The sequence below is a fragment of the Candidatus Poriferisodalis sp. genome, assembly GCF_965215815.1.
Taxonomy (GTDB): Bacteria; Actinomycetota; Acidimicrobiia; order Acidimicrobiales; family Poriferisodalaceae; genus Poriferisodalis.
This window is the reverse complement of record NZ_CBDCEO010000012.1, coordinates 1377384-1435054: the sequence shown is the minus strand read 5'-3', so window position 1 is coordinate 1435054 and position 57671 is coordinate 1377384. Positions and strand designations below refer to the sequence as shown.

At 66.4% G+C, this 57671-nt stretch carries 54 protein-coding genes and 1 riboswitch (2 of these 55 cut by a window edge); of the genes, 40 read left to right on the top strand and 14 right to left on the bottom strand.

The genetic code is table 11. The features are described 5' to 3' along the window. On the bottom strand, positions 1-2589 hold the 5' portion of the coding sequence (locus tag ACOOHB_RS08360) for a hypothetical protein (RefSeq protein ID WP_420444327.1). Its footprint begins 993 nt before the window's first position; 2589 of the gene's 3582 nt are visible here — the first part of the coding sequence; its start codon is at positions 2587-2589; its stop codon lies beyond the left edge, outside the window. Between the two features lie 387 nt (positions 2590-2976). On the opposite strand from ACOOHB_RS08360, the gene ACOOHB_RS08355 reads away from it, so the two are divergent. The 4 genes from ACOOHB_RS08355 to ACOOHB_RS08340 all read left to right on the top strand — a co-directional run bounded on the left by ACOOHB_RS08355 (position 2977) and on the right by ACOOHB_RS08340 (position 8301). After that, positions 2977-4179 carry a CaiB/BaiF CoA transferase family protein gene (locus ACOOHB_RS08355; RefSeq protein ID WP_420444326.1) on the top strand — a complete coding sequence of 401 codons (1203 nt, stop codon included), beginning with the start codon at positions 2977-2979 and terminating at the stop codon, positions 4177-4179. Between the two features lie 66 nt (positions 4180-4245). Next, the gene (locus ACOOHB_RS08350) at positions 4246-5313 is read left to right on the top strand and encodes a 6-phosphofructokinase (RefSeq protein WP_420444325.1); all 1068 of its coding nucleotides are present in this window, start codon (positions 4246-4248) and stop codon (positions 5311-5313) included. Between the two features lie 82 nt (positions 5314-5395). Continuing rightward, a riboswitch (TPP riboswitch) is annotated at positions 5396-5504 on the top strand. Further along, positions 5492-6628 (top strand): thiamine ABC transporter substrate-binding protein, encoded by a 1137-nt coding sequence (locus ACOOHB_RS08345; protein ID WP_420444324.1) that lies wholly within the window; start codon positions 5492-5494, stop codon positions 6626-6628. It overlaps the preceding riboswitch by 13 nt. 38 nt (positions 6629-6666) lie before the next feature. Beyond that, positions 6667-8301, top strand: coding sequence for an ABC transporter permease (locus ACOOHB_RS08340; RefSeq protein ID WP_420444323.1), 1635 nt, complete (start codon positions 6667-6669; stop codon positions 8299-8301). A gap of 92 nt (positions 8302-8393) precedes the next feature. On the opposite strand, the gene ACOOHB_RS08335 is transcribed toward ACOOHB_RS08340, so the two are convergent. Beyond that, a complete protein-coding gene (locus tag ACOOHB_RS08335) occupies positions 8394-10469 on the bottom strand; it encodes an acetoacetate--CoA ligase (RefSeq protein WP_420444322.1) in 2076 nt (691 codons plus the stop codon). 96 nt (positions 10470-10565) lie between these two features. On the opposite strand from ACOOHB_RS08335, the gene ACOOHB_RS08330 reads away from it, so the two are divergent. From ACOOHB_RS08330 to ACOOHB_RS08280, 11 genes are all read left to right on the top strand, one after another. Then, a complete protein-coding gene (locus tag ACOOHB_RS08330) occupies positions 10566-11345 on the top strand; it encodes a TIGR03084 family metal-binding protein (RefSeq protein WP_420444321.1) in 780 nt (259 codons plus the stop codon). Between the two features lie 189 nt (positions 11346-11534). Next, the gene (gene coaE, locus ACOOHB_RS08325) at positions 11535-12161 is read left to right on the top strand and encodes a dephospho-CoA kinase (protein ID WP_420444320.1); all 627 of its coding nucleotides are present in this window, start codon (positions 11535-11537) and stop codon (positions 12159-12161) included. Continuing rightward, positions 12158-13114 carry a hotdog fold thioesterase gene (locus ACOOHB_RS08320; protein WP_420444319.1) on the top strand — a complete coding sequence of 319 codons (957 nt, stop codon included), beginning with the start codon at positions 12158-12160 and terminating at the stop codon, positions 13112-13114. Before coaE ends, ACOOHB_RS08320 begins: the two co-directional genes overlap by 4 nt. A gap of 92 nt (positions 13115-13206) precedes the next feature. Beyond that, entirely contained in the window at positions 13207-14556 is a 1350-nt protein-coding gene (locus tag ACOOHB_RS08315) for an HNH endonuclease signature motif containing protein (protein ID WP_420444318.1), read from the top strand. A 140-nt stretch (positions 14557-14696) separates the two neighbouring features. Then, positions 14697-14987, top strand: a complete 291-nt coding sequence (locus tag ACOOHB_RS08310) for a nucleotidyltransferase family protein (RefSeq protein WP_420444317.1) — start codon at positions 14697-14699, stop codon at positions 14985-14987. After that, complete coding sequence (locus ACOOHB_RS08305) at positions 14984-15331, top strand: DUF86 domain-containing protein (protein WP_420444316.1); 348 nt, start codon at positions 14984-14986, stop codon at positions 15329-15331. The genes ACOOHB_RS08310 and ACOOHB_RS08305 overlap by 4 nt, the downstream gene beginning before the upstream one ends. A gap of 105 nt (positions 15332-15436) precedes the next feature. Further along, positions 15437-16366 (top strand): HAD family hydrolase, encoded by a 930-nt coding sequence (locus tag ACOOHB_RS08300; protein ID WP_420444315.1) that lies wholly within the window; start codon positions 15437-15439, stop codon positions 16364-16366. Next, complete coding sequence (locus tag ACOOHB_RS08295; RefSeq protein ID WP_420444314.1) at positions 16359-16880, top strand: hypothetical protein; 522 nt, start codon at positions 16359-16361, stop codon at positions 16878-16880. The genes ACOOHB_RS08300 and ACOOHB_RS08295 overlap by 8 nt, the downstream gene beginning before the upstream one ends. 206 nt (positions 16881-17086) lie before the next feature. Continuing rightward, on the top strand, positions 17087-18286 hold the full coding sequence (locus ACOOHB_RS08290; RefSeq protein ID WP_420444313.1) for an ATP-binding protein: 1200 nt from the start codon (positions 17087-17089) through the stop codon (positions 18284-18286). A 68-nt stretch (positions 18287-18354) separates the two neighbouring features. After that, a complete protein-coding gene (locus ACOOHB_RS08285; RefSeq protein WP_420444312.1) occupies positions 18355-19632 on the top strand; it encodes an acyl-CoA dehydrogenase family protein in 1278 nt (425 codons plus the stop codon). Between the two features lie 66 nt (positions 19633-19698). After that, a complete protein-coding gene (locus ACOOHB_RS08280; RefSeq protein ID WP_420444311.1) occupies positions 19699-21090 on the top strand; it encodes a hypothetical protein in 1392 nt (463 codons plus the stop codon). Here the strand turns inward: ACOOHB_RS08280 and ACOOHB_RS08275 are convergent. From ACOOHB_RS08275 to ACOOHB_RS08255, 5 genes are all read right to left on the bottom strand, one after another. Next, positions 21075-21767 carry a PaaI family thioesterase gene (locus ACOOHB_RS08275; protein ID WP_420444310.1) on the bottom strand — a complete coding sequence of 231 codons (693 nt, stop codon included), beginning with the start codon at positions 21765-21767 and terminating at the stop codon, positions 21075-21077. The genes ACOOHB_RS08280 and ACOOHB_RS08275 overlap by 16 nt on opposite strands. 19 nt (positions 21768-21786) lie before the next feature. Beyond that, complete coding sequence (locus ACOOHB_RS08270) at positions 21787-22287, bottom strand: nuclear transport factor 2 family protein (protein WP_420444309.1); 501 nt, start codon at positions 22285-22287, stop codon at positions 21787-21789. A gap of 72 nt (positions 22288-22359) precedes the next feature. Further along, entirely contained in the window at positions 22360-23187 is an 828-nt protein-coding gene (locus tag ACOOHB_RS08265; RefSeq protein ID WP_420444308.1) for an ABC transporter ATP-binding protein, read from the bottom strand. Further along, complete coding sequence (locus ACOOHB_RS08260; protein WP_420444307.1) at positions 23184-25304, bottom strand: ABC transporter ATP-binding protein; 2121 nt, start codon at positions 25302-25304, stop codon at positions 23184-23186. The genes ACOOHB_RS08265 and ACOOHB_RS08260 overlap by 4 nt, the downstream gene beginning before the upstream one ends. Then, the gene (locus tag ACOOHB_RS08255) at positions 25298-27271 is read right to left on the bottom strand and encodes an ABC transporter ATP-binding protein (RefSeq protein ID WP_420444306.1); all 1974 of its coding nucleotides are present in this window, start codon (positions 27269-27271) and stop codon (positions 25298-25300) included. The genes ACOOHB_RS08260 and ACOOHB_RS08255 overlap by 7 nt, the downstream gene beginning before the upstream one ends. 182 nt (positions 27272-27453) lie before the next feature. Between ACOOHB_RS08255 and ACOOHB_RS08250 the strand changes: the two genes are divergently transcribed. Genes ACOOHB_RS08250 through lysS form a run of 3 tightly spaced genes read left to right on the top strand, consistent with a single transcriptional unit; the run spans position 27454 to position 31518 of the window. Then, complete coding sequence (locus ACOOHB_RS08250) at positions 27454-28788, top strand: hemolysin family protein (RefSeq protein WP_420444305.1); 1335 nt, start codon at positions 27454-27456, stop codon at positions 28786-28788. Next, positions 28785-29894, top strand: coding sequence for a hemolysin family protein (locus ACOOHB_RS08245; RefSeq protein WP_420444304.1), 1110 nt, complete (start codon positions 28785-28787; stop codon positions 29892-29894). The genes ACOOHB_RS08250 and ACOOHB_RS08245 overlap by 4 nt, the downstream gene beginning before the upstream one ends. Positions 29895-29952: 58 nt before the next feature. Beyond that, complete coding sequence (gene lysS, locus ACOOHB_RS08240) at positions 29953-31518, top strand: lysine--tRNA ligase (RefSeq protein WP_420444303.1); 1566 nt, start codon at positions 29953-29955, stop codon at positions 31516-31518. 41 nt (positions 31519-31559) lie between these two features. Here the strand turns inward: lysS and fabI are convergent, their stop codons facing one another. Next, entirely contained in the window at positions 31560-32339 is a 780-nt protein-coding gene (gene fabI, locus ACOOHB_RS08235; RefSeq protein WP_420444689.1) for an enoyl-ACP reductase FabI, read from the bottom strand. Positions 32340-32487: 148 nt separating this feature from the next. Here fabI and npdG point away from each other — a divergent pair, with 148 nt between their 5' ends. The 7 genes from npdG to ACOOHB_RS08200 all read left to right on the top strand — a co-directional run bounded on the left by npdG (position 32488) and on the right by ACOOHB_RS08200 (position 38893). Next, positions 32488-33294: an NADPH-dependent F420 reductase gene (gene npdG / locus ACOOHB_RS08230; RefSeq protein ID WP_420444302.1), complete on the top strand. Its 807-nt coding sequence runs from the start codon at positions 32488-32490 to the stop codon at positions 33292-33294. 30 nt (positions 33295-33324) lie between these two features. After that, a complete protein-coding gene (locus tag ACOOHB_RS08225) occupies positions 33325-34443 on the top strand; it encodes a cysteine--tRNA ligase (protein WP_420444301.1) in 1119 nt (372 codons plus the stop codon). A gap of 60 nt (positions 34444-34503) precedes the next feature. Beyond that, positions 34504-35079, top strand: coding sequence for a hypothetical protein (locus tag ACOOHB_RS08220; protein ID WP_420444300.1), 576 nt, complete (start codon positions 34504-34506; stop codon positions 35077-35079). Between the two features lie 2 nt (positions 35080-35081). Further along, positions 35082-35675, top strand: coding sequence for a CDP-alcohol phosphatidyltransferase family protein (locus ACOOHB_RS08215; RefSeq protein WP_420444299.1), 594 nt, complete (start codon positions 35082-35084; stop codon positions 35673-35675). Next, complete coding sequence (locus ACOOHB_RS08210) at positions 35672-36775, top strand: phosphatidylinositol mannoside acyltransferase (RefSeq protein ID WP_420444298.1); 1104 nt, start codon at positions 35672-35674, stop codon at positions 36773-36775. Before ACOOHB_RS08215 ends, ACOOHB_RS08210 begins: the two co-directional genes overlap by 4 nt. 122 nt (positions 36776-36897) lie before the next feature. Next, positions 36898-37977: a glycosyltransferase family 4 protein gene (locus ACOOHB_RS08205; protein ID WP_420444297.1), complete on the top strand. Its 1080-nt coding sequence runs from the start codon at positions 36898-36900 to the stop codon at positions 37975-37977. Between the two features lie 100 nt (positions 37978-38077). Continuing rightward, complete coding sequence (locus ACOOHB_RS08200; RefSeq protein WP_420444296.1) at positions 38078-38893, top strand: M48 family metalloprotease; 816 nt, start codon at positions 38078-38080, stop codon at positions 38891-38893. A 138-nt stretch (positions 38894-39031) separates the two neighbouring features. Here the strand turns inward: ACOOHB_RS08200 and ACOOHB_RS08195 are convergent, their stop codons facing one another. After that, positions 39032-39622 (bottom strand): SbcC/MukB-like Walker B domain-containing protein, encoded by a 591-nt coding sequence (locus ACOOHB_RS08195; RefSeq protein ID WP_420444295.1) that lies wholly within the window; start codon positions 39620-39622, stop codon positions 39032-39034. 162 nt (positions 39623-39784) lie between these two features. Next, a complete protein-coding gene (locus ACOOHB_RS08190; RefSeq protein ID WP_420444294.1) occupies positions 39785-40099 on the bottom strand; it encodes a hypothetical protein in 315 nt (104 codons plus the stop codon). Positions 40100-40258: 159 nt separating this feature from the next. On the opposite strand from ACOOHB_RS08190, the gene pdxS reads away from it, so the two are divergent. The 11 genes from pdxS to secF all read left to right on the top strand — a co-directional run bounded on the left by pdxS (position 40259) and on the right by secF (position 50845). After that, positions 40259-41206, top strand: coding sequence for a pyridoxal 5'-phosphate synthase lyase subunit PdxS (pdxS, locus tag ACOOHB_RS08185; protein ID WP_420444293.1), 948 nt, complete (start codon positions 40259-40261; stop codon positions 41204-41206). 21 nt (positions 41207-41227) lie between these two features. After that, complete coding sequence (gene pdxT, locus ACOOHB_RS08180; protein WP_420444688.1) at positions 41228-41869, top strand: pyridoxal 5'-phosphate synthase glutaminase subunit PdxT; 642 nt, start codon at positions 41228-41230, stop codon at positions 41867-41869. Positions 41870-41951: 82 nt separating this feature from the next. After that, on the top strand, positions 41952-42725 hold the full coding sequence (locus ACOOHB_RS08175) for a YebC/PmpR family DNA-binding transcriptional regulator (RefSeq protein WP_420444292.1): 774 nt from the start codon (positions 41952-41954) through the stop codon (positions 42723-42725). Between the two features lie 94 nt (positions 42726-42819). Next, positions 42820-43386 (top strand): crossover junction endodeoxyribonuclease RuvC, encoded by a 567-nt coding sequence (gene ruvC, locus ACOOHB_RS08170; protein WP_420444291.1) that lies wholly within the window; start codon positions 42820-42822, stop codon positions 43384-43386. Between the two features lie 50 nt (positions 43387-43436). Then, entirely contained in the window at positions 43437-44051 is a 615-nt protein-coding gene (gene ruvA / locus ACOOHB_RS08165; protein WP_420444290.1) for a Holliday junction branch migration protein RuvA, read from the top strand. Then, positions 44048-45232: a Holliday junction branch migration DNA helicase RuvB gene (gene ruvB, locus ACOOHB_RS08160; RefSeq protein WP_420444289.1), complete on the top strand. Its 1185-nt coding sequence runs from the start codon at positions 44048-44050 to the stop codon at positions 45230-45232. Before ruvA ends, ruvB begins: the two co-directional genes overlap by 4 nt. After that, the gene (gene queA, locus ACOOHB_RS08155; protein ID WP_420444288.1) at positions 45232-46401 is read left to right on the top strand and encodes a tRNA preQ1(34) S-adenosylmethionine ribosyltransferase-isomerase QueA; all 1170 of its coding nucleotides are present in this window, start codon (positions 45232-45234) and stop codon (positions 46399-46401) included. The genes ruvB and queA overlap by 1 nt, the downstream gene beginning before the upstream one ends. Beyond that, entirely contained in the window at positions 46398-47663 is a 1266-nt protein-coding gene (gene tgt, locus ACOOHB_RS08150; RefSeq protein ID WP_420444287.1) for a tRNA guanosine(34) transglycosylase Tgt, read from the top strand. Before queA ends, tgt begins: the two co-directional genes overlap by 4 nt. Positions 47664-47829: 166 nt before the next feature. After that, positions 47830-48144 carry a preprotein translocase subunit YajC gene (gene yajC / locus ACOOHB_RS08145; RefSeq protein WP_420444286.1) on the top strand — a complete coding sequence of 105 codons (315 nt, stop codon included), beginning with the start codon at positions 47830-47832 and terminating at the stop codon, positions 48142-48144. Positions 48145-48263: 119 nt separating this feature from the next. Beyond that, a complete protein-coding gene (gene secD, locus ACOOHB_RS08140; protein ID WP_420444285.1) occupies positions 48264-49727 on the top strand; it encodes a protein translocase subunit SecD in 1464 nt (487 codons plus the stop codon). After that, the gene (secF, locus tag ACOOHB_RS08135; protein WP_420444284.1) at positions 49724-50845 is read left to right on the top strand and encodes a protein translocase subunit SecF; all 1122 of its coding nucleotides are present in this window, start codon (positions 49724-49726) and stop codon (positions 50843-50845) included. Before secD ends, secF begins: the two co-directional genes overlap by 4 nt. Here secF and ACOOHB_RS08130 read toward each other — a convergent pair. From ACOOHB_RS08130 to ACOOHB_RS08115, 4 genes are all read right to left on the bottom strand, one after another. Beyond that, positions 50842-51258 (bottom strand): type II toxin-antitoxin system HicB family antitoxin, encoded by a 417-nt coding sequence (locus tag ACOOHB_RS08130; RefSeq protein WP_419552438.1) that lies wholly within the window; start codon positions 51256-51258, stop codon positions 50842-50844. The two genes, secF and ACOOHB_RS08130, sit on opposite strands and share 4 nt — an antisense overlap. Beyond that, positions 51258-51446, bottom strand: a complete 189-nt coding sequence (locus ACOOHB_RS08125) for a type II toxin-antitoxin system HicA family toxin (RefSeq protein ID WP_420444283.1) — start codon at positions 51444-51446, stop codon at positions 51258-51260. Before ACOOHB_RS08125 ends, ACOOHB_RS08130 begins: the two co-directional genes overlap by 1 nt. Positions 51447-51790: 344 nt before the next feature. Further along, positions 51791-52132 (bottom strand): DUF86 domain-containing protein, encoded by a 342-nt coding sequence (locus ACOOHB_RS08120; protein ID WP_420444282.1) that lies wholly within the window; start codon positions 52130-52132, stop codon positions 51791-51793. After that, a complete protein-coding gene (locus tag ACOOHB_RS08115; protein WP_420444281.1) occupies positions 52129-52419 on the bottom strand; it encodes a nucleotidyltransferase family protein in 291 nt (96 codons plus the stop codon). The genes ACOOHB_RS08120 and ACOOHB_RS08115 overlap by 4 nt, the downstream gene beginning before the upstream one ends. 153 nt (positions 52420-52572) lie before the next feature. Here ACOOHB_RS08115 and ACOOHB_RS08110 point away from each other — a divergent pair, with 153 nt between their 5' ends. The 4 genes from ACOOHB_RS08110 to ACOOHB_RS08095 all read left to right on the top strand — a co-directional run. Further along, positions 52573-52890, top strand: a complete 318-nt coding sequence (locus ACOOHB_RS08110; RefSeq protein WP_420444280.1) for a type II toxin-antitoxin system VapC family toxin — start codon at positions 52573-52575, stop codon at positions 52888-52890. A gap of 147 nt (positions 52891-53037) precedes the next feature. Further along, the gene (locus ACOOHB_RS08105; RefSeq protein WP_420444279.1) at positions 53038-53472 is read left to right on the top strand and encodes a hypothetical protein; all 435 of its coding nucleotides are present in this window, start codon (positions 53038-53040) and stop codon (positions 53470-53472) included. Further along, entirely contained in the window at positions 53409-56474 is a 3066-nt protein-coding gene (locus ACOOHB_RS08100; RefSeq protein ID WP_420444278.1) for a vWA domain-containing protein, read from the top strand. The genes ACOOHB_RS08105 and ACOOHB_RS08100 overlap by 64 nt, the downstream gene beginning before the upstream one ends. 120 nt (positions 56475-56594) lie before the next feature. Further along, on the top strand, positions 56595-57671 hold the beginning of the coding sequence (locus ACOOHB_RS08095) for a tubulin-like doman-containing protein (protein WP_420444277.1). The gene runs 2394 nt beyond the window's last position; the window shows 1077 of its 3471 coding nt (coding positions 1-1077); the start codon lies at positions 56595-56597; its stop codon lies beyond the right edge, outside the window.

Below are 57671 nucleotides of genomic sequence, written 5' to 3'. Positions count from 1 at the left end.
CCAGCCCGCGGCGCTGCCGGAGGACTCGGTGGCGGCGGCGGTGCTGACCAAGGTCACCAGGTTCGCGGCGCCTGGCACCTGCTCGTACTCGCGTTCCAGCACGACGAAATAGGCGGTGTTCGGGCTGAGCTGGCACCCGCTCGCCGGCGCCGTGTAGGTGTTCAAGCTGAAGGCCGCATAGCTCGGCGGACCGATCAGCGTGCACAGCGCATCGCCGGGGCTGGACTCGTCGGTCTCGTCGGGTTCGTTGATGGTCGCGGACAACTCGGTCGTCAGATCTGTATCAGCGCCGATGATGCCGAAGCGGACCGCAACCGATGTCAGGGCGTACCCGTTGGCCCACGCGCCGGTCGTGAAACCCTGCCCGATCTTGGGATTGGACGAATGGATTCCCACCTCGGGGCCGCGCGGCTGGTCGGTGTTGGCCACCAGCCTCGACGGTGTGCGCAACGCCGCCGACACGCTGGCGGGCATGTCGTAGGCGTACAGCTTGTCGCTGGACGCGTCGGCCACCCACATGGTGGTCCCGTCGGACCAGATGCCCTGTGGGGCGGTGTTGGCGGCGTCGAGCGTGTCGAAGTCCTTGGCGGTGTCCCTCGCCTTGGAAGCCATGCTGTAGGCGTACAGCTTGTCGCTGGACGCGTCGGCCACCCACATGGTGGTCCCGTCGGACCAGATGCCCTGTGGGGAGGTGTTGGCGGCGTCGAGCGTGTCGAAGTCCTTGGCGGTGTCCCTCGCCTTGGAAGCCACGTTGTAGGCGTATGCCTTGTCGTCGGACGTGTCTGCGACCCACATGGTGGTCCCGTCGGACCAGATGCCCCGCGGAGCGGCATTGCCCGCAGCCCTGAGCGTGTCGAAGTCCTTGGCGGCGTCGCGCCCGCCGTCCGACATCCTGTACGCGTACAGCTTGGCGAGACTGCGCTCCGCCACCCACATGGTGGCCCCGTCGGACCAGATGCCGGCGGCAAGGACGTTTCCGGCGTCGAGCGCGTCGAAGTCCTTGGCGGTGTCCCTCGCCTTGGTCGACATGTTGTAGGCGTACAGCTTCCTGTCAGCGTCGTCGGTCACCCACATGGTGTTCCCGTCCGACCAGATGCCGGCAGGGTTCCCGTTGTCGGCGGCCAACTCAAAGTGCGTGACGCGAGCGTCGTCGTCGCCAACCGAAACTTCCACGCCCGCCGGGCTGCTGAGGGCGGCATATTCTGAGGCGCTTCCGTTGCCGATGCTGTGGCTGACGGTCTGGTTGTCGTGGGTTTCGTCGTCGTCGTGGGCCGCGCTCACCGTCACGATTTGCGCCGTGCTCCAGTTCGACGAGCTGAACCTCACGCTGGTTGGGCTGACGCTCACGTCGCCGCCCGCGGTGATGTCGACGGTCACATCCGCCGTGGGCGCTGCGTCGAGCACCATCGTGTAGGTGCCCGAACCGCCCTCAGCGACCATCAGCGTGGGCACCGAGACGGTCACTCCCGCGCTCTCGTCGTCGGCCACGGTGACCGCCACGCTGGCGACGCTGACGCCCGAGTAGTCGCTGTCGGTGGTGCGTGTGCTGTGCTGCAGGGTGGCTGTGTCGTTCGCTGCGTCGTCGTCGTGGGCCGCGCTCACCGTCACGGTCTGCGCCGTGCTCCAATTGGAGGAACTGAACGTCACGCTGGTTGGGCTGACGCTCACGTCGCCGCCCGCAGTGATGTCGACGGTCACGTCCGCCGTGGGTGCCGCGTTGAGCGCCATCGTGTAGGTGCCCGAACCGCCCTCGGCCATCGTGAGCGATGTCGGATAGACAGTCACGCCGGGTGGCATGGTGTAGGCGTACAGCTTGTCACCCTCGGGCTTGTCATCCTCACGGTCCGCCACCCACATGGTGATCCCGTCCGACCAGATGCCCTCGGAATGGCTGTTGTCGGTGTCCAGCGTGAAATCCTTGCTGGCGTCCCTGGCCTTGGTCGACATGCTGTAGGCGAACACCTTGGCGTCACGCCAGTCCGACACCCACATGGTGACCCCGTCCGACCAGATGCCGACGGGTTGGTTGTTGCCGGCGGCCTTGAGCGTGTCGAAGTCCTTGTCGGGGTCGCGGGTCTTGTCCGACAGGTTGTAGGCGTACAGCTTGTCGTCAATGGTGTCGCCCACCCACATGGTGACCCCGTCAGACCAGAGGTCCTCGGGATGGTTGTTGCCGGCGGCCTTGAGCGTGTCGAAGTCCCTGTCGGAGTCCCAGGCTTTGGTCGACAGGTTGTAGGCGAATGCCTTGGCCTCATGCCAGTCCGACACCCACATGGTGACCCCGTCCGACCAGATGCCGATCGGAAGGTCGTTCTCGGCGGCGAGCCTGAAGTCCTTGCCGGGGTCGCGGCTCTGGTCCGACACGCTGTAGGCGTACAGCCTGCTGTCATCAAAGTCCGCTACCCACATGGTGGTCCCGTCCGACCAGAGGCCGGTGGGGTAGTTATTCTCGGGGGCGAGCGCGAAGTCCTCGCCTGCGTCCCGGGATTGCGCCGAGACCGGACTGACAGGCAGGTAGAACGGCAAGCCCGCCAGGACCATGAGCAGGACCAGCGCTGCTCGCCTCAATGCTCGCGACTCGGACCGCACCTCGGCGAACCGAATGGGAAAGCGAAGTATTGCGCTTGCCCGACGCGACCCAAGCCGAACGGTGCCAGCCCGATTCCTGCGACCAAGAGGTATCACGACCTCTTCCCTTGAGCGTTCTCTTACATGCCAAACAACATTAAGGCTTCGCACCTTAAGGGCAAAAACTATGCGTCAGTTGCACACTATGGGGCAGGTCTTTAGAACTCTGTACTTGTGACATGCCGGATATGTCGTTGAATTGAATGCTCCGAAATCATCCGATTCGACGTCGTCAGCAGCACCAGGCGCTCATTCGCAAGCAAGCGACGCTGAGGGCGCCGAATACTGCCCTAGGTCTGGATCGGGATCTGAAACGCAACGGCCTGCCGTGCCAGACTTCGCTGCGCAATGGCGGAATCGGGTGCGAACGGCAGTGATCAGCGGCCCTTGGAGGGCATCCGGGTGCTGGACTTCACTCGCGTGGTGGCCGGGCCGCTCGCCACGCGGATGATGGCCGATCTCGGAGCCGAGGTCATCAAGATCGAGCCGGTCGACGGCGATCTGTGCCGGACCTTCCCGCCGTATGTCCCGGGCGGCGTCAATCCTTACTTTTGCCAGCAGAACGCCGGAAAGCGGTTTTGCTCAGTTGACCTGCGCGCACCGGGCGCCAGTGATCTCGTGCGGGAGCTGGTGAGCCATTGCGACGCGGTCGTGGAGAACTACCGGCCGGGTGTGATGGCCAAGTTCGGCCTCGGTCCCGACGAGCTGTGCGAGGCGCACCCGGCGCTCGTCTACTGCTCGGTGACCGGGTTCGGCCAGACCGGTCCGTGGGCTCATCGGCGTGCCTACGCGCCCGTCGGTCACATCGAGTCGGGCTTCATCGAGTACAGCATGCGCAAGACAGCCGCCGCGGCTGAGAACCCGGCGCTGGTGGTGGGCGACATCGTGACCGCGTTGACCGCCGCGGCCACCATCAACGCGATGCTGCTCAAAGCAGCTCGGACCGGCCGCGGCGGGCACATCGACGTGTGCATGGTCGAGGCGATGGTGTACATCCAGGAATGGTCCGCCCTTGAGCTGGCAGGTGGCTGGCACGGTCCCAATGCCGGCCTCGCTCACGAGTGCCCGATCCTGGTGCTGCCCGATGGTCGGGTATGGGCCATCGCCGGCAACCCAGCGGCGTGGTTCGACGACACGATGGCCGCCATGGGCAGGCCCGATCTGGCCGATGACCCCCGCTTCGCGACGCCGGAAGCTCGCATGGAGAATCGGTATGAGCTCTACGCGGAAATGACCCAATGGGCCGCGGGCTTCGCTGACTTGGACGAATTCCGGCGCGTGCTCGAGGCCGGCACAGCGTTCAGCGTGGCCGAGATGCGTTCGATCACCGAGCTGGCGGCAACGGACTGGGCCGCCGATCGAGGACTGCTGGCACAGACCAGTGCCGGCTACTCCGTGCCGGCTCGGCCGGCATTGGGCCACGGGATCGGCACCAATGGACACGTCGCGAGGCGCGGTGCCGACAACCGCGAGGCAATCGGCGGGTTGCTCGGGCTGGACGACACCCGGCTCGACGAGCTCGAAGGCGCCGGAGTGCTGGTTACGGACTGAGCCGTCCCATCGAGTGTCAAGCCGGTGAGGATCGAGTCCCCGTGCCGTGGGGCGTAGCTTGAGCCCGTGCGAATCGGAGTGCTCACCGGCGGCGGCGACTGCGCTGGGTTGAACGCGGCCATCCGGGCAGTCGTGCGCATGGCCGGCCACGAGCTGGACCGCAACGTCGTCGGATACAAGCGAGGCTGGAACGGAGTGCTCGACGGCGACAGCATCACGCTCGATACCGAGGCGATGCGGGGCACGCTGCCGCGGGGCGGCACGATGCTCGGGACGTCCCGCAGCAGCCGACGCCTGCAATCGGTGGGCACAGCGCCGCTGATCGCACAGCTCGAGCGTGACGACGTCGAGGCACTGGTGACGATTGGCGGGGACGGCACGCTGATCACCGCAGGTCGATTGTCCGAGGCGGGCTTTCCCGTGGTCGCCGTGCCCAAGACGATTGACAACGACGTGTCCGGCACCGACATCTGCATCGGGTTCGACACGGCGCTGGGCGTTGCTACCGAGGCGGTTGACCGGCTGCACACCACGGCCGAGTCTCACAACCGGATCATGGTGCTCGAGGTGATGGGACGGGAAGCCGGGCACATTGCGGCCGGGGCCGGCATCGCCGGGGGCGCTGCCGCGATCCTGGTTCCCGAGGCGCCGTTCAGCCTCGACGAGATCGCCGAGCGCCTCGAAGCGCGACACCATCGAAGCCGCAATGCATCCATCGTGGTGGTCGCTGAGGGCGCCATTCCCGACGGCAGTGTCGAGATCCCCGATACGGGCACCGACGAGTGGGGCAATCGCATCCTCGACGGCATGGGCCAGTTCGTCGGCGAGCAGCTGGCCGAACGCACGGGCTTCGACACTCGCACGACCGTGCTGGGCTACATCCAGCGAGGCGGACCTCCCTCACCGGCGGATCGGCTTCTTGGCAGCCGGCTCGGGGCTCGGGCGGTGGAAGTCCTCATGGAAGGACAGTCGGGCGCCATGGTGGGCGTGCACTCGGTCGGGATCGCGCTGAAACCGCTCGCCGAGGTGGCGGGTCGCACTCGATACCTCAGCCAAGATCAGCTCGAGATGCTGGATCTCATTTCGACCGCACCGGTGCTGACCTCGCACAGCAAGTCGCGCCGCTGGTTCTGAGCGCTTCAGATCGAGCGTTGTGGCGCCGGATTGCATTCGGCGACGACGAAGCAAATGGCACCGCACGATAGGGTGACCCCAACAACACAAACCGGGGAGCCCGTGGGGCTGAGAGGGCGACGTCTGTGCCGTCGCCGACCCGAGAACCTGATCTGGGTAATGCCAGCGGAGGAAGCACATGACCAACCACCTACTTCGTAGGCCGTACCGTCTCGCTGCCGTCGTCGCAGCCGCGATGCTGCTCGTCGCAGCGTGCGGCGACGGCGAAATCCCTGAGACCAACACCCCCGTTCCGCCTCAGACCGACGAGCCGTCGGCTGCGGGGGCACCCGCCATCGAGGAGCCGGCCGCCAACGAGCCGTCGATCGCTGGAACGACGGTCACCCTGATCAGCCACGATTCGTTCACCCTGTCCGAGGGAACCCTGGAGGAATTCACCGCACAGACCGGTGTGAACGTCGAGTTGCTTGAGGTCGGTGACGCCGGCACGCTCGTGGCCGAAGCGATCCTCACAAAGGGCACCCCGTTGGGCGACGTTCTCTTCGGGATCGACAACACCTTCCTGCAGCGGGGCCTCGACGCGGGCATCTTCGACCGCTACGAGTCCCCGGCACTCGCTGGAGTGTCCCCCGAATTCCAGCTGGATCCGCGTCACCGCGTCACTCCCGTGGACTACGGCGACGTGTGCGTCAACTACTGGATCGACGCTGTGCCGCGAGTTCCTGAGACTCTCGATGACCTGACATTTCCGGAATTCGCCGACCAGTTCGTCGTACAGCACCCCGAGACGTCTTCGCCCGGCTTGGCGTTCTTGCTCGCCACCATTGCGGCATTCGGCGACGGCTGGGAGCTCTACTGGGAGGATCTGCGTGCGAACGGCGTGACGGTGACGGCGGGCTGGGAGGATGCCTACTACGGCGAGTTCACCGCGGGTGGCGGTGACCGGTCGGTGGTCGTGTCGTATGCGTCGAGCCCTCCGGCCGAGGTGATCTACGCCGACCCACCGACAGACGTGGCACCTACTGGAGTCATCACCGAGTCGTGTTATCGCCAGATCGAGTTCGCCGGGATCCTCACCGGGACCGACAACGAGGCTGGAGCACGTGCGCTGATCGACTTCATGCTGAGCGAGACCTGGCAGAACGATGTGCCGCTCAACATGTTCGTGTACCCGGTCATCGAGAGCGCGACACTCCCGCCCGAATTTGTCGAGCACACGGCGGTGCCCGACGATCCGCTCATGCTCGACCCGGCTGACATCGAAGCCAACCGTGACGCGTGGACAGAGCGCTGGGTGGAGATCGTCTTGCGCTGATCGCGCCGCCCTCTCAGAGAGATGTGACAGTGGCCCGGATGCTGAGGCGGCGATCCGCAGCACCGGCTCTCGGTTGGACAATCGCCGCTGCCGCGCCCCTCGCGTTCGTGGGGGTGTTCTTCGCCTACCCGGTCCTCACCGTTGTCGCGGACGGACTCAGCGGCCTCGGAGATCTGCTGGGGCGCTCGGCGATTCGCGGAGTGCTGTGGTTCACGGTGTGGCAGGCCGTTGCCTCGACTGCGCTCACCCTGGCGGTCGGGATTCCTGCAGCGGCAGCGCTGGCGCGCCTGCGGCCGAGGACTCGACGTTTTGTCCGAGCCGTCATCACCGTGCCGTTCGTGCTGCCGACGGTGGTCGTGGCCGGTGCCTTCGAGGCAACCTTCGACCGCTTCGGCCTCGACAAAGGAACACTGTCGCTGCACCACACCGTGTGGGCGATTCTCGCGGCACACGTCTTCTTCAACTACGCCGTGGTGGTGCGGACCGTGGGCTCGTGGTGGGCCGGCCTTGACGGTCGCAGCACTGACGCGGCGGCTGTGCTTGGCGCTACGCCGGTGCGCACCTTCCGGCACGTCACCTGGCCGCTGCTGCGGCCCGCAGTAGCGGCATCGGCGGCTGTCACGTTCTTGTTCTCATTCACCTCGTTCGGGGTGATCCTGATCCTCGGCGGCCCAGCACGCGCCACGGTCGAAACCGAGATCTACCGGTATGCGATCACACGGCTTGACTTCGCTACGGCGTCGTCGTTGGCGCTGTGCCAGCTCGTCGCTGTGGCGGCGCTGGTCACGCTGGCGGGCGTAGCCGAACGACGCCGAACGGTGGCTCGCCGGGCTCCCGGCCGAACGTCACCGCAGCGCCGCCGGGGCGTGATTGCCGTGAATGCCGCGGTAGCGCTGGTCCTGCTGGGCGTGCCGATCGCCACGCTTGTGGAGCGGGCATTCGTGACCGGCGACGGTTACGGCTTGGCCAACTTTGTCGCGCTCGGCGATCGCGTGCCGATGCTGCCAGCCACCGCGCTCGCGGCGTTGCGTCACTCGCTGGGATTCGCAGCGCTGGCGACCGTGATCGCCACCGTCATCGGCGCATTGGCCTCAATTGTCGTGGTGGGGGGCCGCGTTCGCGCCGCTGCTGGGCGAAGCGCGACGTGGCTGCGGCGCCTCTTCGACGTCGGGTTGACGTTGCCGCTCGGGGTGTCGGCGGTCACGGTGGGACTCGGCATGCTGCTGGCGCTGGACACGCCGCCGTTGGAGTTCCGTACAGCGTGGTGGATCATTCCTGTCGCGCACGCCCTGGTGGGGATGCCGTTCGTCGTTCGGACGTTGGTGCCGACGCTGCGATCAATCGACAATCGGCTGCGGGAGGCGGCTGCAGTGCTGGGAGCCTCTCCTGCGCGTACGCGCCGTGAGGTCGACGTGCCGATCGCCTCCCGGGCGGTTGCGGTGGGGGCGGCGTTTGCATTCGCCGTGTCACTCGGCGAGTTCGGCGCGACGGCATTCTTGCCGCGGCGACCCGACACATTGACCGCGCCACTGGCCTTATTCCGTTTGCTCGGCACACCAGGGGAGAGCCTGCGCGGTCAGGCGATGGCGCTCGCGGTGGTGCTGATGGCCGCAACGGCCGCTTCGGTGCTCGTCATCGAAGGACTGCGCCGCACCGACGAGTCGCTGTTCTAGCGACCTACGCGCCGCGGTGTTGTCGCGACCAATTCGGCACGGCGCCGACTTTCAAAGGAGTGTCCCGCGCTCCCCTGATCATGTCCTTGCCCCTACAGCTCGAGGGCGGGATGGCCGGCGAAGTGGGCAAGCGCATCAGGGTCGTCAATGGCCTCGACGTTGGTGATGGGTCGGCCTTCGGTGATGTCCCGAACGGCGAGTTCCACCAGCTTTCCCGACCGGGTGCGGGGAATCGCAGGCACCTGGGCGACCACAGCGGGCACGTGGCGGGGCGAGGCTCCGCGGCGAATCTGCGTGCGGATCTTGCCGGTGAGCTCGTCGTCGAGCGTCAGCCCTTCGCGCAGCTTCACGAACAGCACGACACGGGTGTCGGTGCTGGCCGTCGATCCTTCGGCGGCAGGCACCCGCTGACCGATGACCACGCTCTCGAGCACCTCGTCGATTCGGTCGACCTGACGGTAGATCTCCGCCGTGCCGATGCGTACACCGCCTGGATTGAGCGTGGCATCGGACCGCCCGCTGATGATCATCCCGCCGTTCGGCGTCCACTCGGCAAAGTCCCCGTGATGCCACACGCCCGCGAATCGCTCGAAGTACGCAGATCGGTAGCGCTTGTCGTCAGGATCGTCCCAGAAGCGCAGCGGCATGGACACGAACGCGTTGCGGCACACCAGCTCGCCCTGCGTGCTCGTTCCCAGCGAGGAACCGTCGGCGCCCGCCACGTCGACATCGAGGCCGAGCGCCGGCACTTGAATCTCGCCGCGGCGGACAGCGCTCGTCGGGTCACCGATCACGAATCCGCCGCAGATGTCGGTGCCTCCCGAGAATGAGGCCAGGTGAACGTCGGCCTTCACCTGCTCGTACACCCAGTCGAACCCCTCGGGCGCAAGCGGGGAGCCCGTTGATGCAATGGCGCGCACAGTCTCAAGCGCATGGGTCTGTGCCGGCCGCAGACCCGCTTTCATGGCTCCCTCGATGAACTTGGCGCTGACGCCGAACAACGTCACGCCCCAGTCGTCTGCCACATCGAAGAGCCGGGCCGGGCCCCGGTAGAACGGCGATCCGTCGTACAGCACGAGCGATGCCGTGCTGGCCAGTCCGGCTACGAGCCAGTTCCACATCATCCAGCCCGTGGTCGTGAAGTACAGCACCCGGTCCCCGGGGTGGACGTCGAAGTGCAGGCGCTGCTCGCTCCACAGCTTGAGCAGCGCGCCGCCGGCCCGGTGGACGATGCACTTCGGCTTTCCGGTGGTCCCCGACGAGTACAGGATGTACACCGGCTGGTCGAAACCGAGCCGAGTGAACGTGAGGTCGTCGCCGGTTGCCGGCGTGTGCGGCTCCAGCCAGGCCGACCACTCCGTAGACGCATGAGTTCCGCCGCCCTCACCGACGACGCCTGCGGAGCGGTCGTAAGGCGCGATCACGAGCCGGCGAAGCGGCGCTCCGGCGCTCGCCAGGCTGGCGGCCACATCGGCTGCTTTGGCGGCGGTGCGATGCCGGACGCCGTTGTAGTAGTAGCCATCGACGGCGACCAGCACGGCCGGGGCGATCTGACCGAAGCGGTCCAGCACGCCGTCGATGCCGAAGTCTGGACTGACCGACGAATACACGGCGCCCAGCGATGCTGTCGCGAGGAACACGATGAGCGCTTCGGGGCCGTTGGGAAGCATGGTGGCCACCCGGTCGCCCACGCCGACGCCATCGGAGGCCAGCGCCCGCTGGCAGGCCGCCACTTCGGTCCGGAGCTCACCGTGCGTCATCGTTGCCTGGACGACGTCCTCGCCGATGAAGATGAGAGCGGTGTCGTCTGCGGCAGGCCCTCCCGAAGACGTTGGCCTCAGGTAGTTCTCGGCGATGTTCAAGCTCGATCCGGCGAAGAACTCGAGGCCCGGTCGGGGCTCCGGTGCGGCGTCGCCGAATTCACTGCTCAAGAACTCTGCGCCCAGCTCGCCGATGCCGTCGCTGAAGTCCCACACGGCCCGCCAGAACTCGCCAGGCTCACGAACCGACCATTCGTGAAGCTCCCGGTAGCTGTGCTGATCGAGCCCAAGACCGACGTCGTCAGCAAAACGCCAGAGCTGCGTCGAGCGCCGCCGCTGCGCATCTGGCCGCCACAGCACGCCCTCGTCGGACCCCGGCCCGATGCCACTGTCTGTTGCGCTGTTCATCGAGCGCAAGTTACTCATCTGCTGCGGCGCATCGGCCCAGCGCAGGTCCCTTGCACCCCAGAATCACCCTGAGGGAGACGGGTAGGGTCCACCGTCATGGACGGGATCTGCGACGACCTTCAAGCTGAAACCGAGGCGCTCGGCGACGTGGTCAACGACATCAGCGAGGAGCAATGGCGCCTGCCCACGCCTGCGGAGGGATGGGACAGCCGCGAGACGATGGTGCATCTGGGCATGACCGACTGGGTGGCGACGGTGGCCGTCGTCGATCCCGAGGGCTTTGCTGGCTTCACGGCCGCTGCCGCGCGGGGCGAGATGGACCTGCACACGGCAGCGGGATGCGACTTTGCTTCCATGTCCGGTGCGCAGATCTGGGACTGGATGTGTACCGAGCGAGCCAAGATGGTGGCGGCGGTTCGGCCTCTGGACCCCAAGGACCGGATTCCGTGGTTCGGCCCCAGCATGGGAGCCCTGTCGTTTGTCACCGCCCGGCTCATGGAGACGTGGTCACACGGGCACGACGTGGCTGACACCCACGGTCGAGAGCTTCCCCGCACTGATCGGCTGCGACACGTCGCCCACATCGGGGTCAGCACCAGAGGCTGGAGCTATGCGAACCGGGGCCTTGAGGTGCCCGCCGGGCCGGTACGCGTGGAGCTGGATGCCCCGAGCGGGGCTGTGTGGACTTGGGGGCCGCAGGACGCGGCCGACAAGGTCAGCGGCGACGCCTACGAGTTCTGCCTCGCAGTGACTCAGCGTCGTCACCACACCGAGACGGGGCTGTCGATCGAGGGGCCGCTTGCGCTGGCATGGATGGACATCGCCCAGGCATTCGCCGGCCCGCCGACCGACACCCAACACCGCCGCGCCGCCTGACGCTGTGCCGACAGACCTGCATCGCGCTGGGGCGTGCCGAAAAGTCCCTATTCCATGCCGCAGGCATTGTTATCTGTGCAGAAATGCTCGCTCAGCGAACGTTTTTGCACAGATATTCGTAATCGTGAACCCGATCGCTTGCGGACAAGGCACGGGTGCTGCGATGCCCCGTGGGTTGCGGCAGGCGCGGTGCTGATCGTTGGTCTGACGGGCGGTATCGGTGCTGGCAAGAGCACGGTCGCGCAGCTGCTCGCCGGCCACGGGGCGGCGGTCGTAGACGTCGATGCCCTGGGCCGCGAGATCATTGCTCCCGGCGGCCCTGCCGTGGCGCCGGTGCTCGAACGGTTCGGCAACGATCTGGCAGGCCCCGACGGCGGCATCGAACGGCCCAAACTCGCGCAGATCGTCTTCAACGACCCCGACGATCTCACAGCCCTCAACGAGATCAGCCACCCGGCGATCAATCAGCTCCTCGACGAACACATCGAAGCCATCGGGGCGACTGGCGTCACCGATGTGGTGGTGCTTGACATGGCGGTGCTGGTCGAGAGCACGCTCGGGCGGGAAACACGGTTCCCCTACGAGGTGGTGGTGACGGTCGAGGCGCCGCCCGACGTGCGCCTGGAGCGGTTGATCGAACGCGGCATGACAACCGATGACGCCAAGGCCCGCCTGGGGTCGCAGGCCACCGATGAGCAACGGCGAGAGGTCGCGAACTTCGTCATCCACAACGGCGGGGGAACCGGCGACCTGGCCGATGCTGCCGGGCAGCTGTGGGACGCCCTGCGCCGGCTCGCGGACGAGCGCGTCGCATGAGCGCCGCGGATCCCTCGCCGGCCGATGCGCCGAACGACGGCAATCGGCTCACGGGCGGCGATGCGGCTGCCGATGTTCAAGCCGATGCGGCTGCCGACGCTCAGCCAGACAGCAAACCCGTCCGCTACCCGCCTCAGAACCACATCCTGCGACATCTGCGTCTCAGCCACCAGATGACGTCCGACGGCTCGCTCACCGCGACGATGCCCATCTTGGACGATCTGGCCGACGGTCCGCTCGCCGAGCGGGGCTGGCTGCGGCTCGGCGCCGTCGCCACCCTCGTGGATTCGGTGGCCGGACACCACGCCGTCCTCGTGGTGTCCCCGGACTGGTCCGCCACGCTTCACCTGTCAACCGTGCTTGCAGCACCGGCGCAGGGTTCGGTGGTGACTGCCCGGTGCTCGCCGCTGCGAATAGGGCGCAACCAGGTAGTCACCGAGACCTCGGTAACCGACGAGGCCGGAACGGAAATCGCACGCTCGACGTGTACCTACGCACGGCTGCCCCGCCGCGACGACACGCCGGTGGTGGATTCGACGGCACGAGACAACACCGTCCACTACCGGGAAGATCACGAGGTGAACCCCCGTCCGCCGCTGGACGACTACTTGCGCATCTCGCCGGTGCCTGGCGAGCCGCGCATCGAGCTGCCGATGCACAACCGCATCCGCAACTCGTTCGGCTCGTTGCAGGGCGGCGCGTCGATCGTGGTCGCCGAGATCATGTCGACACATCTGGCCGGGCTCTGCGATGGGGCGCAGCGCCCGTCCCGTTGCGTGTTCGCAGACATGCACTACCTGGCGCCGGCACGTGGCGGACCGTTTCGCGTCGACGGCGAGGTGCTGGCCCGAACCGGCCATGTGGTGACCAGCCGCACTCGCATCTTCGAGACCGCAGGCGACTCAGATCGGCTGCTGCAGACCGCTACTGCCACTGCTGAATTCCTGGACTGAGAACCCGGGGCTCGCCGGGCTGCCTGAATATCTTGGGAAGTTGATGCGCGCGAGTGTTTGCATTTGAGTGCGAACGTGTGTATGTTGTATCTATGTTCATCGACCCGCCTGGGCATCGCAGTTTCGGCGACAGATCGGCAGCAAGCACGGCCGCTTCGGACGGCGATGCTGCTCGCAAGGGACCTGGCGCCGGTGGGGCCGAGGCTGGGGTCGGTGATGTTGGCGATGTCGATCTGTGTGAGCTGAGCTATCGGGAGCTGAAGGACCGGGTGGTGGATCTGGCCGGTGAGCGGGCCCGTGTCGAGGGCAAGTATCTGGCGGCTTTGGGCGAACTCACATCGCGTGTGGGTGCGCAGGGCGCGGCGCATCAGCTGCGGGAGCTGACCCGGATGAACTCAGCCCAGGCACGCACCGAGTCCCGGTTGGCAGAAAGCCTGGTCGAGCACGACATGACCGCCACGCTCGATGCGCTCAAGTGCGGTGAGATCCAGACGTCTCATGCGAAGGTGATCGCACGGGAGGCTCCCAAGAAGCATCGTCGCAGCGAAGAAGAGTTCATCGAGCTGTGCCGGGCGTATCCCTCTGACACGGTTGCGCGTCACCCGTTTGCCTATGTGAGCCAGCAGGTGTACGCGGATCTTGAGGCCGAGGCTGCCGCGAAGGGTCTCGGCCCGATCGACGCGGAACTCGAGTTGCAGCGCGCTGAGCGGTCGGGATCGATGCGGCTGGGCGCTGACGGCATGTGGCATCTGTGGGCCACGTTCGATTTCATCACCGGCCGTCACCTCAACGCAGCGATCCAAGCCGCGGTGCGGTCGTTGCGCCGCCGCGCCATCGATGACGGCGTCGGCACTGGCGGTGTCGGCATCGACGCCGACGGCAGCCTCAGCGGCGATATCGAGCCGACACGGGCGCAGCTCACTGCCGATGCGATCGGCGACCTCATTGCCGGCACGGCCAATGTGCGGCGGGCGAACACGAGTCTGCTGATTGTGGCCGATTACGACGTTGTGAACGATCGGCTTGCCAATCCTCGTCTCGACGACGGCACGCCCCTGTCAGCGCAACAGCTCGCCGAGTACGCCGTCGACGCCAAAGTGCTCCCGGCGATGTTCAGCGCCGACTGGTCCGAGCTTGCTCTGGGCCGCACACGCAACGCCGGCGACGCCCAACGGCTCATCCTGGCCGTGCGCGACCGGGGCTGCATCGGCTGCGAGCTCACCAGCGAGCACACCCAAGCGCACCACATCGACCACTACGAGAACGGCGGCCTCACTGAAATTCCGAACTTGGCGTCGATGTGCTGGGACTGCCACACAGACCTCCACCAACACGACCGCCAAATCCACACCCCACCCGACGGCCGCCCCCGGCTCCTACCGCCCGAGCACGACAACTCCGGCCCACCGGCCCGGGCACCAGCCACCGCCCGCAGCCCATAACCGCACCCCGGGCGGGTGCAGTCCCGGCCCGTCCGAGCACGAGCCACCGCCCGAGAGGTATTCGAGAAGCGTTAGAGGGCAACCGCAGGCTGAGTCAGTCTTGAGCCCAGCCGTGACCCGGCCGACGTTACGCTGGGTCCATGTCTCGCCGTGACGCGATCCTTCATCGCCACCGTGAGGAAATCCGAGTGGCGGCAAACCGGAACAACGCGTCTTCGATCGCGTTGGTTGGCTCGGTCGCGCGCGGCACCGACGGCCCGGACAGCGACTGCGACTTCGTGTGCGAGTTCGCCTCAGGAACGACGCTCTTGGACATCGCCGGGCTGGAGCTCGACCTCATCGACCTGCTCGGATGCGAGGTCGACGTCTGTTCAGTTCGCACTCTCGAGGCCCCCTATGACTCGATGCTGGAGGACGCGATCACGCTATGAGCCGCAGCGACTCCGAGCGCATCGGCGACATCCTCGCCGCAGCCGAGATCGCAAGCAAAGTCGCAGCCGAAGGCAGGCAGGCTTTCCTCAGTAACTGGAAGAACATCCCTACCGCTGAACGCGCTCTGCACATCATCGGCGAAGCCGCCACCAAGCTCTCGGACGAGACCGCCGCCCGGTACCCCGATGTGCCGTGGAGACAGATCCGGAGGCTTCGCACGCTCATCACACACGAGTACCACAAGGTCGATCACGAGGCGCTCTGGGAGACCTTGGAGAAGAGTGTGCCGACACTGGTCAGAACGATTCGGGAAGGCTCCCAAGCACCGCCGCCATCGGGATAGACGCACACGTCGCTGCGTGGGCCAGCGGGACTGTTGATCAATCCGGCGACCTCTGTTACCCCGGGCCATGCCTTGCTGTCACACCGGCCCTCTACCGTGCAGGTCATGACCAGCGCACCCCTCAGCAGCGCGATGGCCCCACGGGCGGGCTTGCCGTTGCTGGCGGCGTTCGACATCGACGGCACACTGATCGGCCGCAGTGGCGTGCCGACTCCTCGGACGGTCGATGCGCTGGACGCGCTGGCCGCCGCAGGGGTCATGACCGTGATCGCTACCGGCCGTCCCTGGCCCCAGGCCGAGCCGCTGGCTCGCCGCGCTCGCGGGATGTCGTACGCCGTCTGCCTCAACGGCGCAGTGGTGATGGACGCCCGGGCAGCCGAGCAGGTGGCCGATCGTTCCATGACCCATTCCGAGGCCATCGAGGCGGCGGAGATTGCTCGCAAGCTCCTGCCCGATGTGCGATTTGGGCTTGACATGGCCGATGGTCGGCACTTGTGGGAGCACAACTTCGTGCCAGACATGCCGGCTGGGCTTGCCGCCGATCTGCGGATCGACCGAGTGGACGACGCCATTGCTGCCGTCGACGGACCCGTGCTGACGTGGTTGGTCGAAACGCCGGGCACTGAGATGATGACCGCCGTCGGCGAGCTGGCGCCGGAGATGCCGCTGGGCACCGAGATCCGACCGTCGGGCCTCGACCTCGCCGAGATTGCCGCCGCCGGGGTGAACAAATCGACCGGGCTGGAGATTGTGTGCCAGCGCTACGGCATCAAACCGGCCGACGTCGTGGCATTCGGCGACGGGTTGAACGACATTGACATGCTGCGCTGGGCGGGTCGCTCGGTCGCAATGTCCAATGCTCCGCCCGAGGTGCGTGCTGTGGCCGACGTTGTTGCGCCCAGCAACGAAGCCGATGGTGTCGCGGTTGTCGTGGAGGCGATGCTGACCGGCGGGGGCTGGCCTCCTGACATCGGGGCTGGCACGGTCGGAAGTGCGTCGGCAGCGATGCCGCAACGCGGGGGTCTCGATGGCTGAGGGGGACGGCAACACGCCAACGGATGAACCGGCCGCGCAAGACAAGTCAGGCAGCGACGGGCCTCGCCGCCCGTCGGTGTGGGAGCGGGCTCGTCAGGCCATGGCCGACCACAACGCCAAGGCTCCGAGAGGGCCGATGGGCATTCCTGAGGTTCCTGGGACCGATGCGTCAGGCGACGATGAGTCCGACGCGGATGAGGGAGCAACGGCTGAACTGGTGCTGGAGCGAATTCATTACTACCGCGACACGATCCGCAGCTACCAAGTCATCATCGAGGGCCAGCGAGTCGGGCAGATCCGCGACAACAAGACCGAGAGCTTTGTGTTGCGTCCCGGTAGCTACACGCTGAGGTTGCAGCTGTTGTGGCTCTTCAGCCCCAGGGTCGTCGTGGAACTGCCTGCAGGAGGCCAGACGCGGATGATCTGCGGTCCCAACGGCGGGATCCTGCAGGCCTGGCGGTTGTTCTTTGCTCCTACTACCGCAATCTTCCTCCGCTTCGCAGAGGAAGCATGAGATGCTGCCTCCGTCTTGCGGGCGAGGTGCGAAAGAAGACGAGCGATGGTCTTGATCGAGCTGCGCGATCACTCGCTCGGTCATCCGGGATTGTTAAGCCGGCAATCCCGGAGCAACAGAAACAACAATTACTAACAAAACCAACAAATGAAATCAGCAGCCGCTAGCGTCGGCTGTCGCCGGTCCCTCAGAAGCCGAGTCAACAGATGCGACCGCTCAACCCCTTCGCACCCACCTTCGGTGCCACTCCGCCAATGCTTGCCGGTCGAGACGGCCTCCTGCGCGACGTCCTGGACGCCTTGGCGACGGGGCCGACGCACCCGAGTTACACATCTCTGCTGCTGGGTCGGCGCGGTTCGGGCAAGACAGTCGCCTTGGAGGCACTCCGATCCGCGGCGCAAGAGCGCGGGTGGCTGGCTATTTCGGAAGCGGCAGTGACCGGCGGTTTGCTGAACCGGCTGGCTCACAGCACTGCGGAGCACCTGAACAAGATCGCCGATGAGCTGGCCACCGAGACGACCCGAGACCTTGCCGCAGCGGGTCTCGGACTCGGCCCCAAGTACAACCCCGAGGCCGACTTGTCGAGGCGGCTGGCCCACCTGTTGCGCGCACTCGCAAGCCATCTCGCAGCCGCGGACTCCGGCATTGTGGTCACCGTCGACGAGATGCACGCGGGTGACGTCGGCGAGCTCCGGATGCTCGGAGTCACGGTGCAGGAGGTGACACGAGTGGAACAGCTGCCGCTGGCCTTTGTCGGCGCCGGGCTGCCGATACTCGAGGACACGCTGTTGGCCGACTCGAGTGTCACGTTTCTGCAGCGATGCGCTCGCTACGACATTGGCTTCCTTGAGCCTCCAGCGGCAGTGACAGCTTTGGCTGAGCCGGTCCGACAGCGCGGCGGCCAGATGTCTTCAGGGGCAGTCGATCATGCCGTGACCACGTCGCAGGGGTATCCATTCTTGATTCAACTCGTCGGGTTCCACGCATGGGAGGCCGCCGAGGACCCGACATCACGGGTAACGCTCGACGATGTGACCTCGGGCTCAGCAACCGCACTCAGGCAGGTTGGCCAGCTCGTCGTGGCCCCGATGTGGAAGGACTTGCCCGACGGCGCCCGGAGGTTCCTCGTTGCCATGGCTGTCGACGATGGCGTTTCACGAATGGCCGCCATCACGAAGCGACTCCGAGCCAGCAGCGGGTATGCGAGTGTGTACCGGCAACGGCTCATCAAAGTCGGCATAGTCGCTCCAGAAGGCCACGGCAGACTCGACTTCGTGCTCGCCGCTGCACGCCAGTGGATCAGATCGCTTGATGAGTATCCCGTCGTCTGCGAGTCATTGAGCCTCGCGGACCGAGACCCAATCGGTTTCGCAAGACCCGTGTCGACAACGAATCCGGACGGCTGAGACACGCTCGTGGGACGAATTCGGCAGCGACGGCGAGGAGAACAGGGCCACCGGTAGGGTTCGGCGCCATGAGCGAGCGGCAGGCAACGGTTGGCGCAACCTCGGATGGCGATCTCAGGGCCGAGCTCGACGCATGGCTTGCGGACAACTGGGATCCCGACATCAGCGTGCGGGAGTGGTGGCAGCGGCTCGCGTCCGCCGGACTGTCGAACCCCACCCTCGGTGAGCCCTTCGGCCGAGGCTGGGGCCGCAGCGAGACGCGTGTGCTGGTCGAAGCCATTCGCTCCGCAGGTGCCATTGGCTCGCCGGCAGGGCTGGGCATGCTGCTCGCCGCCCCGACGATTCTTGAGCACGGGACGCCCGACCAAATTGAGCAATTTGTGCCGAACATCCTCGATGGGACCGACTCGTGGTGCCAGCTGTTCTCCGAGCCTGGAGCCGGCAGCGACCTCGCCGGACTCCAGACCAAGGCGGTACGCGACGGCGATGAGTGGATCGTCAGCGGCCAAAAGGTGTGGACCTCTGAAGGTGAGCACGCGGACCTGGGGATGCTCGTTGCTCGTACCGATCCCGAGTCCCCCAAGCACCGCGGGCTCACATGGTTCGCCTTCGACATGGCCCAGGCCGGCGTCGAAGTCCGGCCCTTGCGCGAGATGACCGGCCGGTCATTGTTCAACGAGGTGTTCATCGACGGTGCCCGGGTGCCACACGCCAACATCATCGGCGAGTTGAACGACGGCTGGCGCGTCACCAACACCACGCTTGTCGTCGAGCGAGCGGGCATCGGTGGCAGCCATGGCCTCGCGTATGCGGCCGCGCACCCTGGATCGATTGCAGGACACCTGGACGAACCGGCGGGAGCCTTCCGCGGCAAGCGTCTGCCGCTCGCCGCAGGCGGTGTCGGTCCCGGAACACTCGGACAGCTCACCTCCGAGGCACGCCAGCGTGGCCGTGCCGCGGACCCGGTCGTCCGCCAGGAGCTCGCGGCTCTGCACACCGATCTCGAGGTGATGCGGCTGTCGGCAATGCGCGGGCGACAGCGATCTCAGCGCACCGGCGGCGAGGGCAACCTGGCGAAGCTGCGCATGACGGCCGCGCTGCGCCGGTCCCGGTCGCTCGCCAGCACCATCCTTGGCGCAGACATGACGCTGTGGGGGGCCGACGCGGCAACCGACGGCGTGCTGCAGGAGATGACGGTCTTCTCACCGGCGCCGTCGATCTATGGCGGCACCGATGAGATCCAGCGGAACATATTGGGCGAGCGGGTGCTGGGGCTCCCCAGGGAGCCCGGTCCCGATCCAGCCACACCCTTCCGGGAACTTCCCCAGAACGCCACTTCTTGGTAGCAATACGCCCCCGGGCTACCGACGTTGGGGCGCGGGGGCGCAACATGTGGCGCAGAATGTGAAGCGGTGAGCATTCCTGAGCCGCCACGGGGATTGGAGATCCTGCCCGAAAGCGGGGCTGACTTCGCCGGTGTGCAGGAATCCGTGATCGAGCGGCAACCGTCCTCAACGCCTCCGCGTTTGGTCGCGATGGTGGTGCTTGTCGCGGCATTGGCCGTCGCTGGATTGATTGTGGCGTGGGTGCGCGGCGGTGGCGGCGAACCCGACGCGGTCGATGCTGGCGCGACCACAACGACCGAGCCCCAGGCGACCACCACGACGGCGGCACCCACACGACCGCCACGCACAACGCTTCCCCCACCGACGGCGCTGGACACGCCCGTAGGCGCGCTGCCGCCTGCGCGGCCCGCTGCGGAGTTGATTGCCACGCTGGCCGGCGATCCCACGGGCAACATCCGCGGTTTCCTGTATCAACTCGACCTGCTGACCGGAGCGGCGAGATTTGTGCCGCTGCCTGGGCTGCCGCACATGCTGGTTGATCTCGACGGAGCGATCGTTGTGGGCGTCGGACGCAACGTGATGCGGGTAGATCCCCAGACCGGAGACACCGTCGTCATCGCTGAAGACGTGACCGAAGTGCTGCCCGCCTACAGCCCACCGGGGATTGTGGCGGTGGTGCGCGGCAGCGAGCAACTCTTCGCCCGAGTGATCGGACCCGACGGCGTCTTCCGCTCAGCGGTGCAGATGCCCAACGAGGCGACCGTGCACGGCGCTCTCGGCGACCACGTCGTCGTGTCCTTGGCAGGCCGTATCATGGCACTTGACGGACGAAACTCGGCGCTCCAGCTGGGCGCCGGTCGGGTTCTCGCTGTCGGCGACGGTCATGTGGTCCGGCTGCAGTGCGAGGAGTACGGCTGTCAGATCAGCGACACCGCCTTCAGCGCCAGTGTCGGTGCAGATCGTCGTGACGAGTGGTGCGACGACATCTGTGTGGAAGCGTCAGGCCGCTTTGGCGAACGCGACGACCAAGCCGAGCTGGCCGAGGATTGCGCGACGTTCTGCGAGGGATACCCGATTGTCACCGGAGCGATCGACGAGCGGAGAGCGGAATTGCCGTCAGAGCTGCTTCCAGCATCGCCGGACCGCTGGAACGAGCAGGGATTGATGTCGCCTGACGGCAACCGCATCGCGTTACGGCTCCGGCACGGCACCGGCATGCCGACAGGTGTGGTGGTCATCGATCTCGACGAGAAATGGGGCCGCCATTCCCCCGAGATCGGCGTCGACCTCGGGTCCATGGCTTGGGCACCCGACAGCCGGTTCCTGCTGTACACGCTCGACAATGACGTCATGGTGTGGGATGTCGAGGCCGGGCCGGGAGAGCTCCCGTCGGGCCGGGCGCACATCGGCGAGCCGCTGGAGCACCTCATCCTGCGTGAGCGTCAACTGCCGAGCTGATCTGCGGTCACGATCACGAACAGGCCGGCAGCCTCGATGAGCGGGGGAGCGTCCGGCGGTGCGTTGCCTGCGCGCACAGCCAATTCGACGTGCGATTTTCGGCCGTCACGCCGGGTCTCGCGGGCTTCATAGACCACCGGCTCATCGATCGGGACGCCGCCTCGGTAGTCGATCTCGAGACGCGCCGTGTACGCGGCGATCCCCAAGCAGACCATCAGGTAGCCGAGCACATCGTCGACCACGGCGCACACCGCCCCGCCGTGCACCCGACCCGGGGCACTCTCGAACGCGGCGCCAAAGGTCACGGTTGCGCGCACGCCTTCGCCGTGGCGACGCATGTCGACCTCCATGGCGATGGGATTGGCCGGACCGCTGAATGCGCGATCGCAAAACGCCATGACCTCGGAGCCATCGGACGGTCTCGGGTCGACGTAGCGGCGGGCGAAATAGTCCTCCGGGCGGGGGACAGGTTCCGAGGCAGCCTCGAGCCGCTCGGCGGTCGCGTCGGCCCATGCGGTGATCTCCGCCAACGTCTCGGGGTCGGTGCGGTGCCGCACAAAGGCATGTGCCAGCCGTCGCAGCGCACCCGCCGAGGCGCTGCGCTCGGCGAACTGCGGATCGGGATAGATCAGGTGCAGGTCGTCGCCTGAATCGCTGCTGGTGTCCCTGTGCGGCAACGTGGGTCCCAAGAGGCCGTCAGCTGCCGAGCCGTCCGGGCTCGCCGTAGGGATAGTCGACCAATTCGCCGGACGGGTGTTCGAGATCAAACGTCCAGTACTGGCGGATCTCAGCGATCAGCCGCTCGCCCGAGTCGTTGCTCAGGTCGAAGTCGTAGTGCTCGCTGCCGCGCACCGCGAACGGCATGTCGTTGTCGCGCCGGCCAGCGGGCCCGGCCATCGTTCCGGCCATCCGCCATTCGATCGCTGCGGTATCACCGTCGGTCACGAGCCGCTCGCAGTGCCACGATGCGCCCCGCCACTTCGAGGCAATGCGTGCCCAGAACCGTCCGATCGTGGCGGCTCCCTGTACCGGCGCGTGATTCGTGTCGTAGACGACAGCGTCGTCGGTGAAGTGCTCCGCTACCCCCTCAGCATCGCCAGCGGTGCAGGCATCGAAGTAGCCCACAATCAGCGCTTCAATTTCTGACGCTGCTTCCGCAGAGTCAGAGGTGCCGACGGTGTCAAGGTGCTCGCCCATGCCGCCAGTCTCGCAGGCCGCCGCGAGCCGGGTTCAAGTGGTCGGGACGCTGCTCCCGAGTGTGTGGGGGTGTCAGTTCACGGCCCAGGACAGCCAGCGGCCATCGCGCCGTTCCAGCCGCAACTTGTGCGAGAAGCACTCTGACAGCGACTCCGCGTTGAGAACCGCGCCCAACGGGCCGCACGCCAACGGCACTCCGTCTCGCAACAGCAACCCATGCGTGAACGACGGAGGGATCTCGTCGGTGTGGTGGGTGACGAGCACGGTTGCGGGAGTCTGCGGGTCTGCTGCGAGCGACTCCAGGCTGGCCACCAGCTGCTCCCGACCCGCCAAGTCCAAGCCGGCGGTCGGCTCGTCAAGCAGCAACAGCTCCGGACGACTCATCAGCGTGCGAGCCAACTGCACCCGCTGCTGCTCGCCCGACGACAGTGTGGCGAACGTGCGCTCGGCCAGCTGGCCAGCACCCACGCGCTTGAGGAACGCCAGCGCTGCTGCGCGATCGGCATCGGTGTAGGTGTGCCACCAAGTTTCCAGTGCCGCGTAACGGGCCGTCATCACGATGTCCGCAGCGCAGATGTTCGGCCGGAACTGATCCCGCAGCGATGAGCTCGCAAGCCCGATCCGGCGCCGGAGCTCGCGCACGTCGACCGTACCCCAACGCTCGCCGAGCACTTCCACGGTGCCAGTGGTGGGGAACCGGTACAGGGACAGAATCTTGATGAGGCTCGTCTTGCCCGATCCGTTCGGCCCGAGCACGATCCACCGCTCGTGCGGAGCGATATCCCAATCGAGCGGCCCCAGCACCGTGTTGCCGTCGTAGACGACCGACACCCCTCGAAGCGAGACCGTCGGCACCGGGCTGTCGCACGATGGCACCAGCCGCTCCACGCCCTCGCTCATGAGTCGTCGCGGCGGCCCTCGCCAGCGTGGGACACCCACGTGGCGTACATCTGCGCGTAGCGGCCGCCGAGCGCGACCAGCTCGTCGTGGCTGCCCAGCTCCACAACACCGCCCTCGTCGATGACGGCGATGCGGTCGGCCCGCATGGCCGTCGCCAGCCGGTGCGCGATGAGCACCGCCGTGCGGCCCTCGAGCAACAGGTCCAGCGCACCTTCGATCTCGGCTTCGGTGCTGAGGTCGACGCTGGAGGTTGCCTCGTCGAGCACGATCACCCTGGGCCGCGCCACGAACGCCCGAGCCAGCGCTAGCAGCTGCCGCTCGCCGGCTGACAGCGACACGCCCCGCTCGTGCACGTGGGTGTCGGCTCCGTCGGGAAGGCTGTCGATCAGCCGGCGCAGGCCCACCAGGTCGAGTGCCGCATCGATATCGGCGTCGAGCTGCGCGCCGCCAGTGCGGTCGGCATGGTGGCGCAGGCCGAACGCCACGTTGTCTCGAATGGTGCCGTGAAACAGGAATGGCTCCTGAGGCACAATGCCGAGTTGGTTGCGCAGCGACGACAGCGTCAAGTCGCGCAGGTCCCAGCCGTCAATCGTGACCCGCCCCTGCGTCGGGTCGTAGAAGCGGATGATGAGCTTCGCAATGGTGCTCTTGCCGGCACCCGTCGGCCCCACCAGCGCAAACGTCTCGCCGGGCCGGATGTCGAGGCTGACATCGCTCAGCACCGCGGGAATGTCTTCGTCGAGGTCGGTCGCCGTTCCATCTAAGGGGGCGGTGCCGTTGCGGTTGGGGTCGAGATCGACGCCGGGAACCGGGACGGCCATGGGGTCAAAGCCCGTGAGCAGGCGCCCGGCGCGTTCGGTCGCCGAGCCATTGGTCTCGTGCACCGCATCGTCGTACGAGAACGAGACGCCCTCAAGCCGGATGTGGCCTTCGATCGGCGGCAACTCGGCCGCATCGGCGCGTTGGGGAACCGACGGCTGCCGGGCAAGGATCTGGCCGATCTTGGTGAGGCCTGACTGACCCTGCTGGTAGATGCTGTAGAGCTGCACGAGCTGCTGAATGGGGGCGAAGAACCTCGTCACGAACAGCAGGAATGCCACCAACTCGCCGACCGCGAGCTCGTCACGCAGCACCATCACGCCGCCGACGGCGAGCACCAGGCCCTGTGCCGCGATGCCGATCGCCTCGGTTGAGGGACCGTAGATCGCCTGCGCCTTGGACATCGTCAGGTTGGCGTCTCGGAAGCGGGCGGTGACGCGCCGGTGCCGTGTCACGTTCAGCCGGCGACGGTTCAGCGCCGCGATGACCCGGATGCCGGCGAGGTTCTCGGACAGGTCCGCGAGTACGTCCGCGATACGGTCCCTGACCTCGCCATAGCCGGCTTCGCTGCGGGCGCGGAACCACAAGGTGAGTGCCGCGAGCGGCGGGATGATGCCGACCAGCAGAACAACTGCGAGCAACGGGCTGTACATGAACAGCACCGCGGTCACCACGGCGACGGTCAGGGCTTGGACAATCAGGTTGACGAAGCCCTCGTTGATCAGCATCGCCACGTATTCCGTGTCCGACGTCATGCGGCTCAGCAGCACGCCGGACTTGGCGTTCGTATACCAGTCCAGAGAGAGGCGCTGGTAGTGGCTGAACAGGCGCAGCCGGAGGTCGTACATCATCTGCTCGGCAATGCGACCGTTGTGGCGCTGGCGGACGCGGCTGAGCACGATGGAGATGGCCACGACGCCGAGATAGACGAGCACAACACGGTTCAGCGTCGATCGGTTACCTGCAGCGATGCCGTTATCGATGCCCTGCTGGACCAGCACGGGGCCCGCCTGCATAGCGGCTGTTTCCGCACACAGCAGCACCATTCCGGCGAGCACCGCCCAGCGGTGTGGCATCAGCATGTCCCGGAGCCCGAACTTGCGTTCGGCCCCATCGGGAGATCGGTCGGCAACCTGGTCGAAATCGACCTGCGGCGCGGGGTGCTCGGGCTCGAGCGCCAAGAGCTTGTTCGCCCCTTCCTGTAGCTCGCTTGGCACTCCGGCGAACGGCAGTCCCGCTGCGGCGCTGGACTGAGTCGCAGTCGGACCCATGTGCCCATGGCCGCCGACCATCACCATGACGTAGCGTCCTGAGTTTGTCTGCCGTCATCGGCACTCTCGTCGCTCGCCGCTGCAGCCAACACCTCGCTGTAGCGAGGCTCGGTTGCCATCAGCTCGGCGTGGGTGCCGTCGGCCACGATCCGGCCGCCGTCCATCAGCACCACTCGCTCCGCCAGGCTGATTGTCGACAGACGGTGGGCGATGACGATGGTGGTGCGGCCGGCCAGCAGCTCGACCAAAGCCTCGTGGATCCTCGCCTCGTTTGCCACGTCAATCGAGCTGGTGGCGTCATCGAGGATCAGCACCGCAGGGTCGGACACGAATGCGCGGGCGATGGCGATTCGCTGCCGCTGACCGCCCGAAAGGTCATAGCCGCGCTCACCCACGACGGCGTCGTAGCCCTCGTCGAGTTCACTGATGAACTTGTGCGCCTGGGCAGCCACGGCGGCGGCCACGACATCGGCCCGGTCGGCGTCCGGCCGTCCATATGCGATGTTGTCGTGGATGCTTGCCGAGAACAGGAATGGCTCGTCGGGCACGAGTCCGACAGTGCGACGGAGGCTGTCGGAGGTGATGTCTGCGATGTCATGCCCATCGACGGAGATGACGCCGCTCTGGCGGTCGTAAAAGCGCAGAAGCAGCCGGGCCAGCGTGGTCTTGCCGCAACCGGTGCGGCCCACCACTGCAATGCGTTCGCCAGCGCTGATATGCAGGCTCATGCCGTCGAGGACCAGCGGAGCGGTTTGGTCCGGCGCAGCCACTCCGCCCACCGTCTCAGTGCCGTAGGCAAAAAGCACGTCGCGGAACTTGACCTCTACGCCTCCAGCACTGCCGTCGGTTGTGACCGGTCGCGGCAGGTCGATGGCGCCGGGGCAATCTGCGGACAGCAGGGGTTCGTCGAGCACCTCGAAGATGCGCTCGGCAGAGGCCTTCGCACGCTGGCCAAAGATGAACAGCATCCCGATGAATCGGAATGGCGCCTGCAGCAAGAGGATGTAGAGGCAGAAGGTGGTGATGTCGCCGACGGTGAGCGTGCCGCTGATCACTTGGTGACCGCCCACGAACAGAACGAGCGCCAGTGCGAGATTCGGCAGGTTCTCGATCGCAGGCGTGTACCGAGCTCGGGAGTAGTGCTGGAGCATGTTGGCCCACCGGAGCCGTTGGGCCGCCTGAGCCATCGCTTCGACTTGGCGGGCTTCTGCGGCGAATGCCTTCACGACCCGAACGCCGCTCACGCTCTCGTCGGTCACCGTCGCGACTTCTGCGTTGCGGGATTGGATGATCCACGACAGCGGGAACATGATCTTTCGCAGGCGCTGTCCGAGCACGTAGACCGCGGGCATGGCGAGCATGGTGATGGCGGTCAGCGGCAAGCTGATCCACGCCATCAGCGCGATCGCCACGACGAAGCTCAGCAGCTGGACGAACATGATCGGAGCGAACGCCAGGAACATCTGTACCGAGCGGATGTCAGAATTCGAGCGGGAGATGATCTCGCCGGTCTGCACCCGGTCGTAGAACGCAAACGAAAGCCGGCTCAGGTGCTCGAAGAGGACCGCGCGCAGATCGTTCTCGACGCGGTGGCCCATGGAGAACAGGCCATTGCGGTAGACGAAGGTGAAGACGCCGCGTGCCACGCCGAGCGCGACGAGCGCGACGATGAAAGGCCACAGTGCGCCCGACTGACCACCGCTCGCGCTCGACACTGCAGCCTCGATGGCGTATCCGACGACCCGTGGCGCGACGACTTGGGCGATCATCGCGGGAATCGCGGCAAGCACCGCGATGGCGAAGCGCACCCGATGTCGCGCCAGCAGCGGTCCCAGTCGCCGAATCCAACTCAGCGAGCGGTCGGCACGGATTGCATCAGAGGGTTCAGCGTCGAACGACGCGGGGTCGAACGGCGCCCCCTCGGACGCACCGGAGCCGGCAGTGCGGGGTTGCGGCGCTGGTTCCGCGGGCGCAGATGTCTCAGCTACCCGCATCCCGGCGAGGCTACCGCTGACCCTGGTCTGCGGCCGGAACGACCGGATGCTGAGCGGCCCGTGAGCGAAGCGAACAAGAGCGGGAAGCGACGGGTTCGACCGCGAGCGGGATCACTTCTTCGCGGCACCCGGCGGTACCGTGGACACAGCCATTGGGCTTCGCGGGGGTGCGCAACACCGGCATGACGCTGGGACTCATTGCAGGACTTGCACTCGTTGTCGTGCTCATTGCCTTGAACGGTGTGTTCGTGGCGGGAGAGTTTTCGCTCCTCGCCGTTGACACTTCTCAGGTTGATGTCTTGGCAGCGCAGGGGCGCCTCCGCGCTCGTGGCGTGCGAGCGCTGCTGCGGCGCCTCAGCTTCCATCTCGGCGGAGCGCAGCTCGGAATAACCCTCACTTCATTGGTGCTCGGCATCATCGCTGAGGGCACCATCGGCGAGTTGATCGAACGGGCGCTGGGCGGTTGGGCGGAGGCCGTGGCATCGACCGGCGCCATAGCGGTGGTCGCCTTAGCGCTGGCTGCGGTATTCCAGATGGTGTTCGGCGAACTGGCCCCCAAGAACCTGGCCGTTTCGCGCCCGCTGCGGGTGAGCATGTGGTTGGCACCGGTGCTGCGGATCTATGGCGTCATCGCCGCCCCGGTCACGCTGCTGTTCAACGGCATCGCCAATGCCACCGTGCGGGGATTGGGCTTGCAGCCGACCGAGGAACTGCGCATCGTGCGCACCCGCGACGAACTGGAGTACGTCGTCCGCTCGTCGCGCCAGCGCACCTTGAGCGACGCGCAGGCCGATCTGCTGGTGCGAACGCTGCGATTGGGCCGCAAGGACGCCGCCGATGCGCTCACTCCTAGGACCGCGATGTCGGCCCTTGGATCCGGCGCAACTCTCGGCGATCTGGTCGAGCTGGCCCGCACCAGTGGCCACTCGCGCTTCCCTGTGCTCGGGTCGAGTTCCGACGACGTGCTCGGCATCGCCGAGGTGCGTGATGTGTTCAGTGTGGACGCGTCCGAGCGAGACCGCACTCCGGTGGAGACCATTATGCGTCCGGTCGTCGCGGTGGCCGAAAGCCGCAAGCTCGACGGCGTGCTGGCCGACATGTCCGAGGCCGACTGCCGGCTGTGCGTCGTGGTGGACGAGCACGGCGGTACCGCCGGTGTCCTGACACGCGAGGACATCGCCGAAGAGCTGGTGGGCGACATCGCCGACGAGTTCGACGAGCCACCCGCCCTGACACCTCGCCGGCCTGGCCGCCCGATCACCCTGGCGGGTACCACCACGCTCGATGAGCTGGAAGAGGCCACCGGATTGGCCGCACCCCCGGGTCCCTATGAGACGTTGGCCGGATTCGTGCTGGAGCGCCTTGGCGAGATCCCGTCTGAGGGCACGGTGGTCTCCTGGAACGGGTGGCGCTTGGCAGTAACTGAGGTGGAAGGCTTGCGCATCGCCGAGGTAGACGTCAGCGCCGAGACCCCCGCGCACAGCGAAGACAGCGATTCGAACGAGGAAGCATCGTGACGGCGCTCGCGATTGCCGTGGGCGCGGTGCTGATCGTGTTCAACGGCGGCTTCGTCGCGCTCGAGTTCGGCCTCATCGGCTCGAAGCGTGCTGTCGTGGACAGCCAAGCTGCGGCGGGACGATCAGCGGCCCTCGCAGCGCAACGCATGCAGTCCGATGTGCTGACCACCCTTGGCGGCGCGCAGCTGGGAATCACCGTGTGCTCGCTGGCAGTCGGTCGCCTTACCGAACCTGCGATCGCTGCGGTCATCGAGAAGGCCATCGGGGGAATCGTCGAGTTGCCAGACGCTGTGCTGCACTCCATCGGCTTCGGAATCGGCCTCGGCCTCGTCGCGGTCGTTCACATGGTGCTCGGTGAGATGGTCCCCAAGAACCTGGCGTTGATCGGCCCTGAACGCACACTGTTCGTGCTTGCCCGCCCGATGGCCGCATATCTCGTCGTCGCCCGACCCGTGGTGCGGTCCCTGCTCGCCGTCTCGAACGGGGTCCTGCGAGCCCTTCGCGTGGAGCCGACCACTGAGCTGGCTGACACTGCGACGCCGGCGGAATTGGGCCTCATGGCTCGCGACTCGCTCGCTGAAGGCCACATCGAAGCTGGCGATGTGGCGCTGCTCGAGCGGGCGATGCGCTTCGAAGCCACCACGGTGAGCGAGATCATGGCGCCGGCAGATGATGTTGCCGCCGTACGGCTCGCCGACTCGATCGCAGCGGCCGAGCAGCAGTTCGCCCGTACGGGCCGTTCGCGGCTCGTTGTGCTCGGCGATGGACCCGACGACGTCCGGGGCATGCTCCACAGCAACGACCTGGCAGCGGCGACCGAGCGGGATGCGCCCGACCTCGCCGAAGCGGACCGTCGAGTTGCGGCTCGCCAGCGTCTCGGTCGCGGCCTCGTTCGCCGGATGCTCCGCTTCGATCCCGACACAGCGCTCGACGAGGCGCTGCGCAGGATGCAGCGCACACGCATTCATCTTGGCGTCGTGACCGACGAGCACAGCCGGACGCTCGGCGTGGTGGCACTCGACGATCTGCTGCGCGGCCTGATCGGTGATCCCGCTGCAGTCGGTGAAGGCACGCCCAGCGAAATCGAAGGCGGCCCACAGGGGTGACCCAGTTAGGCTGCCGTGGCCGTCGTCAGACCCGAAGCAGCCTGTTGCGCATCACGCCATGACTTGGATCGACAAAGCGCTCGACAGCTGCCCTCAGCGGGTCGTGGTCAACGATTCCAAGACACCCAGCGGCCGTGCCCATGTCGGCTCGCTGCGCGGCGTGCTCATTCACGACGCCCTGGCTCGAGCGGCCCGCGAGCGCGGCCTGGACGCGACCTTCATGTATGGCTGCGACGACATGGACGCAGTCGACGAGATCCCGCACGGAACCGGAGACCACTTCTTCGAGCACCTCGGAAAGCCATTGTGGGCGGCACCTCCGCCGGCCGGTCTCGACGGCGAGTCGATGGCGCAGGCGTACTTCACCGAGTTCACTTCGACGTTCGAGCCGCTCGGCGTCGAGACGAGTTTCTATTTCATGAGCGACATCTACCGGGCGGGCAGGCTCGACGAGATCATTGACACGTTCCTGCGAGCCGTGCAGACGGTACGGGAGATCTACCTGCGCCTCAGCGGTGCGCAGCGATCAGACGACTGGCTGCCCTTCCAACCCACCTGCTCCGAATGTGGCCGCATCGGAACTACCTACGCCTCCGATTACGACGGGCAGACCGTCGCCTATGAGTGCCGGGCCGATCTCGTCCAGTGGGCGACGGGATGCGGGCACAGCGGCCGTATCAGCCCATTCGGCGGCAATGGCAAGCTGCCGTGGAAGCTCGAATGGGCTGCCAAGTGGCAGCTCTTCGGAGTCTCGATCGAAGGTGCCGGCAAGGATCACATGGCGGCGAGCGGCTCGCACGAAGTCTCCTCGGCGTTGGCTCGCCAGGTACTGCGGTGCGGGGTGCCGGTTGCGGTGCCCTATGAGTTCTTCACGCTCGGCGGGGCCAAGATGAGCTCCTCGAAGGGCATTGGCATGACGGCGTCGGAGCTGGCCGCGATGCTGCCGCCCGAGCTGCTGCGCTACGTCGTGCTGCGCACCCAGCCGCGCCGGGCCATCGATTTTGCGCTCGATGTGGCCGGCCTCACCAAGGCCTTCGTCGAGTACGAACGGCTCTGGCGAACCGTGGCCACGGGTGATGCGGAGCCGAACCAGCAGCAGCTGTATTTCATCTCCCAGGTCGCCCGAGAAGGAACAGTGCCCGAGGCGCCGGCCTTCAGCCCGCCATTCGACTCGGTGTTGAGCCTCACCCAGCAACCGCATATCGACTTGGCGACCCATGTCAAGTCGCTCGGTGTCGATCTGTCCGGTGAGGAAGCCGAGTGGCTCGATCGCAAGGAGGCCACAGCGCAGCGGCTGATGCAAAGCCGCCCCGAACTCGCCGGCACGTTCGCGATGCTTGACGTCGCCGAGATCAATGAGCAGCGTCAGGGGCTGGACGACCGCCAGCGCGACTTCCTCGGGCGGTGTTGGCAGCGTCTGGATGAGCTGACCGAATGGGACGCCCGAGCAATCCAAGACGCAATCTTCGAAGCAGCCCGTGATGTCGGCATCGACCCGCGTACTGATGCTGCACTGGCCTTCGGGGCAATTTACAGAGTGTTCTTCGGAGAGGAGACCGGACCGCGGGCGGGCAGTTACTTGGCATTCTTGGGTCGTCAAGAAACTCTGCGCCGGCTGGGTTGAGCAGCCGACGTGCGTGACGGGCCTGCGGGGACGTCTGGCCGCTAGGCGCCGATGGCGTGATAGCCGCCGTCGACGTGAAGGATCTCGCCGGTGGTGCTGCCGAACCAGTCCGACATGAGCGCGAGCGTGCTGCGCGCGACCGGTTCGCTGTCATGGACATCCCAGCCCAGAGGAGCGCGGGCTTCCCACGCCTCCTCGAAGTCGGCGAACCCCGGGATCGACTTGGCTGCCATCGTGCGGATGGGCCCGGCCGAGACCAGATTCACCCGGATGCCCTGCGGTCCGAGCGACTTCGCCAGGTACCTCGCCGTCGATTCGAAGGCAGCCTTCGCAACGCCCATCCAGTCGTAGAAGGGCCACGCCACGCTGGCATCGAACGTCAGGCCCACCACCGAGCCCTTCGCCTCGGCCAGCAGCGGCGCCAACGGTGACGCCAGCCCGGCGAGGCTGTACGCCGAGATGTGCATTGCGGTGGACACGTCCTCCCACGGTGCGTTGAGGAAGTTCCCGCCCAAACAGCTCGCGGGTGCGAAGCCGATGGAGTGCAGCAGCCCGTCGAGGCGGCCCCAGCGTTGCGTCAGGTCGTCGCGCACCGCGGAGATCTCGTCGGGCGAGGTGACATCGAGCGGCAGCACATCGCACGCGTCAGGCAGCCTGCGGGCCGTGCGTTCGGTGAGCCGGATGCCCCGGCCAGCACCGGTCAGCACCACCTCCGCGCCCTGCTCCTGGGCCAGTCGGGCCACGTTGAACGCCAGCGAGGCGTCGGTCAGCACCCCGGTGATGAGGAGCTTCTTGCCTTCCACGATTCCGCTGCCGGCCATTGGCTCGCCTCCGCTCTCGTTGTCGGCACGGCAGTCTGCAACGCTGCCCACCGCCGGACGCTACCGGCGTGCCTGGGGCCCCTTTGGTGTTCGCACCCATTGCCGCCCCTCTTTGCTCTATGGCGCGCTTCGCCGTACCGTGGCGGTCGTGTCAGCAGATGCGACCCCCAACGGGACCGCAGATCGGGTCGCACCAGTTGCCTCTGCAGGTGCCGGCGAGCCGACACGCATTGGCATCATCGGCGGCACCGGCCCAGCCGGCGCGGCGCTGGCGACCCGGCTGGCCGACATCGGCTGTGAAGTGACGCTGGGATCTCGTTCGAAGTACCGGTCGATGGAAGTGGTCGACAACATCCTGGATCGCTGGCCGGAGCGGCACCTGCGCATCCACCACGGTTCCAACAGCCTCGCCGCGGAGGAGCCCACGGTCGTGATCGCCACACCGTGGGACGCGGCAGCCATCACAGCTCGGGGCGTCGCCGAGCACCTGCGCGGCAAGGTGGTGGCGACAATGTCGAACGCTCTGGCCCGCGTGGACGACGAGTTCGTGCCGCTCATCCCGCCCAGGGGCTCGGTCGCGGCTTCGGTTCAGGCGTCGCTGCCGGACTCCCGAGTCGCCGCTGCCCTGCAGCACGTGCCTGCGACCGAGCTCGGCAATCTCGACGAACCGGTGGACGGCGACATCCTCATCTGCAGCGATTACCGCGAGGCCACTTGGCATATCGCCGAGATCGTGGACCGCATGCCCGGCGCGCGAGCGCTCGACTGCGGGAACCTGTCAAACGCAACAGCCATCGAGGCATTCACTGCAGTGCTGATGCAGCTCAACACGCGGTACCGCACTCGTGTGGCTCTTCGGCTGGTCGGGTTGGATCACGTCCCGATCAGCGTGCTCGGGGGCGGGCCGAGTCGCCCTGACGCAGCGCAGCCGAGCGCCGAGACCGTTCCTGACTGAGCCGATGGCTGGTGCTCTGAGCGCAGAGCGATGAGGCTGTACGAGACGCAGCGGCGGGCCATCGTGCCGCTCAGCGTGCGCCCAGGCAACACGGTGCGCATGTACGTGTGCGGGATCACGCCCTACGACGCCACCCACGTGGGCCACGCCGCCACCTTCCTGGCCTACGACGTGCTGCAGCGGCGACTGCGGGATCTCGGCTGGCGCACCCGATGCGTCCGCAACATCACCGACGTGGACGACGATCTGCTGGCGCGGGCGCGCGCCATGGGCGTGCACTATCTGGATCTGGCGGCGGGGTCGCTGGCTGGGTTCGACGCAGATATGGAGGCACTGGGGCTGCTGCGGGCCGACAGCGAGCCCCGAGCCACCTCAGCGATCTCCGACATCCGGCGAGTGATCGGCCAGTTATTCGACACCGGACACGCATATCGCAGTGGCGAAGGCGTCTATTTCGACGTCTCGACGGCACCCGGCTTCGGGGAGCTGAGCCGGCTCGGCGTCACCGAGATGATCGAGTTGGCCCGCAGGCGTGGCGGTCGACCCGACGATCCAGACAAGCGCAACCCCCTGGATTTCGTGCTGTGGCAACGTTCAGCTCCAGACGAACCGGAATGGTCGTCGTTGTGGGGTCCGGGCCGCCCCGGGTGGCACGTGGAGTGCTCTGCTCTGGCGCTCGCTCACCTCGGTCAGACGATCGATGTGCACGGTGGCGGAAGCGACCTGGTGTTCCCGCACCACGAATGCTCCCGGGCACAGTCCGAAGCCGTGACCGGTGGACCATTCGTGCGCCACTGGATGCATACCTCGATGGTGCGACAGGGCGGCGCCAAGATGTCCAAGTCGGCAGGAAATCTCGTGTTTGTGTCCGACTTGCGCGAGCGCTGGGAGCCCATGGCGCTGCGGTTGGCGCTGCTGGGTGCGCACTATCGGGCCGATTGGGACTGGGATGAGCGCCGCGTGGCCGATGCGGCCCGGCGACTCGAGCGCTGGCGGGTGGCGGGTCCCGGCGACGGAGCGCTGTCGAGCGTCCGCGAGCGTCTGGACGACGATCTCGACACGCCGGGCGCGCTCGCAGCAATCGACACGGCCGTCGCGGACGGTGAGTCCGCCAGCGACGCAGCTGCCCTGCTCGGCGTTGTGCTCTAGGTCGTGCGAGAAGCGCAAGCAGCCGCGAGCGCCTGCGAGGACGCCGGTAGCGTTGCCTCGATGGCCGAGCCAGACGACCTCGGCGAGGTGCGCGACGAGCTTCCCGCTGATCTGGACCGGGGATTTGTCGGCGCGTACAAATTCCCCGACAACTCGCGGCGCAGGATCACCGGCGCACTGTGTTTCGCAGCGGGTGTGTGGGCCGCTACAGCAGCGCTTGCCGCTGACAGCGAATCGGTCCTGCTCAACGAAGGCGTGGCGGTAGGCGGTGTGCTGCTCGCCTTCGCCGGCCTCTACCAATTCGCAGCGGGACGTCGATTCGCTGTCAACGAGAACGAAGCGTTGGTCGCCGCAGTCACTGACGTCGGTTTTGCTGTCGGGCACGCCAGCGCGCAGCTCGGCTGGCGGGGATGGATGAGCCGCCCCACATGGCGAGTGCTCGTGTATTCGGCCGAAGACCCGCCGCAGCGCAGAGGCTTGGTGCTCGTGGATGCGCTGAGCGGTTCCGTGCTCGAGCGTTGGGTGGAGGACAATCCCGAGACCTGGATTGAGACGGTGCCCAGCTCAGCGCCAGAGGCTCCCGAGGCCGCTGGTGTGCACACGAGCGCAATCCCGGAGCCCGGCGACGGGAGCTGACGATGTTCGACGGCATGTTCCGCAAGGGCGTCGACAGCGTCACAGCGCCGATCGGACGTGGACTCGCCGCGATCGGCCTGAGCGCTGACGTGCTCACTGCCTGCGGGCTCGTGACGGCAGCGGCGAGCGCCATTGCCATTGGTGCAGGCCGACTGGGTCTCGGCACTGTCTTCTTAGTGGTGACTGCGCTCGCTGACCTCTTTGACGGGCCGGTCGCTGCAGCGCGGGGCACCTCGTCGAGCCGGGGCGCATTCTTCGACTCGACGGCCGACCGGGTCACCGACGGCCTGCTGCTGGGTGGCATCGCTTGGTATCTCGCCTCTGAGCACGGCGCGCACTGGGCCGTGTTGCCCATGGCGGTGCTCGGCGTCAGTGCGGTGATCTCCTACGAGCGTGCCAAGGCTGAGTTGCTGGGCTTCGTGGCCAAGGGCGGGCTGATGGAGCGCGCCGAACGCACAGTGGTGATTGCCGTGGCGGTTGCCTTCGAGGTGTTGCTCATTCCGTTGCTGTGGGTCCTGCTCGCGCTCTCGACCGTGACAGCGGTGATGCGCTTTGTGAAGGTGTGGCGCCAGGCCAGCGCGCAAATGTCGCAGTGAGCGGAGTGCTTCGCCGCCCGCAAGGGCGGGACAAGGCACGCCGCCCGCAAGGGCGGGACAAGGCACGCCGCCCGCAAGGGCGGGACAAGGCAATAGTGCTGGCGTACCAAGCGGGAGCGACCGCAGCCCGAATGGTCCCGCTGTGGCTGGGTGAGCGTTTGGCTGCGCTCGCGGGCCCCGTACTGGCGCGGTTGATGCCCGCCACCGCAGACATGGTGCGCCGGCACCAGGCACGGGTACAGCGTTGGATTGCAGCGGGGGCGGGTGCCGGCGGATCTGGACTGGATGCCGGCGATTCCGGCGCAGACGCAGACGGCGGCGATTCCGGCGCAGACGCAGACGGCGGCGAAGCCGGCGCAGACGCAATGGCGGCTGAGCGAGCCGTACAGCAGGCCACCACCGCGGCCTTCAGCTCCTATGCCCGCTACTGGCTGGAGTCGTTCAGGCTGCCCGCGCTTGGTGAGAACACCTTGGACCGCGGCATCGATGTTCCGGCCTACCACCATGTCGAGGAGGCCCTCGAGCGCGGCAATGGCGTCATCTTGGCCCTGCCGCACTTGGGGGGCTGGGAGTGGGCAGGATTCTGGATGGCGACCGTGAACCGGTTGCCCATCAGCGTGGTGGTCGAGCCCTTGCATCCGCCGGAGCTCTTTGAGTGGTTCGCCAATTTCCGTGAGCGATTGGGCATGCGCGTGGTACCGCTCGGACCCGACGCGGGCCGCGAGGTGCTGGGAGCGCTTCGACGCAATGAGATCGTCTGCTTGTTGTGCGACCGTGACCTCACCAGCGACGGCATCGAGGTGAGCTTCGGCGACGAGCAGACGACGTTGCCGGCGGGTCCGGCGCTGCTGGCACTGCGATCAGGTGCGGCCCTGCTGCCGACCGCCGTGTACTTCCGACCTCGGGGCAGGCACCTGGGCACGGTTCGGCCGCCGGTAGACGTCACCCGACGCGGGCGCCTCCGTGACGATGTCGCTGCGGTCACCCAGCGGCTAGCGGACGAGTTGGTGACGCTGATCGCTGCAGAACCGCACCAGTGGCACCTCTTCGGCCCCAATTGGCCGTCGGACCGACCCACCGACGCAATCGACAACGCGTAAGGGCCGTAAAGGCCGCGCGCAGATTGCGGTCGGTGCGGGCGGCATAGCGCGCCTAGCGTCGCGATCGCAGTGAGGACTAGTGCTCGAATTGTCTGTGAAGTTCGATCAATGAGGTTCCGCACGTGAGAATCGGGATCATCTCGCCCTACAGCCTGACCAGCCCTGGCGGTGTCCAAGTGCAGGTGCTGGGTCTGGCTCGAGCATTGGCTGCCAGCGGCCACGAGGCACGAGTGCTCGCTCCATGCGACGGCGCGCCGCCTCAGACCGGTGTCACGCCTCTGGGCGCGAGCATTCCTACCTTCACGAATGGGTCGGTCGCCCCGATTGCGCCCGACTTCGCCTGCACGCTGCGCACGGTTCGGGCGCTGCGCGACGAGCAGTTCGATGTCCTGCACCTGCATGAGCCCCTGTGTCCCGGGCCGACGCAGACAGCGCTGTTCTTGGGCTCGACGCCCACCGTCGGCACGTGGCACGCAGCGGGGAGCAGCCGCGCCTATTTGGTGCCGGGAACACGGTGGCTGGCGACCAGGATCGATATTCGGGCCGCTGTCTCCGCCGATGCCGCCGAGATGGCCCGTGATGGCGTGGGCGGCGACTACGAGTTGGTCTTCAACGGTGTCGAGCTGGATAGCTTCGACGAAGTCGCCCCCATGCGCAGCACCGCACCCACGATCGCGTACATCGGTCGCCACGAGCCGCGCAAGGGCCTCACGGTGTTGCTCGAAGCCATGTCGCGGCTGCCTGAAGGAGTACGTCTGTGGGTGATGTCGCGCGGCCCCGAGACTGAGGAGCTGCAGCGCCGATACCAGCGCGACACGCGCATCGAATGGCTCGGACGGGTCAGCGAGACCGAGAAGCTGGCGCGTATCAAGGGCGCCGACGTGTTCTGCGTGCCGTCATTGCATGGCGAAAGCTTCGGCGTGGTGCTGCTCGAAGCCATGGCTGCACGAACGCCAGTGGTTGCAAGCGATCTGCCCGGATACCGCAACGTCGTCCGCATTGGGGATGAAGCCGAGCTTGTCGCGCCAGGCGATGCGGAAGCGCTGGCAGCGGCGCTCCTGGGTGTGCTGAAGCGTTCCGACCACGCCGCCGAACTCGTGGCGGCTGGCCGCCAGCGCGCCGAGCAGTTCTCGATGACTCGGCTGGCCGAGGTCTACCTCGACATGTATCAGCGTGCCATCGCGCGACGCCGTGCCGGCTGAGGTCTGCTCGTCAAATTGTGCCGCTTGTGCTGTGCCAATGGTGCCGTGCCGCTGGTGTTGTGCCGCTTGTGCCGTGCCAATAGCGATTGGGGCCGCTTGAATGCAGCGGGTGGACCCGCTGTTCGCCATCTACCGCAGTCGAGCCGACAAGCTGCTGGCGGAATTCTGGACCGTGCATCTCGTTGCAGGGGCGATCCTGGGCGCGCTGGTGGCGCTGTTCACGCCGTTGGGCTGGTGGGTGATGGCGATCGCGCTCGCAGCGGCCTGCGGGCTCGCCGCGACCTGGCTGGCTGTCGGAGAGCGACTCTTGCGGAATGCGCTGTTCGGGGCCACTTCGAAGGTGTGTGATTCGCAAGACGAGCCTCGCCTGACGAACATCGTTGACGGTGTCTGCCTGCTGGTGGGGGTTCAAGCACCGGCTCTCCTTGTCGCTTCCAGCAGCGGGGCGAACGCCGTTGCGGTTGGCCGGCAACCCGACCAGTCCACGGTTGTCGTCACACAGGGCTTGCTCGACTCGCTGAACCGCATCGAGCTAGAGGCCGTCGTTGCGCGGCTGCTGACACAGATTCGTGACGGGCGTACTGCCTACCTGACCACCGCGGTGACGACGGTGGGGCTGCCCGCGCTGCTGTGGGCCTCCCTGTGGCCGTTCGTTCAGGCTCGCTTGGAGCGCGAGGCCAGCACCGGCAGCGACTTCGACGACGATGCCGAAGCCGTGAGGCTGACCCGCTACCCGCCAGGTCTCGCCGACGCGCTCGAAACGATGTCGAGAGCGGGTGTGCGCACCGATGCACCGAGAGTGACGTGGCCGCTGTGGCTGGCCGATCCGAGAGCTGCCGAGACCCAGCTCCCGGATGATCTGCCGGACTACCGGGCTGACCTTGAGACACGGGTTGCCGTCCTGCGCGAGTTCTGAAGTGAGCACGGTGTTCAGGGGTGGGAACACCCGTCGAGGTAGCAGTTGTATTGGTCACGTGGTTGCGAGCCCTTCGGCGATGACGCCGCTCGTCTGAGTGGCACAACCTCCTGGGGCCCCGCTGGATTGTTGAGTAGTTCAGACGGGGGACACGGAGCCGACGCTCACGGTGGAGCCGCGGTCGGTGGGGCAGACCTCGATGCCGGTGCGGATGCGCTCACGCAGTCCACCCACGTGGCTGATGAGGCCAACGGTACGGCCGCCCTCTCGCAGGCGGTCGAGTTCGTCCATGGCGAGTTGCAGTGCCTCGCTGTCGAGAGTGCCGAATCCCTCGTCGACGAACAGTGCGTCGAGACGCACACCGCCAGCATGGGAGGCAACCACGTCGGCGACGCCGAGGGCCAGCGACAGCGACGCCTGAAAGGTCTCACCGCCGGAAAGAGTGGAGACCTCGCGCTCACGTCCGGTGTAAACGTCGTACACCCGCAGGCCCAGGCCCGCTTTGCCGCCACCCCATTCGCGGTCGCGATGGACGCTGAGCCGGTAACGCCCACCGGTCATAGAGCCGAGCCGTCGGTTGGCGAAGGTGCAGATCTCCTCCAAGTACGCCGAGAGCACCCAGCGCTGCAATGAGACTCTCGGCGGCATTCGACCGTTGCACCGGTCGGCCACCGTCGACCACAGCTCCGCCTCGGCGAGGGCGGTGGTGTTGTCGCGGTGAGCGGCCACGGCCGCCTGCTGCTCGGAAAGCAGCGACTTCCCGTGGAAGTTTCGGCCCAAGTGCCAATCGGAGGTGTGGAGCAAGCGCGCCGCCGCCAGCGAGCGCGACCGATTCGCTGTCCGGCAGTGGACCTAGGACGTGTCAGACGCGGCGCTGCAGGTCAGTAAGCACTACTCAGGCAGCAGGCCGCGGCCTCGCAGCCACGCCGTCCAGCGTTCCCGCACGTGCGGCGACAGCCAGAGGTCTTCCCAGACGTCGAGGAGCTGGTTGAGGTCGATGTAATGAAGCACGTCGTCCTCGGTGCCTTCGGTCATGACGAGCTCATACACAGACCGCAGCTGGTCTTCATTCGACATGTCGTAGTCGCCCTGCCCGCTCCATGCGACATGCAGCGGCAGCGTCACCCGGCCAGTCACGGGCGCGACTGAGACGTCCCCGAGATCGTCGGGGATCTCGACAGGTCGCGAGAACCGGGTCGTGGCCACGACACCAAGTTTAGGGAGCGGGTGTGTGACGGTCGCCCCGGGCCTCGATCCGGTTGGCACCAGCGTCGCTGTTCCGCCTGTGGCACCGTGCTCGACCCCACAGCGTTCGGGCCCGACAATCCCGTCTGCAGTTCGGGGGCCGGTCCCTACACTGAGCCCATGAATTCAGGCCCCACGAGCACAGGCCAAACTGGCGCCTCGACGCCCACCGACGCGCAGCAAGCAGAGTCCCATCTGGTCGGGACAGTGCGAGTCAAGCGTGGGCTTGCCGACATGCTCCGAGGCGGCGTCATCATGGACGTCGTCACTTCCTCCCAGGCCAAGATCGCTGAGGACGCCGGAGCTGTCGCCGTCATGGCGCTCGAGCGGGTACCGGCCGACATCCGCCGAGACGGCGGTGTGGCTCGCATGAGCGATCCGGCGATGATCGAAGGCATCCAGGCGGCGGTCACGATCCCGGTCATGGCCAAGGCTCGCATCGGCCACTTCGGCGAGGCCCAGATCCTCGAAGCGCTGGACGTCGACTACATCGACGAATCCGAGGTGCTCACACCCGCCGATGAGGCCCACCACATCGACAAGTGGGCGTTCACCGTGCCGTTCGTGTGCGGTGCGACGAACTTGGGCGAAGCGCTGCGACGCATCTCCGAGGGCGCGTGCCTGATTCGGTCCAAGGGCGAGGCCGGTACCGGCAACATCGTCGAAGCCGTCCGCCACCTGCGCTCCATCACGGGCGACATCCGCAAGATCACCCAGGCCGACTCCGCCGAGCTGTTCGATTGGGCGAAGCAGCTGCAGTCGCCGCTCGGTTTGGTGCAGGAAATCGCCGAGACCGGCCGCTTGCCGGTGCCCTTGTTCTGCGCTGGCGGCATTGCGACGCCGGCTGATGCCTCGCTGGTCATGCAACTCGGCGCGGAAGCGGTCTTCGTCGGGTCAGGCATCTTCAAGAGCGAAGACCCGGAACCACGCGCCGAGGCGATTGTGGAAGCCACGACGCACTACCGCGATCCATCGGTGGTGGCCAAGGTCAGCCGGGGTCTCGGCAACGCCATGCCTGGTCTCGAGATGGAAGGCCTCGAGACCAAGCTCGCCGAACGCGGCTGGTAAGCGCTGAGCTGCCCCGCATCCCTGGACAGGAGCGACAGCCTGCCGCTGGTCGGCGTCGTCGCGCTGCAGGGCGCGGCAGCCGAGCACGTCGCTGCGTTCCGCCGAGTCGGGGCGAGGGCTGTCGAAGTGCGCACGCCCGCCGACCTCGACGGCGTCGATGCTGTTGCCCTTCCTGGTGGCGAGTCGACCACGATGTCGCACCTGCTCGGCACGAGCGGACTCTTCGACGCGCTGTCAGAACGCCTCGCCGATGGCCTGCCGGCATTCGGCACCTGCGCGGGCATGATCCTGCTCGCTGCCGAGGTGCTCGACGGACGGCCCGATCAGCGCTGTTTCGGCGCAATCGACATTTCGGTGCGGCGCAATGCCTTCGGCCGTCAGGTCGCCAGCTTCGAGGCCGATCTCGCCACCGACGGCCTCGACGAGCCATTCCACGCGGTGTTCATACGAGCTCCGTGGGTGGAGCGAACCGGCGACGGCGTGGAAGTGCTAGCGGAGATCCGGCCCGTGGTGAACTCCTCGGGAACCGGAAAGCCTGCATTGGTACCGGTGTTGTGCCGATCTGGCCCGATCCTGGTGTCGAGCTTCCACCCGGAGCTGACCGTCGACGACCGCATTCACCGGATCTTCCTGGCGATGGTCGGCGCGTCGAGGGACCACTGAGGGACGCGTCCGGCAGACTGTCCAGACGAATGCACCCCGTTTGGCGCATCTCGTCTGGCATCTTTCGTTCGGGAGGGGGTCCGTGTCCGGTCATTCCAAGTGGGCGACGATCAAGCACCGCAAGGGCGCTGCCGACAAGGCACGCGGGAAGCTGTTCGCCAAGCTGATCCGCCAAGTCGAGGTGGCGGCACGCGAGGGCGGGGGCGACCTGGACTCCAACGCCACGCTGCGCACGATGTATCAGAAGGCCCGAGACAACTCGGTGCCATTGGACACCATCGAGCGGGCGATCAAGCGCGGCACCGGCGAGCTGGATGGCGTGTCCTACGAGCAGGTCACCTACGAGGGCTACGCACCCGGCGGCGTGGCGATGTTTGTGGATGTGCTCACCGACAATCGCAACCGAACTGGCTCGGAGATCCGGAGCCTGTTCACGCGTGCCGGTGGCTCCCTCGCCGAGCCAGGTGCGGTGGCATGGCAGTTTGAGCGCAAGGGCGTAGTGGTAGTGCCTGCGGTGGCATCCGAGCCTGATGCGGCCGAGCCAGACGAAGACGAACTGATGCTGGTGGCGCTGGAGGCGGGTGCGGAGGACATCGAGCGTGAGGGCGATTTCTGGCGAGTCATCACCGAGCCGGCTGACACCATGACGGTGCGCGAGGCCATCGAGGCGGCGGGTATAGCGGTAAAGGCGGCGGACCTGACCTACGCGCCGCAGAATCTCATCGAGCTGACCGATGCGTCGTCCGCCAAACAGGTGATGGCGATCCTCGATGCCCTCGACGACCACGACGATGTACAAGGCGTGTACGCCAACTTTGACATCAGCGAGTCGCTGCTGGAGAAGATCGCCGACTGAGGCGTGCGAGCGGGCAGAACGGCGTCGATTGCGCAGAGCCCGAAGGCTCGCGGATACCCAGTGAGAACGGTGCCAAAGGCTACGGTTCGTACTGATGTTCGTACTGGGAATCGACCCTGGATTGTCGCGCTGCGGATACGGCGTAGTGGAGCAGATTCCGGGCTCCGGTGCGCAGCGCACCCGCAACGAGGCGGTGGCTTTGGGCGTGATACGCACCGATCCCGCCGAGCCACAAGCGGTACGCCTGGCGACGCAGATGCGCGAGTTGCAGGCCCTTGTCGAGGAATTCCAGCCCTCGGTGGTTGCAGTGGAGCGAGTGTTCTTCCAGGTCAATGTCCGCACGGCCATCGGCGTCGCGCAGGTGGCCGGTCTGGCCATGGCGATTGCGTCGGCAGCGGGGGCAGAGGTGGTCGAGTTCACGCCGACGCAGGTCAAGCAGGCAGTTGCCGGCTGGGGCGGGGCCGACAAGGACCAGATGCAGCGCATGGTCGGCGAACTGCTCGCGCTGCCCGGTATTCCCGAGCCGGCCGATGCCGCCGACGCAGCTGCGGTCGCGCTGTGCCACCTGTCCCAGGCGCCATGGAACCGCACGGCGACTCACAGTCGAGCGCGGGTGCTGCTTCCCGCCTCCCCACTAGTGCAACCGCCGGCTGTGCCGTGACATCGGCCGAGAATTCGCCGCAGTGATCGGCCCGCGATGATTGGCCCGCGATGATCGGATCAGTGCGCGGTCGCCTGCTCGACAAGGATCCTGCCGGCGAGCTGCTGATCGAGGCTGGCGGGGTGGGCTACCGCGTCACCGTTACGCCGTCGACACTGGCCGGAGCTGGCCCGGTAGGAGACGAGTGCTTTGTGTATGTGCACCATCACGTGCGCGAGGACAGTTCCGACCTCTACGGATTTACCGAACTCGATGAGCGGCGCTGCTTCGAGGCCCTGCTGAGCGCGCATGGCGTCGGTCCCGCGCTGGCGTTGGCAGTGCTGGGTCACCTGCCGCCTGACGAGCTGCGGCGAGCCGTGGCAGCCGACGATGCTGCTGTGCTCGAACTCGTGCCCGGCATCGGCGCCAAGACGTCCAAGCGCATGGTGCTTGACCTGAAGTCGCGGCTGGGTGCACCTGAGGACGTCGGTGCTGCGGTTGGACCCGGCGGCGACGGCGCCAGCTCTTCTGTGGCGGAAGTTCGGGCTGCGCTGGGCCAGATGGGATTCAGCCCGTCAGAAGTACGTGAGGCCATGGCGGCTGTCGCTCTTGCAGCGGGGCGTGACGCAACCGCCGACACCGGAGCGCTGTTGCGCGTGGCGTTGCAGGAGCTCGGTCCCCGATGAGCGCCGGAGGGGCCCGTACCGAGGGCTACCGGCGCGAGGAGTCCGCAGCGCGTTCAGAGTCAAGCCGCAGCGATGTCACCGATCCGGTCCGCTCGGCGGCAGACGAGGGCGACGCCGAGGCCTCGTTGCGGCCCAGCTCGCTGGATGAATTTGTCGGCCAACCCGAAGTGCGAGAACACGTCGCCATCACGCTGCGAGCCGCGGTGGCCCGCGGCCAATCGCCCGACCACCTGCTATTCGCCGGCCCGCCAGGCTTGGGCAAGACGACGCTCGCAAGCATCATCGCCGTCGAATTGGACGCGGCGCTGCATCTCACGTCGGGACCGGCCGTAGAACGCGCAGGCGATCTGGCAGCGATCCTCACCAACCTGGCCGACGGCGATGTGCTGTTCATCGACGAGATCCATCGCCTGCCCAAGATCGTCGAGGAAGTGCTCTACCCCGCCATGGAGGACTTCGCTATCGACATCGTGTTGGGCAAGGGTCCAGCAGCGCGTTCGATCCGCTTCGACCTGCCCCGTTTCACGTTGGTGGGTGCCACGACCCGTACCGGGCTGATCTCGGGACCCCTGCGTGACCGATTCGGTTTGGTAGAACGCCTCGACTATTACTCCACCGGCGACCTCACTGCGATCGTGACTCGAGCGGCCGGGATCCTCGGCGTGCAGATTGATGCTGATGGCTCTGCGGAGATCGCTTCCCGCAGCCGGGGCACACCGCGCATTGCCAACCGGCTGCTTCGCCGCGTCCGCGACTACGCGGAAGTGCGCGCCGACGGTGTTGTCGACGTGTCGGTGGCCCGTGAGGGACTGGCTGCGTTCGGGGTCGACGAGCTCGGACTGGACAAGTTGGACCGGGCAATTCTCGACGCCCTGGCTGTTACCCATTCCGGGAGGCCGCTAGGTCTTTCCACGCTGGCGATCACCGTCGGCGAACAGACCGAGACGGTGGAAGACGTGTACGAACCGTTCTTGATCCAGCGCGGGCTGCTGCAGCGCACACCGCGTGGCCGCATCGCTACCGCAGCGGCGTACGCGCACCTGGGCATCGAAGTCCCACCTCTTACAGAGTTCTCCGGGCCCCAGAGCGATGCCGAGTCGGCGATCTCGCTGTTCGATCGGTCTGAGCGCACCGGGGACAGTCCCAAGAGGCCTCCGCCGGTCGACGACACACCGTGGTGATGCGGCTGCGGATGGACGAGTTCGACTACGAGCTGCCGCCATCGGCGGTCGCGCACGTACCCGTCGAGCCGCGTGACTCAGCCCGGCTGCTGGTGGACCGGGGGCCGTGCCAGGCGCCCCAGCACCGGCATGTCGCTGATCTTGCCTCGTTGCTGGAGCCGGGGGATGTGCTCGTCGTCAATGAGACGAGGGTGATGCCTGCCCGTCTGCCGCTGCGCAAAGGCACCGGCGGGGCCGCTGAAGTGCTGTTGCTCGAACCGCTTGCATCGGGGCCCCGATCGGCTCTTCAGATCGCCGGAGCGGTCGGCGACCAAGGCTGGGCTGCGCTTGTACGGCCCTCGCGCCGGATTGCCGACGGCACCGTGCTGGTCTCGGAACGGGACCCGAACGTCCAAGTCATTGTGCGTCAGCGATTGGATCGACAGCGCCGCGCTGTGGACGTCCTCGTCGATGGGGTGCCTCTGGTCGACGTATCGCAGGCCCCGCTGCTCGTGCACGCCGGGGAGGCGCCGCTGCCGCCCTACATCGACCCGATCACGGCGCGCAACGCCATTGCGCAACGCATCGGTGTCGACGCTTCCGACAGCCACGCTGCCCGGGAGGCGCTCGCAGACCGCTACCAGACCGTCTACGCACGAACGGACGGCTCTGCCGCAGCGCCGACCGCAGGTCTGCACCTGACAGAGCGTGTTCTGCATGCGCTGCGTTCAAATGGCGTCGAGATCGCAACTGTGGACCTGACGGTTGGCCTGGCAACATTCGCGCCGGTGACCGCGGAACATGCCGACGAGCACGAGATGCACGTCGAGCACTACCGGGTGCCCGCAGCAACGCTCGCGGCCTGCGACGCAGCCGAGCGTATCGTCGCCGTGGGCACCACCACCGTGCGGGCGCTGGAGTCTGCCGCCTTGGCGCGCCAGCCCGCCGCCGAGACGGGCACGAGTGACATCTGCGGTTGGACCGAGCTGTTCCTGCGGCGGGGCGCTGAGTTCTTGGTGGTGGATGGGTTGCTCACAAATTTCCACCTTCCCCGGTCGTCATTGCTCCTGCTGATCGACGCGTTCATCGGGCCGCATTGGCGGGGCCTGTACGAGACGGCGCTGGCGAATGGCTACCGCTTCCTGTCCTTCGGCGACGCAATGCTGCTCCGGCGCAGCAGTGGGCAATGAGCGCCCCCGAAGGCGTGCTGCGGGCGGGGACGGCCTCCAGGGCCGCATATGAATTGCTGGCATCGGACGGCCCGGCCCGGCGAGGACAAATCACGACCGCCCGCGGCACTTTTCAGACGCCGGTCTTCATGCCGGTGGGGACCCGGGGCGTCGTCATCCACCTCGATGCCTCCGACTACGAGCGCTTGGGTCTGGAGGTGGTGCTGGCGAACACCTACCACCTGTCGGCACGGCCGGGTGTGGATGTCGTTGAGGCGCTCGGTGGCCTGCACGGCTTTGTCGGCTGGGACGGCCACTTCCTCACCGACTCCGGCGGCTTTCAGATCATGTCGCTCGGCCGCCGTTCCGGCGGCGCAGATCAACCCGGCCGCCGTCAGGGATCTTCTGATGCCTCTGATGGCGACGATCCCCCCGATCCCTCCCACGATGTGAAGTCCAAGGTGGACGACGAGGGCGTGACCTTCCGCTCGACCTATGACGGCGCTGCGATGCGGCTGACACCCGAAGACGCCGTTGGCGCGCAGCGCCGCTTGGGGTCGGACATTCAGATGGCGCTCGACATCTGTCCAGAGTTGCCAGCACCGCCCTCCGAAGTGCGCATCGCGACGCAACGCACGCACCTCTGGGCGACCAGGGCGGCAGCGGCTATGGAGACTGCGCGCCGGGACGGGACTGCCGGCGGACAGGCATTGTTCGGCATCTGCCAGGGTGGGATCGATCCAGAGTTGCGCCGCCACAGCGCCGAGACGCTGGCATCGATCGGCTTCGACGGCTACGGCATCGGCGGGCTGTCGGTGGGGGAGTCCCGCGGTGAGATGGCCCCGGCCCTCGCAGCAGCGGCCGAAGTGCTGCCGGCAGACCGGCCGCGCTACCTGATGGGCGTCGGCGACCCGGCCCGGATCGTCGACGCCATCGCGGCAGGCGTGGACATGTTCGACTGCGTGCTTCCCAGCCGCCTCGGCCGCCACGGCACGGCGCTCACTCCGCAGGGCCGCATCAACATCCGCAATGCCCGTTTCGCCCGCGATGAAACGCCACTCGATCCCCGTCCAGCCAGACCCGACGGCCGCCCGCAGCCCGGGGCTCGCTTCAGTCGCGGCTACCTCCGGCACCTCATGAGCGTGAACGAACCCACCGCAGGCCGCATCTTGACCTTGCACAACATTGCGTTTCTGGCCGAATTGGTCGCCGACGCCCGCGCTGCCATTGAGGCGGGACGGTTCAGTGCTTTCCGTGAGCAGGTCAACGAAGTCTGGGGCTGAGTCACGGCGAGCCGCAGTAGCCCGGTACGCTGACCCGCCGTACTGGCCTCGAATCGCCTGCACCATGCACGCAGGGTGCAGCGCTCCAGGGCCCCGAACTGCGCACCTCGCCCGCACACGCTGGTGAAGTGCTTCGCCGAGACTCGCCTGCACTGAGGAGCACACCATGAGCTCGATCATTCTGCTCGTCGCATTGTTTGGCCTCATGTACTTCTTGATGATCCGGCCGCAGCGCAAGCGCGCCGCGGAGCGCGCCGCAATGCTGGGCCGTGCCGACATTGGTGACGTGATCGCCACGGTCGGCGGGGTCATCGGCAAGATCGTGGCGGTCGAAGAACCCGGTGAGGTCGTCTGCATCGAGGTGGACAGTGACGTGGAGCTGCGAGTGCAGCGCCGCGCCATCGGCGAGATCATCACGCTCGCTCGCAACGAGGGCACGGCCGAGCCGCCCGCATCGGACGACTTCGACGCGCCCGAATGAGCCTGACCCGAGCGCACTGCGCTGCTGGGTGCCGCGATGCTGGCAGCGGTACCGGCGTAGGCCCGAGAGCGGCAGGTTCTCGTTGACGGCCCGGTTGCGCGTGGTTTCCGAGGTCTGACGTGCGCCGCTCGCAGATCGTCTCGCTCCTTGTCGCGATCCTGATCGGATTTGGCTCGCTCGCGGGCGTGCTGGCTGCTGGCTGGGCACCCGTGCTGGGCGTGCAGCTGCAGGGCGGAGTGGAGGTACTGCTGCGCCCGACTTCACCGACCGACGACGAGCAAATGGATCGCGCCATTGAGATCATCCGGTCGCGCGTCGACGCCTTGGGCGTGGCCGAGCCCGACATCACCCGCCAGGGCGAACAAGTCGTGATTCAGCTGCCCGGCGTCAAGGACAAGCAGCGTGCTGTCGACTTGGTGGGCCAGACAGCGGAACTGCGGTTCCGTCCCGTGCTGCTGAACTTCAGCCTCTTCGACGAGGCTGAGTTTCGCGCGGCCATCGACTTCGCGGATGCGTACAACGGTGCGATCGATCTCGAAGGCGAAGACATCGCCGCCGACCCCAACGTCATCGAGATCGAAGAACTTGCGAATTTCACGCTGCCCGAGGACGACGTCGCCGACCGGGCCGTGGTTCTGCCGGGTCGGGGTGAGCCCGTCGGCTACGTGCTCGGTCCTGCCGAGCTGACCGGAGAAGCCGTTTCCGAGGCCGCGGCAACATTCAACAACGAATGGGTCGTCAATCTGGACCTCACCGACGAGGGTTCTGTTGGGTTCGACGAGATCGCCGCCCGCTATTTCGGCCAGCAGGTGGCGATCGTTCTCGACGGAGTTGTCGAGTCCGCTCCTGTCATCCGCGCCACCGAGTTCGGGGGCACTGCGGTCATCTCGGGCACGTTCGGCGAGGAGGAGGCGCGCGATCTCGCCGTAGCACTGCGATTCGGCGCGTTGCCGGTGGAGTTCGAGCAGGACGATGTGCGGACCGTGTCGGCAACCCTGGGCGAGGGAACGCTGCGTGCGGGCGTGATCGCGGGCATCGTCGGACTGATCCTCGTCGGTCTGTACATGCTGGCGTACTACCGGCTGCTCGGCCTCGTGGCAGTGGCCAGCCTGGCCATCAGCGGATCCGTCCTGTGGTCCCTCATCAGCTGGCTTGGTGAGAGCCGCGGGCTCGCACTGACGCTGGCGGGGACCACCGGCATCATTGTTTCGATCGGCGTCCAGGTCGACTCGAACATCGTCTACTACGAGCGGATCAAGGAAGAAGTGCGGCGCGGACGAGCGGTCCGCTCGGCCGCCGACGCCAGCTTCAAGGCAGCCTTCGCGACCATTGTCTGGGCCGACATGGCATCGCTCATCGGCGCAGGCGTTCTCTACCAGCTCACTACCGGCACCGTCCGCGGTTTCGCCCTGTATCTCGGGTTGGCCACGCTCATCGACTTGGCGGTGTCGTACTTCTTCATGCGGCCGTTGGTGGTGTTCGTGGCTCGCAGGCTGGTGAACGAGGTGCCCCGGCGATTGGGCGTGCTGCCCGCCACTGACGACGCCGTCCCGGCGGCCGTGTCGACGGGAGGCACAGCGTGATCGCAACACTGCGCACCTTTTATCGAGGCGAGAACAGCTGGGACATTTTGCGTGTGTCACGCAAGGTGCTCATCGGATCCGCGGTGGCGGTGCTCATCTGCGTGGTGGCATTGCTCGTGCGGGGCTTGAACCTCGGCATTGAGTTCGAGGGCGGCTCTGTGTGGGAGATTCCCGTTCCGGCCGGCGCCCAGAACACCGAGGGGAGCGGCACGGACGCCGGATCCGGCAGCGCAGCCGGCGACGGTGTGACGACCGACGACGTTGCTGCCGCAGCCGCGGAGGCTGGCGTGCCCGATGCCCGGGTGCAGCTGGTCATAGTCACTGGTGCAGACGACATTTTCCGGGTACGCGGTGTGCTCGCACCCGATACAGCGGCTGTTGATGTTGCCGCAACGCTGGCTGACGCCGTCGGCGTGGACGTGGAGAGCCTGTCCACGCGACAGGTCAGCCCGTCCTTCGGCGACGAGGTTGCTGGCAAGGCCCGCAGGGCGCTCGTGGTGTTCTTCGTGCTGATCGCGCTGTACCTGTGGTTCCGCTTCGAGTGGAAAATGTCGATCGGCGCGCTGATTGCTGTGGCACACGACATCGTGCTGACCGTCGGTGCCTACGCGCTCTTCGGGTTTGAGGTGACGCCGGCCACCGTGGTGGCGTTCCTTACGATCATGGGGTATTCGCTCTACGACACGATTGTCGTGTTCGACCGAGTGAAGTCCAATGAGCGCTCATTGCCGGCGCGCAGCCATTTCACGTATCACGCGCTCGCGAACGTGTCGCTCAACCAGGTGCTGACGCGGTCGGTCAACACGTCGATTACCTCGGTGCTGCCGGTGGTATCGCTGCTGGTGGTGGGCGCTGGATTCCTCGGTGCGGGCACCCTGTCGGAGTTCGCGATCGCACTGCTGATCGGCCTTCTCGTCGGCTCGTACAGCTCTATCTTCGTGGCCATGCCGGCGGTTGCCTTGCTCAAGGGCTACGAGCCGGGATGGGCGGCCGCCCAAGTGGCAGCCGAAGCCGCCGGCCGCCACGACTCGATGGAAGCCGCCGCGCAGGCGCTTGCCGCAGAGAGCTACACGCGCACCGCGCCGCCCCGCCCACGCAAGCTGGGCCGCCGCCGCTAGGCCGCGTTGGTTGCCTCCACGCTGAGGCGACAGCCGATTGCCCTGAGCGCCGCGTCCATCTGGTCCAACCGGGAGTGATGGTTGACATCCAAGACTCGATCGACCTGTGGCATGTGCCAGCCGAGGCGGCGAGCGAGCTCGGCCTTGCCGATGCCCTGAGCCCGCATGCCTTGGTACAGCAGCACCTTGACCGCTGTGAGAGTCGGCAAGGCTGCGAGGGATTGCCCTGCCGATGGCGCCGGAATGTCCTCTCGATGATGAATCCGCGCAGCGATTGCTTCATCGAGGGCATCCGAGGCTCGGGCGATTGCTTCTGCGCGATCGTCGCCGAACGTGCTCAGCTCGGGAAAGTCGGGGGAGGTCACCAGCACGGTGCCGTCGTCGTCTGTCAATTCGATCGGATATGCGAGCATCAGTTCAATCCCAGGTCCTTCTTGATCTTGGCGACAAGTCCGGGTCCCAGTTCCTTGCGTCCGCCATGCATCGGCAACTGGCTCGTGCGATCCCCACGTCTCACGGTGAGGTGCCCGCTGCCTCCCTTGTGGGTCTCGAAGGTGCAGCCCTGCCGCTTCAGCCAGCGCCGCAACTCGCCTGCATTCACTCACGCATATTACACAACACATGTGTTGCGCGAACATTTCGTCGAGGTGAGTCGCTGCCAGTGCGAGGGAATAGGGACGTTGCGCACGAAGCCGTCTGCGTCGAGGTGGCGGTGCCCGCAGTCGCGTGGCTGAAGCGATTCGAGCCCCAGTGGGCTGCCGCCCAGACGGCGACCGAGGCCGCCGGCAAAGCAAGTGCCACTCGGCGGTACTCAGAATGGCGCTTATTCGGGGCGACGAAGACCGTGCCGACGAAGGTGCACGCCAACGCCGTGATGGCCTTGGCGCTGCAGCGGCGATGTCCAGGATCTCGAAAGCCGAGTGCGGGACCTCGAACAGGGACGCGTCAGCGTTGAGGCCGTACAGGTTCTTCGCCGAGGGACCGCACGAGCTCAGGGATGCTGGTCCGGAGTGTCTCCCAGACGATCTCTGGCTCAATGTTGTGATACTCGTGGGCGATGAAGTTCCGCATGCCCCGGATGTCGTCCCAGGGAATGTCGGGGTAGCTGGCGGTGGTGGTATCAGAGAGGCGCGATGCCGCCGCCCCGATGATGCTGATCATCTGTGCCGCGACGGGGATGTTCTTCCAGTCGTCGTAGAAAGCTGAGCGGCCCTCTGCGGTAATGCGTGCGGCCATCCCGGCTGCTTCGATGATGTCCTGAATTCGGGCTTCGCCGCCCCGTGTCACAGCGATATCGCATCACGGAGCATCGAGGTGTAGGGGGGCTCGAGCGCTTTCGCTGACGACACATCGACATCACAGCCCAGTAGCTCTCTGAGCTCACGCTGCAGAGCAGCTACATCAAGCAGGGTTGTCTCGGGGTCGAATGTGCATACGAAGTCGCAGTCGCTTTCGTCGTGGTCGGTGCCACGGGCTACGGAACCGGCCAACGCGATCGACGACGCGTTGTGCCTGCGAGCAGCGTCGAGGATCGCGTTGCGGTGGCGTGCGAGGATCTCGTCGCGGCGGGACATGCCGTCATCGTACCCAATCAATTGTGGGTGTCTTCGGTGAGGTGCGGCATCGAACTTGTGGAGCCGCGACCGAGTTGCGGGGCATGTTCGGAAGGCGACGAACGTGCCCCAAGGGACGGCGGGAGAGCGGGTCTGCAGGGTGGGAATGCGACTGTGCTGGGGCTCTGTTGGTCAGCGGTAGTCGGTGCGCTGGCGGGGGCGGGCTTTCTTGCACCAGGGCCGCATGTCCCCGCGCTTGGAGATCAGTTTGCGGCCGCACTGGAGCACAGCTGCCAGACCTTGGTCGACCGGCTCGGCGCGGACTGGCTCGATCTCACTGCAGCCCATGCGATGGGCTTGCGAACGCTGCCCTACCTGCACGCAGATCCGTTCGACCGGCTCCTCGTCGCCCAATCGATGATCGAGGGACACACGCTCGTCACGACCGACGAGAAGGTACTTGCCTACCCCATCTCCACGCTCACCGCGTAACGGCTCGCCTCAGGCGCATCCCTAGTGGCTTGGTGCAACCCTGCCACCGCAACCGCGTCTGTATCATGCGAAATGTTTATGAACTAATGTGGCCAACCGTCGCTTGTTGAGCAGCGCTGGGGACAGTCAGTCAGGGAGCCGACGCGCATGACGATGACGGATCGCCCGCCGCCGCGCCGCTCCGGCTCTAACGCGGGTCGGGATGCACCGTCTCGACCCGTTCGCAGTGCCTCGCTTCGAGGCGAGGACTCAGGGCCGCCCGTTGTGAGCTTCTTGGCTGTGGTTGCCACTTTGGTATTCGTGGCAGCCAGTTTCTGGCTTGGCAGCCGAGTCGAGATCGGGATCCTCGACACCGGACGCGAGGTCGACTTCAACACCTTGGGTTACGTCGTCGGCTGCTTTGTCAACATCGCAGTGATGTATCGCTTCCTCAAGGCCGACGGCAAGGCGCGTGCGACGCGGCGCTATTCAGAGTGGCGCTACTTCGGAGCGAAGAAGGTTGTCAACGCCTTGACACTGTGCAGCTGGCTGCTCGGGGCGCTGCATCTGCTGTTCTGGGCTCGGGACCTGACGAGACCGTGACGACGGGACGCCAAGTGCGTGCTCGCCGCGGTGCTGCCGCGGTCGCCATGGCGATCGGTCTGCTCTTGACGATCGTGCCCCTTGGATCTACCGCCGCGGCGCAAGGGGCCGACGCATCCGGCTATTCGCCGTGCCGACCCGGCCAATCGATTGACCTGCTGGTGATGATGGACGCGTCAGGCTCGCTCCACCAAAGCGATGGGGTTGACCGCGACGGCGCCAAGCGAAGGACGGCCCTGCGCGACTTCCGTGCGCGGTTGGCCGACCTAACGGCGGATTTGCAGGGCGCCGATGGTCCGGAGATTCGACTTGCGCTGTGGCGGTTTGACAGGTCTGCACAGCGCATCGTCGGATTTCAGGCACCATCGCCTCAGCACCCGTCCAACTCCGACATCGAGCTGTCGTTGGGTGACCCCAACGGCCTTGGAGGCTTCCTTGTGAAGGGCCGATACACCGACTACCTGACGGCTCTGCGAGAGGCGGCAGAGGCATTCTCGGACGGCGCTCAAGGCTCGTGCCGCCTGTTGTTGTTCTTCACTGACGGAATCTACGGCCCGACGGGTGAACCCTCGCTGCAGCAGGCCAATCAGCTTCGTTCCGAGGTCTGCAATGACATCAAACGGTCGTTTGAGGAAGCAAGTATCGACACCTACACGATCTTGCTGGGGAACCAGTTTCGAGACGCCGGAGGCCAAGCGGACGCCGAGACGCCCGATGCACTCAAGATCGAAATGGCGACAGCGTCCATGCAGGTGCTGCGAGCGCTCACCGGCGACGCCTCGTCGCGGTTGGTGAGCGGCTTGCCCTACGCGAGCGAGTTTGACTGCGCCCAATGGAGTGACGAGCAACCTGCTGACCGTGACGGAGCGATCATTGCAATTGACGATCTCGACCGGCTCGCAGTGCAGCTGCTCGAGGTGGTTGATGTCGCCGCCAACAGCCTCGCCGAGTGGACGACCTGCGGGCTTGCCTCGGTTGGCGACCGGCGTTCTGCGCCTCTTCCCGCCGGAAGATTGATTGATTCGATTGTCGCCTACCCGCGCACTACGTCAATCGAGGGGTACGAGATCGTGACCGCTGATGGCGTGCTCCGTCGTGAACCCGGTACGGGAACTGAGCCGCTCCGGCTCACTCACGCCGATCTCGCAGGTCTGGAACCTGGTTGGACGATCGAATTCGTCACGAGCGGGGGAGATGGCGGAGTCGACGTTGCTTGCTACATCAAGCAGGCGTCCAGCGATGTCCCGATCGAGACTGGCCGAGTAACCGACGCCGAAGGCCAGACGCTCGAATCCGTGGAGCGCAGCGAGTTCGGCCCTGATTCGCCGCCCTTGGAAGTGCAGATCGTTGCAGAGGCGCCGATTGGGCTCTGCGCAGTAGCGGCAATGGAGCACTTCGCCTGGCCCGACGGCCGCGTGGAAGATTGGTTCTGTCGTGATGACGGCACCGTGGTCTTTGAACTCAAGCAACTGGAGTGCCAAGGAGTCCACGAGCTGACGGCGCCTCTCGTAGTGGAATTCGAACCGAAGCACGCAGGCACGCTCTTCGGCCCGGAACAACTCGTTGTCCGGGCCCAGATCGACATCGAGGGTCCTTCATCGGTGTCGTACGACTGTCTCGGCGCACCGGTGCTCTCGTGTAGGGGCGCGGACGTACAGATTGGGCCCGTCGCATCGGACGGGGATGGACCGATCAATGAGCTTGACGAGCAGGAATTGGCAACTGGACAGCCGCGCATGCGGGTTGAACCGGACACCGTCGAGGTGCCACGCGAACACCTGAGGGGCAATGCCGGTTGTGTGCTCCACCCGCCGACCCGCGGCACCGCCGAAGTTGCGTTGTCCTGGCGGCCCGACGGGACAGCAGTGCTTCCGGGGGACCTGGCCTGGCGCTTCGACAAGGAGTTTCATGGCGACGCGAGCCGTGGCACGGTGAGCGGAACCGGCACCAGCTTGCTGCTCGGTGTCGCAGGCGACTCCGAGGGCGTGGCACTGCACTTCGTGACTGCCGACGAGTTGGTGAATGGCGATTGGGAGATCGGCGGCCTGGTCACGCTCGTCCCTTCCTGGGACCCCGGCGACGGCAGTCTCCAGGCAGGAGCGGATCGGCAAATGGCCAGCCAGACCGTCGAGCTGCGTGTAGATCAGCATTACGTGGCCAGAAGCAATTCGGCATTGGCGTTCTGGCTGACCCTGCTCTTGCTGATCCTCAGCATCGTGATCAGCTACATCCTCTTTTGCACCGCCCTTGTGCTCAACATGAGTCTTCCCGATCCCGCGAGCTTCTGGATGTACCGAGCCGACATCGGAGTTGATGCAGACGCACGGGGGCGGCCCACGCTCAGCTCAGGCGCCCAGAGCGCACTCGTCGCAGCGAGCAGTCAGCGAATCCGCGGCGATGCCAGTCGGGGAGGGCGCGGCAAGCGCACGATGGAGTGGCGTGCCGCCGGGCTGCGCCTGACCCTGCGCCGGTCGCCTCGGCTATGGCTGCCTGGGCTTCTTCGAGGCGCCTGGAGCGAAGTGCGCTCCGACTCGGGCGAGCCCATGGCCGCCCGGCCTGCAGCGAGTCGTCGTTCCCGACGGACGGCCACTGCATCTGCGGAGTTCACGACGCTGGTTGCCGTCGGAGCACCCCGCCGATCTCCCGATGGGGAGCTGCTTGCGCCGACATGGATCGCACTGCCACGGCACGGCGTCAGCGCTGACATCGAACGAGTGGATGTTCGCGAGGTTGAAGGGCTCTTGGTGCAGGTCGAAGCTAAGGCACCAGGCGATGGCAATGGCGAACCGCCCGGTCCGCAAGGACGAGATGACAGCCCTGGTGGGGGCGGAACGCCTCCACCCCGTGAGCCACTCCCATCAGACCCGGAGCGAGGCTCGACCACACAGAGCGAGCCAGAACCAAGGTCGTCACGATCTCCCGCAGACGGCGCTGCCGATCGTCGCGGCGATCGGCCACCGCCCCGCCAACGCCCGGATCGACCGCCGCCGCGGCCGCGCTAGGCCAATGACCAATCCAGATGCTCACACGCGATGTCTCACGTCGGTGCACCGAGGCAATGCCCGCGAGCGAGGCGGCCCTGAACCCGCCGCACCCAGCACACCTTTCAATCGAGGACTGAGATGTACAGCAAATTCCTGTTCGTAGGCCTAGGCGGATCCGGCGGCAAGACGCTGCGATTCCTCAAGCGAGAGATTCAGCAGTGGATGGCCGCGCATGACGCAGGTCACCGTATTCCTGGGGGTTGGCAGTTCCTGCACATCGACACACCGGTGAGGCCCGACGGCGACGAGATCGACGATGTGGCTGAGCCGCTGGATGCCGATGAGTATCTCGGGCTAATCAGCGCAGGCGTGGACTTCAGGGCGCTGCAGAACATTCTCGATGGCAATCCGAGACTCTGGCCGGAAATGCAGACGTGGCGGGTCGAGCCGGCGGGACTCAATGTAGGCGTGCAGCTTGGTGCCGGCCAAATGCGCGCCGTGGGTCAGACAGTCGCGATGGCGTACGCACTACGAATTCGGCAGAAGCTCGACGAACGAGTGCGACGCATTACCGCGCCCGGCGCCCGCGGCGAGATCGGCGATCTCTACGGCGCGGTCACGGGGCAACAGGCTGATCCCGACTCGAACATGTACATCGTCGTGGTCAGCTCGCTTGCGGGAGGAACAGGCGCCGGGCTGCTCAATCTTGTTTGCGACATCCTGCGCGGCCTCGAAACCCCGGCAGGGGACAACATCTTTGCATTGCTGTACACGCCTGAGGTCTTCCATTCGCTCGGAGCCGCCGCCGTTGGCGGTGTGTACCCGAACAGCCTTGCCGCGATGTCCGAGATGCTCAATGGCCAATGGTGGCAGGGCAGTGACATCGGGTCACCGAACCTTGCGGCGCCAAAAGAGAGCGAGGTCTTGCGGCAGGCGGGATTGCCAAATGCTCAGGTACGCAGCGGTCCGACGTATCCCTTCCTCGTTGGAAGAGTAGGCGAAGGCGGTGTCGACCATGGCACCCCCGATCGCCTGTTCGAGATGGCCGGACGTTCGTTGCTCTCGTGGGTCAGCGACAAAGTCGTTCAAGCACGATTCGTGGCGTATACGGCAGGAAATTGGGCGAACTCAGCTTCGTCACAACAGCAGGGTGAGATCTTGGTCGACCAAGGCGAGCTTCACGAGAGAGGACTGCCCTGTTTCTCGGCGCTCGGG

Bases quoted from the DNA above. Each gene is read 5' to 3' on its own strand.
- ACOOHB_RS08355 (WP_420444326.1), top strand. From the start codon at position 2,977: ATGGCGGAATCGGGTGCGAACGGCAGTGATCAGCGGCCCTTGGAGGGC.
- ACOOHB_RS08345 (WP_420444324.1), top strand. From the start codon at position 5,492: ATGACCAACCACCTACTTCGTAGGCCGTACCGTCTCGCTGCCGTCGTC.
- ACOOHB_RS08340 (WP_420444323.1), top strand. From the start codon at position 6,667: ATGCTGAGGCGGCGATCCGCAGCACCGGCTCTCGGTTGGACAATCGCC.
- ACOOHB_RS08335 (WP_420444322.1), bottom strand. From the start codon at position 10,469: ATGAACAGCGCAACAGACAGTGGCATCGGGCCGGGGTCCGACGAGGGC.
- ACOOHB_RS08330 (WP_420444321.1), top strand. From the start codon at position 10,566: ATGGACGGGATCTGCGACGACCTTCAAGCTGAAACCGAGGCGCTCGGC.
- ACOOHB_RS08320 (WP_420444319.1), top strand. From the start codon at position 12,158: ATGAGCGCCGCGGATCCCTCGCCGGCCGATGCGCCGAACGACGGCAAT.
- ACOOHB_RS08315 (WP_420444318.1), top strand. From the start codon at position 13,207: ATGTTCATCGACCCGCCTGGGCATCGCAGTTTCGGCGACAGATCGGCA.
- ACOOHB_RS08310 (WP_420444317.1), top strand. From the start codon at position 14,697: ATGTCTCGCCGTGACGCGATCCTTCATCGCCACCGTGAGGAAATCCGA.
- ACOOHB_RS08305 (WP_420444316.1), top strand. From the start codon at position 14,984: ATGAGCCGCAGCGACTCCGAGCGCATCGGCGACATCCTCGCCGCAGCC.
- ACOOHB_RS08300 (WP_420444315.1), top strand. From the start codon at position 15,437: ATGACCAGCGCACCCCTCAGCAGCGCGATGGCCCCACGGGCGGGCTTG.
- ACOOHB_RS08295 (WP_420444314.1), top strand. From the start codon at position 16,359: ATGGCTGAGGGGGACGGCAACACGCCAACGGATGAACCGGCCGCGCAA.
- ACOOHB_RS08290 (WP_420444313.1), top strand. From the start codon at position 17,087: ATGCGACCGCTCAACCCCTTCGCACCCACCTTCGGTGCCACTCCGCCA.
- ACOOHB_RS08285 (WP_420444312.1), top strand. From the start codon at position 18,355: ATGAGCGAGCGGCAGGCAACGGTTGGCGCAACCTCGGATGGCGATCTC.
- ACOOHB_RS08270 (WP_420444309.1), bottom strand. From the start codon at position 22,287: ATGGGCGAGCACCTTGACACCGTCGGCACCTCTGACTCTGCGGAAGCA.
- ACOOHB_RS08265 (WP_420444308.1), bottom strand. From the start codon at position 23,187: ATGAGCGAGGGCGTGGAGCGGCTGGTGCCATCGTGCGACAGCCCGGTG.
- ACOOHB_RS08260 (WP_420444307.1), bottom strand. From the start codon at position 25,304: ATGGTGATGGTCGGCGGCCATGGGCACATGGGTCCGACTGCGACTCAG.
- ACOOHB_RS08255 (WP_420444306.1), bottom strand. From the start codon at position 27,271: ATGCGGGTAGCTGAGACATCTGCGCCCGCGGAACCAGCGCCGCAACCC.
- ACOOHB_RS08250 (WP_420444305.1), top strand. From the start codon at position 27,454: ATGACGCTGGGACTCATTGCAGGACTTGCACTCGTTGTCGTGCTCATT.
- lysS (WP_420444303.1), top strand. From the start codon at position 29,953: ATGACTTGGATCGACAAAGCGCTCGACAGCTGCCCTCAGCGGGTCGTG.
- fabI (WP_420444689.1), bottom strand. From the start codon at position 32,339: ATGGCCGGCAGCGGAATCGTGGAAGGCAAGAAGCTCCTCATCACCGGG.
- ACOOHB_RS08225 (WP_420444301.1), top strand. From the start codon at position 33,325: ATGAGGCTGTACGAGACGCAGCGGCGGGCCATCGTGCCGCTCAGCGTG.
- ACOOHB_RS08220 (WP_420444300.1), top strand. From the start codon at position 34,504: ATGGCCGAGCCAGACGACCTCGGCGAGGTGCGCGACGAGCTTCCCGCT.
- ACOOHB_RS08215 (WP_420444299.1), top strand. From the start codon at position 35,082: ATGTTCGACGGCATGTTCCGCAAGGGCGTCGACAGCGTCACAGCGCCG.
- ACOOHB_RS08200 (WP_420444296.1), top strand. From the start codon at position 38,078: ATGCAGCGGGTGGACCCGCTGTTCGCCATCTACCGCAGTCGAGCCGAC.
- pdxS (WP_420444293.1), top strand. From the start codon at position 40,259: ATGAATTCAGGCCCCACGAGCACAGGCCAAACTGGCGCCTCGACGCCC.
- ruvC (WP_420444291.1), top strand. From the start codon at position 42,820: ATGTTCGTACTGGGAATCGACCCTGGATTGTCGCGCTGCGGATACGGC.
- ruvA (WP_420444290.1), top strand. From the start codon at position 43,437: ATGATCGGATCAGTGCGCGGTCGCCTGCTCGACAAGGATCCTGCCGGC.
- ruvB (WP_420444289.1), top strand. From the start codon at position 44,048: ATGAGCGCCGGAGGGGCCCGTACCGAGGGCTACCGGCGCGAGGAGTCC.
- queA (WP_420444288.1), top strand. From the start codon at position 45,232: ATGCGGCTGCGGATGGACGAGTTCGACTACGAGCTGCCGCCATCGGCG.
- tgt (WP_420444287.1), top strand. From the start codon at position 46,398: ATGAGCGCCCCCGAAGGCGTGCTGCGGGCGGGGACGGCCTCCAGGGCC.
- yajC (WP_420444286.1), top strand. From the start codon at position 47,830: ATGAGCTCGATCATTCTGCTCGTCGCATTGTTTGGCCTCATGTACTTC.
- ACOOHB_RS08130 (WP_419552438.1), bottom strand. From the start codon at position 51,258: ATGCTCGCATATCCGATCGAATTGACAGACGACGACGGCACCGTGCTG.
- ACOOHB_RS08115 (WP_420444281.1), bottom strand. From the start codon at position 52,419: ATGTCCCGCCGCGACGAGATCCTCGCACGCCACCGCAACGCGATCCTC.
- ACOOHB_RS08105 (WP_420444279.1), top strand. From the start codon at position 53,038: ATGACGATGACGGATCGCCCGCCGCCGCGCCGCTCCGGCTCTAACGCG.